Source organism: Aquimarina hainanensis (assembly GCF_042684685.1).
Lineage (GTDB): Bacteria > Bacteroidota > Bacteroidia > Flavobacteriales > Flavobacteriaceae > Aquimarina > Aquimarina hainanensis.
The window spans coordinates 209,669-267,339 of the sequence record NZ_JBHULX010000030.1; the positions used below are offsets into that span (position 1 = coordinate 209,669).

Here is a 57,671-nt window from a genome sequence, read left to right on the forward strand (position 1 = left end):
CGATACGCTTACAGAAAGTGTAAGTATTCACTATCATTTTGATAAAAAAAGAGTACAACTTACGGATTCTATCTATTGTTTTTTTCAGATAGAGAATTCTGCCTTTAGCAAGGAAGAAGCCAAAACGGCAACAGTCAGTGTCACACTTCCTAAAGACTATACACAGGAGAATTTTACTGCCGATTTTTCTAATCGCCCTAAAAGTTCTTTCGGAACAACGGAAAAGAATGATACTACAGTAATCAATATTCCAAGTTTAGATAAGCAACAGATGATTCCTATAAAAGCGGCAGGAACTCCAAAAGAAGCCCTTCATCAAACAGTGGCTTTTTACTGGAAGCCTAAACGAATGGGCAGGGATACGATACGCGGATATGTTAGAGAAATGATTTCTTTTATAGATAAAAATGACCCTGAAAATAAAGAAGAAGATAATGTCAGGACAGAGCTAAGTAAAATTATTTACTTCGATACTCCTATTGAAGTTATAAAATAAGACTAAGGTGATGAAGAGAGGTGATGCATCCATTTAAAAAGGAACCGAAAGGGATCAACTTTCAGAAAAAGATCTCAGGGCAGTTGCTTTTCATTTTGGAATCATGCATATGGTATTAATCAGTTATCCTAATAGTTAATATGCCCTGCAATTTTTATACTCAACAATATAAATAAGGTGTTTTTTATAGTAGAGGGCATGCTACATAGAAAGTGATTTGTAATTAGACCCTGACTCTAAAGAATTGGAACTGTAGAAGATATTAATATGATCTATGTAAAAGAATAACGAAATACTACATAACTACGGACTAATATGATGGCAGGTAGTTATGTAGTAAAGTAATCAGTTTTTGTACTGAACAATTTATGGATGTTTAACCTCTTGTATAATTTTTTTGTTCAGGCGGATAAAATCTTTATTGTTAGCTTTTTCAGAGAGCATTAATCCTCGTTTAGCAGCTGTCAGGGCTTCTTTATTTTTATCTAGATCTTTTAGTATCATTGCTTCTCTTGTTACCTGAAAAAATAAGGCATCCGTAGAAGCAGTAACCTTTTGTATGTATTCCAGTGCTTTGTGGAGATCTTTTTTAGATTCATGCAGGTAGACAGCAGCATTAAAATATGCTATCGGTGCAGGACCGGTTAGTGTTTTTTTGATGGAGGTCATAATTTGTTCATGATCGTTTACCTGAATAGGGATGGTTAGTAAAGTGTATTCCCATTCTAGTAGTAAGGAGGCTCCCTGAAGTGTTATGTCCTGAAAATGAATTTCAAAAGTCTCTTTATAAGAGGTGTTTTTTTGTACAGGGAGTTCCAGTGTGAGTATAGGAGTTTGTTTTCGATAAGATGTCCAATTGCGTTTTGAATAGGGATACCAAAGCAATTGCCAGGTAGTGATTCCGGGAATACTGATTAGTGTATAACTTCCTTTCTCTAATAGATGACCGTTAATAAGAATCGTGTTGGATATGGTAAGCTTTGTTGCAGAATTAGCTCCGGTACGCCACATTTCGTTATAAGGGAGTAATCCTTTTTCACCGAAAATCGTTCGTCCTTTGGCACTGGGTCGGGAATACTCTACGGTAATATCCGTAATGCCTACAGTTTGTTTAATCATAGCTGCAGGGCTCAAGGAAGGAGTTTTTAATTGAGAATGTCCCAGAATAGGAATGATAAATATCAAAGCGAATAACGCTATTTTTAAGTATTGCGAGCTCGTAACTATATTTTCTCCATGATCAATTTTTGGAATGGAATTCGAAAATTTCTCCCAGATATGATGATAAGGAATAAAGCCATAAAAATGTACAACGGTTCTTGTAATAGTGTGAGGTTTAGAAGCAGTGCTTCCTTTTTTTACAAGGTTGTTTAATTGTCGATAGTATCTAGAAATAACAATTAAGAATAGTATATATAGAATATTAATTTTCATCGTATGTGTTTTGATTAAAATAAGCAGAGGGAGAGGTTCCCGTTAGCTTTTTAAATGATTTATTAAAGGTGGTTTTGGAATTAAAACCAGCTTCCTGAGCTAATCCAAAAAAAGTAAGTTGTTTGGCTTTTTCTGTTTTTGCCAGATTGATAAACTCTTTTATTCGGTAATAATTAACGTATTCAAAAAAATTCATGCCTATATTCTCATTGAGTAAGCGGGCTAGTTCAGGGTTGTTGATTCCCAGCATCTGAGCGACTTCGGCTTTTAATAATTTGCTGTTCAGATAGGGCTTTTTTTCCTGCATCAACGTATCTAATTCTTGTTTTAATCGCTCCATATCGGATACGGTCAATTTGGATTGCGCATATTTTTTGGAGGTAATATCTGGTACAAAATGAAAAACCTGTGGCGAAATGATACCGTAGTAATTGATAAAAAGGATAATCAGCGTAAGAATTCCCCAGATATAAGGTCGGGCATTACGCTCAATCATATCATAACCTAGTAAACTGGTAATATAGAGAATCGTCCATATAAGTAAACAAGCACCGACTACATATAAGAACCGAACAATAAAAGCGGTATGTAGCTCATAAGAAACCTCATTTCTGATGCGTTTATAAAAATCTTGTAATACCTTCCAGCTGAGGTACCAGTATATACCATTAACCAGCACTCCTATGGCATGACAGGCAAAAATAGCACGTTTGATTTCTCCTGTAGCTGCACGGGCTCTGGATATTTCATCGCTGGGTAGCATGAAATATACTAAAATAAAGAGCGAATAAGCAAGCCCGGGGATGTAATGAATCAAATCTTGCCTGGAGATTTTTCTTTTATTCAAAACAGATCGGGTAAATAAATAGACAGTAGAACCAAATAATAAAGCCGAAAACTCAGAAAAAGCGATAAGCCTGAAATTTTGATTCCATACTCCCATACTGTGTAATACTTTTCCTGATAATCCAATTAGAAGCACAAAGATGAGAAAGGCCATATACGGATTGACATTCTTTCGCTTTGCAGGCGATAGTATGTAAATAAGAAAAAAGAATAGTCCTTGCGAAAAACCAAAGTACGTAAGTTGATTCAGGATTGTTTGCATCATTTTTAGGAGCATATAGAATTAACAGTATTATTTAATAGCGAATTGGTGTACATGTCGTAAGGAATCATACATAGATAAAGAGTTGTTTTTGGCAAATTCCCTAAAATTAGATTGATGATTCCATGTGATGATATAAAGCATATCAGGGTTGTAATAATATCCTGTAGGGGATTGTCCATTTTTTAATTGTAAAATAACTTTTCCTCCGGCATTTGTCACTTTTTCTTTCCATCTTTTTAGAAAATTAATGAATTTTTTGTTGTCTTTTTTCCAAAAAGCAGTAACACTGGTATATTTTTTTGTGTTAATGCTGAATTGAATATCTTCAGGAATCTGATAATAGGTAAGACTAAAATATTGAAATATATTTCTCCGTTGTTCATGGAAGTCAGGAACACGGGATGTGATAGCAGTTAAAAAACCTTCTCTTTTTTCTTTGGTTGCCCACTTGCCAAAAATAAAACTACTGGGAGTGTGATTTCCTAATGTCAGTTCCTGTATGGCAAAACCCGGTTGCGGTTGAAAGGAGTATTCAAATGCTACGGGAAAAGCGGTTTTTCTATACCGGTCAAATAACGTATCGACAGCTGCATTCTGACGCAGCAGGATAATATCCATAATTTCTCCTTTCTTAAAGGAAAAAGATTTTGTCGACCCCTGAGCAAATAACATAGGGGTAAAGAGTAAGAAACATATATACGGGAATATTTTTTTCATAAAAATCATTTTTTTTAAAGTGAGTGACAAAAGAAAAAAACAGAACATCCTCAGACAAGAAAATAAGCAGAATAGAAGTACGCATACGGTATATGGTCCCTGTTTATAGCGGTTTTGAGATTTCTTTCCCTTAGAAAATGTTTGCGAACACACATTGTTTTTGGTAGAATATTGCGTGTATTAGTATCGAGGAGGTAGTAGTTTTTAGACAAATATGGTCAATAAGAGAATAGCAAATAGAAAGATATCACACTTCAGGATACGGAATTGTATTACGGTTTTTGAGTATCGATAAAATGATATGGTTTTAGAGAAATGGTAATTTTTGGCAAGAGGTCAAAAGTAAATAAAACAAAGAGTAAGTATATGTTATATAATTAACAAAAAAATATTAGTAATTACAGTGTTTTATTGTTAATAGTTTAATGAATAGGTATATTAGCGAGGATTTTTTATAAAAAATTCAATTTTGAATAATGAATAGCAACATTTTTATAAACAAACATAAAACACGCCATCATAAAAACAATAGGAACCATTTGGTAGGTTTTATGTGATATCTAAAGCAATATTGTAAACACATGAAAATTAAAAAAGTTTTAGTCGCCAATAGGGGTGAAATCGCGATTCGAATTTTTAGGGCTTGTACAGAGATCGGACTGGAAACCGTAGGGATTTATACCTACGAAGACCGATACTCCCTTCATCGTTACAAAGCAGATGAAGCCTATCAGATAGGAAAGGATAATGAACCGTTAAAACCTTATCTGAATATTGAAGAAATCATTAAGGTAGCCAAAAAAAATCATGTAGATGCCATTCATCCGGGATATGGATTCTTGTCGGAGAATGCAAATTTTGCACAACGCTGTCTCGATAACGGGATTATTTTTATAGGACCTGATGTATCAGTGTTACAATCGTTAGGGGATAAAATTACGGCAAAACAGGTCGCTATAGCAAATGATATTCCAATTATAGAAAGTAATAAAGAATCTCTGGATACTATCGATATTGCGATACAAGAGGCAGAACGGATAGGATACCCTGTAATGCTCAAAGCAGCTTCTGGAGGAGGAGGAAGAGGAATGCGAGTGATTAGAAAAGAAGAAGAATTGCGAAAAGCGTATCCTGAATCCAGAAGAGAAGCATTAAATGCTTTTGGAGATGATACTGTTTTTCTTGAGAAATTTGTAGAAAATCCCAAGCATATAGAGATCCAGATTGTAGCCGATCATCATGGGAATATGGTGCACCTGTTCGAACGAGACTGTTCTGTACAGAGAAGATATCAAAAAGTAATTGAATACGCACCTTCCTATGGATTAGCGACACAGATCAAAGAAGATTTATATAGATATGCTCTTGCTATCTGTAAGGCAGTGAATTATAACAATATTGGAACTGTAGAGTTTCTGGTAGATGAAGATGGAAGTATTTACTTTATAGAGGTAAATCCACGGGTACAGGTAGAACATACCGTTACTGAGATTGTAACGGGAATTGATTTGATTAAGGCCCAGATTTTTATTGCAGGAGGTTATAAATTATCAGATCAGCAGATCAAAATAGAAAATCAGGAGAGCCTGAAAACAACAGGATATGCACTACAGTGTAGAATTACAACAGAAGATCCGGAAAATGATTTCAAGCCGGACTATGGAACCATAACTACCTATAGAAGTGCGTCTGGTTTTGGAATTCGACTTGATGCCGGGAGTGTATATCAAGGAGTGACGATTTCTCCGTTTTTTGATTCAATGTTGGTAAAGGTATCTGCTAATAGTAGAACCTTAGACGGAGCTTGCAGGAAAATGAGAAGAGCGCTTTCTGAATTTAGAATTAGAGGAGTAAAAACCAATATGCCCTTTCTGGACAATATACTGAATCACGATACATTTAGAAAAGGAGCGGTAACCGTCAATTTTATTCAAAATACTAAAGAGTTATTTGCTATAAAAGAGCCTAAAAACCGGGCAACTAAATTGGCGAACTTCTTAGGCGATATAATTGTCAATGGAAACCCAGACGTAAAGAAAGTAGATCCAACTAAGAAATTTGTAATACCTAAAGTACCTGCTTTTGATACTTCATTAGAATATCCTAAAGGAACAAAGGATCTGTTGACAGAGTTAGGTCCTGAACAATTTGCACAGTGGTTAAAAAAAGAACAAAAGATTCAGTATACAGATACTACGATGCGGGATGCGCATCAGAGTTTACTGGCTACCAGAATGCGAACATTTGACATGCTAAAAGTTGCAGAAGGATATGCCAAAAACCATCCCGAAATATTCAGTATGGAAGTCTGGGGAGGAGCAACTTTTGATGTGTGTTTGCGTTTTTTGAGAGAAAACCCATGGGAACGTCTTCGCTCCTTGCGCAAAGCGATTCCTAATATTCTGCTACAAATGTTAATTAGGGGATCCAACGGGGTTGGGTATACTGCCTATCCGGATAACCTGATCGGAGCTTTTGTAGAACAATCCTGGGAAAATGGGGTCGATGTATTCCGGGTTTTTGACTCTCTCAACTGGATGGAGTCTATTGCTCCATGCATAGAACATGTACGTACCAGAACTAAAGGATTGGCAGAAGGTTCGCTGTGTTATACAGGAGATATTCTGGATACCTCCCGAACGAAGTATACATTGTCTTATTATATCCAGCTGGCAAAAGATATAGAAAATGCCGGAGCACATATTCTGGGGATAAAAGATATGGCAGGATTATTAAAACCTTATGCTGCATATGAATTGATCAGTGCTTTGAAATCAGAAATAAAAATTCCGATACACCTGCATACACATGATACTTCTTCTGTACAGTCGGCTACCTATCTCAAAGCAATAGAAGCGGGAGTTGATGTGGTTGATGTAGCATTAGGAGGGTTATCAGGTTTGACCTCACAGCCTAATTTTAATGCGGTTCATGAAATGCTAAAGTTTCACGAAAGAGAAAATCCATTGGATATTAGTAAGCTTAATGAGTATTCAAACTATTGGGAGGCTGTTAGAGAATACTATTACCCATTCGAATCCGGTCTAAAAGCTGGAACCGGGGAAGTCTATCAACATGAAATTCCGGGAGGACAATACTCGAATCTAAAACCGCAGGCAGCAGGTCTGGGATTATCAGATCGTTTTCATGAAATTACCAAAATGTATGGAGAAGTAAATGAACTATTCGGAGATATTGTCAAAGTAACTCCTAGCTCAAAAGTAGTAGGGGATATGGCGCAGTATCTGGTAAGTAATGATTTGACAATAGCAGATGTTAAGGAGCGGGGAGAAACGCTTTCTTTTCCACAGTCAGTAGTTAATTTGTTTAAAGGAGAATTAGGACAACCAGCCGGCGGATTCCCAAAAGACCTGCAGGTAGCTGTATTAAAAGATCAGCAACCATTTACCAATCGACCTAATGCCCATTTGGAGCCAATCGATTTTGAAGCTGAGTATGAGGAATTTGTAAAACTCTTCAAAAAAGGAATGGGGCGTTCGTTGGATATCACTGATTTTATTTCGTATAAATTATATCCGAAAGTTTTTACCGGAGCTTATAATCATCACCTGAAATACGGAAATGTCGTAACGATACCGACAAAAAACTTCTTTTATGGAATGAGCCCGGGAGAAGAAATTATCGTGCAGTTGGATAAAGGGAAAATACTACTGATAGAATTAATATCGGTAGGAGAAGCAAATGAAGAAGGAAAGGTAACAGTCTTTTTTAAAGTCAATGGGCAAACCCGAAATGTAGAAATTCAGGATGCTTCGATTAAAGTTGCTAAGAAAGTACATGAAAAAGCAGACAAATCTGATAGCAAACAAATTGGGGCTCCACTACAGGGATCATTATCTTCGGTACTGGTCAAAAAAGGACAAGAAGTACAGAAGAATACCCCTCTTTTTATTATCGAAGCGATGAAAATGGAAACGACAATTACAGCAAATGAAACAGGTGTTGTTGATAGTATTGTACTAAAATCAGGAACAATGGTGCAGGCAGATGATTTAGTACTGAAAATGAAGTAGGAAGGGGAGTTGTATCACAAAAAATAAAACCTGTTAGGGAATTACTGACCTGACAGGTTTTTTTATGGAGTATAAGTTTCTGTAAAGGAAAGCCAGGGATTGTGGTGGCAGTTTCTAAAAACTTTCTATTTTTACATAAAACACTAAAAATCCAAATCAACTTTGAATAGTAAACCCATACAGATAGCTCTTTTTATTATTGTAGTACTGGGCATTTTATTCGGTCTTACCTTTTTAAGTGAAAAAGGAGGGATTCAGAAAGGCATAACTGCAGAAGATGGGTTTTCTTTTTCCGGGTTCTCGATTAAGTATCCGACTGAGGAGCAATTTCTGGGACTCGAAGTAGATTCAACCATCACGAAAGAAGAAGTCTTGGAAGTAACCCAAACAGTTACCCCTGTAGCCGATGAGGTTACAGACGAACCAGAAGGCTTGTCTATGGCATTTATGAAGAACGATAGTCTGCAACGTCCCGATTTTTCAAAGATTGATACTACTAAAATTGTACGGATTCAATATCCTCCTGATAGTCTTGATTTGATAGGTACCTTACAGAAAAAAATAGCATCAGGTGCTTGTCGAATTATTCATTATGGAGATTCTCAGATAGAAGGAGATCGGATTTCAGCTTATCTAAGAAACCGCTTGCAAGGAATTTATGGAGGCGGAGGTCCTGGTTTTATACCGATTAAACAGGTATATGATCAGGTGAGTGCCGTAGTAATTCCCAGTGATAACTGGAAACGATATGCCTTGTTTGATCCGACACAATCGAAATTCCCGCATAGGAAATATGGAGCTTATATGTCGGTGTCTCGTTTTACAGAATACCGGGACCCTAAAAAAGATAGTACGATTGTAGATTCATTACCACTAACCAAAGCGACCATTACGATTGGTAAATCTAAGAAAACATATTTTAAGTTCAGACGATTTAACTCCATAGGACTTCACTATGGAAATGCGACAACTCCCATACAAATAAAAGTGTATAATGACGGAGCATTATTGCAGCAAGGAACATTGATAGCAGATGAGAACTATCATATATATACTATTAAAACAGCAGTAGCACCTACAAATCTTACAATAGAGCTGGAAGGAAGAGAAAGTGCTGATTTTTATGGAGTCACCCTGGATGCACCTTCGGGGGTACAGATTGATAATGTAGCCATGAGAGGAGCTTCAGGAACGGTATTTACTACGTCTAATGCAGCTTCATATGCGCGAATGGCTCGTGTATTAAAACCTAAAATAGTGATTATGCAGTATGGAGGGAATACCATGCCATATCTAAAGGATTCTACCAAAGTCGATAATTATGCCAAAAGGATTTTAGGACAGATCAACTGGATTCGAAGACGAACAAAAAATGTGAGTTTTATCTTTATTGGTCCGACAGATATGTGCCTTCCTGTTAATGGAAAAATGGAGACCTATCCGCTGTTACCATACCTAAACCAAAAGTTAATGGAAACCTGTACACAGAACAATGTTGCATATTGGAGTATGTACGATGCTATGGGAGGAAAAGGATCTATGAAATTTTGGGTAGAAGAAAAACTAACAGGAAGTGATTATATGCACTTTACGCATAAAGGAACAAAAATTATATCTGAGCTGTTTTTTACAGCCTTATACCTGGATTTAATGGAAAAAAAGGAGAATGTTCCGGAGCTATAATGAAATGATTTTTAGTAATTGGTATACCCCTTGCAATAGTACAAACCAACAATTAACATTAGATACGTGAATTTTAGAAACCTACTTATTATGATTTTGATGTATAGTATCCCTGCCTTATCTCAGGAGTATATGCTGGATACGATACAAGATGATTATCCCTTTATAAACTGGGAGGCGAATAGCCTGAAGTTTGCAGAGGAATCCCCTGCTTTTCAGAAACTATACCAAAAACTACAAACGATTGCGGAAGGAAAGAAAGAAGATGTACATATTTTTCATATCGGAGGTTCCCACATTCAGGCAGATATTTACTCTAACAGAGTACGCTCATATTTACAGCGGATGAATCCAACAGCCAAGGGACAACGAGGATTTTTATTCCCGTACCGAATGGCTAGAACTAATAACCCTTCGAATTATAAAGTAACCTTTGATGGAGCGTGGAAAGGGTATCGATGTTCTATTCGTAAAGATAGTATCGCCTGGGGATTATCAGGAGTTACTGCAGTTTTTAAAGATTCGGTTTCGAATATAAAAGTAAAAGCTAATCATAATAATTACCACAATAATATGTATGATTTTAACGCCATGCGGGTGTTTTATGATGCCTGGGATGGAGATGATTATGATATCAGTTTTAAAAATGATTCACTGGTAGTAGGAGTAGAAGAGAATAAAGAAGCTCATTTTATACAATTTCAATTTAATAAAACACTAGAGGAAGTTGAGTTTTGTATACAACGTAAAGATAGTACAGCTACCTCGGAATTTTTAATGATGGGTATCGAATTAATGAATGATAATAACGGGATTGAGTATACGTCTATAGGAGTTAATGGAGGGAGTTTTGCATACTATGACAGATGCAGGTATTTTCAGGAGCAGTTATCTCTGTATTCTCCCGATCTGTTTATTATATCGATTGGTACGAATGATACCTATACAACAGATTTTAAGCCAGAAGAGTTTAGAACTTATTACAAGAATATGATTGAAAATATTCAGAAAGTGAATCCTGATTGTGCGGTTTTACTAACGGTACCAAATGATTCCTATTATAAGAAACAGTATGCAAACCCTAATACGAAGGTAGCCAGAGACGTGATTTATGAATTGGCGAAAGAATACAAAATGGCTGTTTGGGATTTTTATGAGATTATGGGAGGGTTTAATGCTTCTATGAAGTGGTACCGTCATAAACTCATGCCCAGAGATCGGGTACATTTTACAGTAAAAGGGTATCGTATCAAAGCGGATTTAATGGTGCAGGCACTAGCTGATTCCTGGGAAAAAAGCTTAGGACTGACACCAAATAGTATTCTGAATCAGATTATTAATGAATAGATTAAAAAATATATTTTCTTTTTCAGAGGACTTCCCTCTGATCTTTACACAGGCAGATTTCTGGATCTTTTTTGCTGTTATCTATTTTGTATATGCGCTACTTTATAAAAACAAGCATGTCCGAAGCGCCTACCTCTTTGCCATTAGTTTACTGTTTTACTACAAAACGAGCGGTTTTTTTATAGGAATCCTTCTGTTTAGTACCATTAATGACTTTTTTCTGGGGAAAGCCATTTATAAGAGCACTTCTGATATAAAAAAGAAGTTGCTGGTAACGATAAGTGTGGTGATCAACCTGGGGACTCTATGTTACTTTAAATATGCGTATTTCTTTACGGATTCATACAATGCAATATTCGATACGGATTATAAGGTGTTTAATTACCTGGCACACTGGTCGAATAGCTGGGCACAAATGGATTATTTTACAGTCGATTCTATTATTCTGCCCGTAGGGATTTCGTTTTATACATTTCAGACCATTAGTTATAGTGTCGATATTTATAGAAAGCAATTAAAACCTCTGGATTCTATTATAGATTTTGGCTTTTTTGTCAGCTTTTTTCCGCAATTGGTGGCAGGTCCTATCGTTAGGGCTTCTGACTTTGTTCCTCAGATCAGGAAAAAAATTGAGATTAGCAGAGAACAGTTTGGATCTGCATCTTTTATGATTCTCAAAGGGTTGATAAAGAAAATGCTTTTTGCAGATTATATAGCCATGAATTTTATGGATCGTGTTTTTGATATTCCCGAGATGTTTTCAGGTTTCACCAATATTATGGCATTGTTTGGGTATTCACTACAGATCTACGGGGATTTTTCCGGATATACAGATATTGCGATAGGATTAGCACTACTCTTGGGGTATCAATTACCTAAAAATTTTAATTCACCCTATAAAGCAATTCATTGTGGGGATTTCTGGAAACGGTGGCATATTTCTTTATCAAGTTGGTTAAAAGACTATCTGTATATTCCCATAGGAGGAAATCGTAACGGGAGTTTGTTTTCCTATATTTTTGTGATGGCATTTACATTTTTAGGGGTCTATGCAGCGTTTAGAAATTATGCAATAGCACTACTGAGTATTTCATTGATAGGAGCATTGTTAATCATTACGTTGTTTTCATCAAAACTAGCCAAACATTTTAATACGAATGTCAATATTTTGATCACTATGTTGATCGGGGGATTATGGCATGGGGCTTCCTGGAAGTTTGTTGTTTGGGGAGGTCTTAATGGAATTGGGATCGTATTTTATAAATACTGGAGAAAAATAAGTCCATATGAATCCTCTACAGCCTGGTATACGATGATATGGAAAATCGGAATTACATTTTTGTTTATTACGTTTACACGTATCTATTTTAGAGGAAATAGCATGGAACATATTGCGCAGTTCTACCATCAGGTAATGACGAATATGGATTGGGGGAATGCATTGGCTGTTTTATGGGAATATAGAATGGTATTTTTTATTATGTTATTGGGCTATATCACTCATTGGCTACCATATGCTGCAAAAGATAAAATAGAAAACCTATTTATAAATAGTCATATTGTTGTAAAAGGAGGTATTGCCGTTATTGTCGGAATTATTTGTTATCAGACATATGCGGCGGATTTTCAGCCCTTCATTTATTTTCAATTCTAAAAAAAAGTAACCTGTATCCAGCTCTCTAGCATAAAGAGATCGATAAAGGTTACTTTGGCATAATTCTCAATCCGAAGTTAGTATAGGGATGCGTATAAATGCTCCCCTTTTTTACTTTACTTGGTAAACGTAGAGAATATGTTTTTATTTTGTGTAATTTGTTGTCAATATGAATGTTACGGTTTATGCGTAATTTAATTATAGTGTTAATATATGTTTATACATACACATCCATATGAACCTTTTATTCCAGAAGGAACTACTAAGTTGATCGTAGGGACATTACCGCCTCCACGGTTCACCACTGGTGATTTGAATGATAAAGATGTGGATTTTTGTTATGGGAGTAGTAATGGGCTGTTGTGGCCGGTACTGGATCGAATTTTTCAGTTGGGATTGCGATATGAAACAACAGAAGCGGCAGCTATGCAGCGCAAGCAATTTTTACTTTCCAAAAATATTGGGGTATGTGATATCGTACAAAGTTGTAAACGGGATAAAGTTGATGCATCTGATCTAGGAATGCAGGAAGTAATCCTACGTGATCTAATTGGATATCTGAAAAAACACAAGACGATTGATACCTTGATTTTTACAGGAGGAAATAGTAAAAACGGACCGGAATATTTTTTTAGGAAACATTTAAAAACATATGGAATTCCTTTAACAGTGGTTTCTGATATTGTGCCGAGAATTCACCGTTTTCAATTAGGAAGAGCCTCAAAAAAACAGGGAAACAATAGATATATTAAAACGGTATCCCTAACAGCGCCTTCAGGTGCAGCAAATCGATCTATTGGAAGTCTGCCTCTGTATAAGATGCTTAAAAAAGAAAATCCGAATTTTAATACACTTGATTTTAGAGTAATGCAATACAGGGAGTTTTTTTAAGATATTGTCAAATAGTTTTACCATAAAAAAGTATAGTTACAAAGATTTTTCCCTTGTTGTTTTAGCTCTAAAAAAAGAAATGAATCTAAGGGTTTTGTTATTAGTTGTTTATGTTTTTTTAGCACCATGATAAAACTGCTGCAAAACTAATATTTGGAAAAACCCCTAAACAGCACATTTTTTTCACTTATTTTTATATAGAACTTTTCAATTAGAGATGTTACTTTTTACGAAGTCTTCCTTTATAATTTTGCCCCTTCAAAAAAAGTAACATTTAAAATAATCTCATTTGGAAAAAAAATTACTTCTACTATTAATTGTATGTATAGGTATTCGATCGATTGCCCAGGAAGCAAAAAGATATACGGTAAGCGCTAATGGGGGTGCATTCCCCATAACCATCGCTAATAAGAAATACATACTTCATCAAAGTATAGGACAATCAGGAAACCTGGGAACAGCATCATCAGCAGACTTAATATTCCGACAAGGATATATTCAGCCAGAAAATATGTATATGAATCTGGTATCTTTTCCAGATCCGAAGTTTCCCAAAGCAAACGTATATCCAAATACGTTTGATAATAAACTATTTATAGATATAAAAGACAAAGAGAGAATCCCTGTGTTGATTATAATATCTGAGATTTCAGGAAAACGGGTGTATAAAAAACAAAAGACTTCCGGGGGGATAATTACCCTTGATACTTCATTTTTATCTGGAGGGAATTATGTATTGCAACTGTTTTATAAAAATGTCGCCTCCAGTCATATTGTAATTAAGAAAAAATAATTTTCAACTTTTATTCGATAATCGAGCTATAAATGCTCCGGGACTTATCTCGGAATCTAATTCATTTTCAGCTTAATACCTCGTAGATGTACTCCGAGGACAACTTACTTTAACCCCTCTGTTTTATGAAAAAAAAATACTATTATCTTTTCTTTTTTTGTCTATTTATTTCTTCGAAAATTAGTAGCCAAAATAGATTTAATTCGACATTTCTAGGTCAAAATTTTTATATGGAAACCGGTTCCTCCGTAGCAACTTTTGAGTTTAAAAATTCTATGGGAACATCATTGGACAATTTATTGCCAAAAACGAACACCTATATAGCTATTGGGTATAAACATTCTTTTATGACAAACGCTATAAGAAGTTATAAGAAGTCTAGCTTTTTTGATAAAGGAGTTAATATTGTATTTGGGGTTAGTTATACCCCTTATGGAGCATCAGGAAGTGATACAAACAACAGTTTTGAATGGGATGTTAACTACCTGGGAGCAAATCTGGGAGTGGAATACGGTGTTTTTTCAGTTAATGATTTTACTTTTTATATAAAAGCAGCTACTTCGTTTGAATACCTCCTTAATGGAACACAGCGAATCAATAATCAAGTGTTTAATGTATTTAGAGAGGAAGAGTTTAAAAGTTTAGCTGTATTCATACGAACAGGTGTAGGGATAAACTATCCTATTTCCAATAAATCTAACCTGTTTGCTCAATATACCTATGGAAAAAGCTTCGCTCTGAAAGATAGAGGGAGCAGTAGTGATGAGCAACTACACATAAAGAATCATATGATCGGTATAGGAATTACCATCAATATTCTGAAATACTAATTAATTAGGCTTTTTCCTTTTAACTATTTATATGCTATTATGAAAAAAAATATTCTTTTTATACTTTTTTGTTTTCTTATTTGTCAGGTGTTTTCCCAAACAGATGGATTTACATATCAGGCAGTGATTCTAAATTCAACTCCGCAGGAATTGCCGGGAAAAGATAATGTTAGTTCCAGTAATGTATTATCTAATAAAAGTATTACGGTTCGTTTTTCTATTATTTCTGAACAGGTAGAAACCCTTTATCAGGAAACACAGCAAACGATGACAGACCCTTACGGAATGATTCACTTGACGGTAGGGCAGGGAATACCAACCATTGGGACGTTTGAAGCAATTCATTGGGATGGCAGTGATAAAAATCTCAAAGTAGAAATTAATGTGGATGGGAGTTTTAAAGAATTAAGTAATCAACCTTTATTCTTTATTCCTTATGAGTTTCATAGAGATATTACAGCTACAGGTAATCTTTCGGTTGATGGAACTTTTTTATTGGGAAGTGATCTGACTGTTGATGGTTCTACACAATTGAATAATACGCTTACAGTAGAAGAAGCTGTTACTTTACGTAATTCTTTATCGGTAACGAATCAGAGTCCTGTAGATTTATCAGGGGACTTGACTGTTGATGGTCATACACAATTGAATAATACACTTACAGTAGGTGATGCTACTACTTTGCATAATTCTTTATCGGTAACGAATCAGAGCCCTGTGGACTTATCAGGGGACTTGACTGTTGATGGTCATACACAATTGAATAATACGCTTACAGTAGGTGATGCTACTACTTTGCATAATTCTTTATCGGTAACGAATCAAAGTCCTGTGGACTTGTCAGGAGACCTGACTGTTGATGGTCATACGCAATTGAATAATACGCTTATAGTAGAAGAGGCTACTACTTTGCATAATTCTTTATCGGTAACGAATCAGAGTCCTGTAGACTTGTCAGGAGACCTGACTGTTGACGGTCATACGCAATTGAATAATACACTTACAGTAGAAGAGGCTACTACTTTGCATAATTCTTTATCGGTAACGAATCAGAGTCCTGTGGACTTATCAGGAGACCTGACTGTTGACGGTCATACGCAATTGAATAATACACTTACAGTAGAAGAGGCTACTACTTTGCATAATTCTTTATCGGTAACGAATCAGAGTCCTGTAGACTTGTCAGGAGACCTGACTGTTGACGGTCATACGCAATTGAATAATACACTTACAGTAGAAGAGGCTACTACTTTGCATAATTCTTTATCGGTAACGAATCAGAGTCCTGTAGACTTGTCAGGAGACCTGACTGTTGACGGTCATACGCAATTGAATAATACACTTACAGTAGAAGAGGCTACTACTTTGCATAATTCTTTATCGGTAACGAATCAAAGTCCTGTAGACTTATCAGGCAGCCTACTCGTCGAAGGACAAACGACGATTAATGATATCCTAAATGCAAATGGACAGGTCACCATTAATGCATCAGGATTAACAGGAGGAGAAGAAAATTATAATGCATACCCACTACGGGTCGAAGGAGGAGACCAGGGAATCGTCATAAAGGTCACTAATACAACTCCTGATAATAGTAATGATTTTATTACTTTTCTTGATAGTAATGATGAAGCAAGAGGAAGGATAGAAGGGCAGACGCAAGGAGAATTATCAAATGATCCAGAATATGCATATGAGATTGCTGCTTTTATTGCAGAAGCAGCCATAGCAGGAGCAGCTGTTGGGCTTGCAGCTATTCCAGACCCAATTCCAGATGCAAGTGAAATAGCGATTGCTTCAGCGGATCTAGCTGGGATTTTAGCCAATAGAGTAGCTTATGAGAGTTTTACAAGAACAAGTATTGGAGTAACCTATGAATCTGGAGCTGCTGATTATGCCGAATGGCTGGAGCGTATGGAAAATTCAGAGAAGATGAACCCGGGGGATATTGTAGGAGTGATTGGAGGAAAAATAACTAAAAACACTGAAACAACCAATCATTACTTAGTGATTTCTACCAATCCGGCGATGTTGGGAAATATGCCGGAAACGAATAGAGAAGCTGCTTATGAAAAAGTAGCATTTTTAGGGCAGATTCCTGTAAAAGTACGCGGAAAGGTTCAAATAGGGGATTTTATTATTCCTTCTGGATTCAATGACGGGACCGGAAAAGCGGTTTCTCCGGATGCAATGCAGGCAGAAACCTATGATCAGGTAGTAGGAATTGCATGGAGTAGTTCAAAAAACAATACCCTTTCTTATATTAATATGGCAATAGGGTTAAATAATAAGGATATCATTCCTTTAGTAATCAAACAACAGCAACGGATACAACAGCTAGAAACTTCATTAGCTTCATTAGACCAGAGAATTTCTCTTCTCGAAGAACACCTTAGTATACCAAAAACTGAAGAAATTCCTGTGGTAGATATAGAAGCGGTAACTACAGAACCAACTATCAGAACAGCAGAGATTCCCGATTTTGATAGGGCGTTCTTTGAAAAACAATTAATGAAATCCGAAAAGATTATGAAATCCAGAGGGATTGATATTGAAAAAGTTCCTTTTCTTAAAAAGATTTATGGAGATGAGAAGGCAAGGAAAGCCTTTATTGAACAAATAGAAAAGGAATATGAAGTGATGATGGAGATGGAGTAGAAGCATAAAAAAGTAACCTTCATTTTTGAAGGTTACTTTTTATCTCATAGATAGAGAGATACCCCCAGAGCTTCTGATTCGACAATGGATTGATTATGTATAGAATGGTTGGGGGTCGTGATTTCTGATTACATTTTTGAATGCAAGCCAATTGTATTTCCTTCTGTATCTTGTATTAAAGAGATGAAACCAAATTCTCCGATAGATGTTTTGGATTGGATGATTTTTCCTCCGGCATTTTCAACTCTGGTTTCTTCTGTAATGCAATCTTCAGAAGAAAAATAGACAACAGTATTATTGTTATTTGCTACATGTGTTTCTTTTTCGACCAAAGCTCCTGTAGCGTTTACTCCGTTATTATCAAAAGGAAAAGTGGCTTGTTTCCCCCATTCCAAAGGCAAATCAACCAAGGAAATAGTAAAAACAGTTTCATAAAATTTTTTGGCACGTTCTAAGTCTGCTACGTGAATATCAAACCAACAAACAGGATTAATACTTTTCATCTCTTTTTTTATTTTAAGTTTGATGGCAAAATTGCAAAGCAATTAGTTTTTAAAATTGTAAAAATGGGACAAGGCTATTTTTGCGAATCAAAAATTAATGACATTTTTAAACTATTACCATAAAACTCTTTGGGGGTTACCCCTGTAAATTCTTTAAAATCTTTTATAAAGTGAGCTTGGTCAAAGTAGCTGTTTTCAAGAGCTACTTGGGTTAGTTTTGTTTCTTTTTTGTGTAAAAGTGTTTTTAAGGTTGCTTGTAACCGAACAATTTTAGAGAGTTGCTTTGGGCTTAAACCAACTGATGAAGAAAATTTTCGAGATAGGATTCTTCGGTTTAGATTGCGTTGTTTGGAAAGTTCATGTATAGAAATGTGACCATTAGTTGTTGCGATCGTTTCGATAGCGGCTTTCACAATTCGATCGGCGACTTCTTCCGTGTTTAATTGGGTACGTAAAAAAGACTCAATATGATGTATTCTTTCAGAGTTGCTACTTGCAGTTAATATATCGTTTTCAATTTCCATTCCCTTTTCTCCAAACAATTTGTGTAATGGAACAGCTGTGTTTTCCATTTGATGTATCGGAATACTGGTAAATGGGAGAAAACCATTAGGATGAAAACGGACGATAAACGTTCCTGTGATTCCTGTAGGTTCTACGATATAGGGTTGTGTAAGTTGCCCTATAAGAAAACATCTGGGGAGTAAAAAACTGTTCCCGGTTTTTGGGTGGTGTTTATACAGATCCCCAAAGTGAAAAATCAATTTCATGGTTCCATCAGGGATAATCGTATTTTTTGTTGGAGTAAGGTCTTGCGAACTTTCTAAGGTCCAGTAAGACATTACAAAATCGACTAAATCGCTGCTGGGACTATGTATTGTTGGCTTCATTTTATTCTGGGGATAGGATCTTTCTTAATCTAGTATCCACCTGACTTATATTTAATCCAATATTCATATCAGGATGATACAATAATCGAATCACATCTTTATCAATAGGAGCATATTCGGTAGTAGTTGTCCATGCAGACTGAAAAATACTTTCCATATATTTTGGAGAATCTCTAGCCAGCCCCAGAGATTGAGTTAATTCTTCACGTAATAAGTGTTTTTGAGCAGTAGTATCTGCTCGTTCGATATCGACATACATGTGCCCAGAAGTAAGTTGATTTTGATTATTCCAAAATACGGAAAATAAGCCCCAGTTAGAAGCAACTAAATTAGATTGACTCGGAAATAAGCTCGCGTATGTGTCTCCGGAACCAAAAAAGATATAATAATTAGATTGTAACGAATCATTCACAATGTTCATGCTGAAACCATCGGTGGCTAATTCATTTATTTCTCCTTTTACAGTTTCTAGTTCATTTAATATTTCAGAAGTAGGGTTCCCTCCAATATAGATGTTTAATTCATTTTCCCATTTTCGTGTTATCTTACTCGCATTCCCAAATTCAAACCCTAGTGCAATACTTTTAAAATAATCGATAAGACTTACTTCATATTCACTTAATGTTGATTTTGGAATGGTGATGTCTTCATCATCATTAGAACATGAAGATACCAGTACTAGTGTTATAAGCAACAATAAAAATCGATTTGCCATATTTTCTTGAATTTACAGTTCATATTTAGTAATCTCGAAATAAGATATTTTTATGGTGTATGCTTTGTCTCTATAGTTAAAAAAAAGACGATAGGGAATGCATTTTTACAAATTTAATATTTTCCTGAACAGGATATACAGATCGAAGTATATCTAAAGAAAATTATAAGGTGTAAAAGGCTATGATGAAAGGTTATATATACCCCCCTCCGGATGATTTACTAATTTTAGCGATATCATCCGAAGAGAGAAATAATTTTGAACCAAGTTTACTTTCTGTTGGTTCGTGTACAGTTTCAAGAGCGTACAATCGTTAATGTTATCAGACAGGAGCTATTTTATATTAATTTTCTACCTGTTGAGGTATAATACCTGCTACAAATTGATCAATAGCTTGTACCCCATGTTTATTGAGATGTTTAATAAAAGCAGAACCGATAATAGCACCTTTAGTCATAGCGGTAGCCTGTGTGAATGTTTCTTGGTTACTGATTCCAAAACCGACAATTTGAGGATTTTTTAATTGCAGATTTTTTACACGTGTAAAATAGGTTTTTTGTTCAGTTCCAAAGGAGTTTTTAGCTCCGGTGGTACTGGCTGAACTAACCATATAGATAAAACCATTAGAAACACTATCGATAAATCGAATGCGTTCATCAGAGGTTTGAGGTGTTATTAAAAATACATTGACCAGTCCATATTTCTCAAAAATCTCTTGATAATGTTCGTGATATTCTGCTACGGGAAGATCCGGGATAATTAATCCATCGATTCCAATATCAGCACATTTAGCACAGAAAGCCTCTACTCCATATTGGAGCATAGGGTTAAAATATCCCATGATGATTAATGGGATTTTTACGGATTGGCGAATGTCCTGTAATTGATTAAACAAAAGCTCTGTAGTCATTCCGTTTTTTAAAGCCTGGGTAGAACTCTCCTGGATAGTTGGTCCATCGGCAAGCGGATCGCTAAAAGGTAATCCGATTTCTATCATATCAACTCCGTTTTTTTCTAGTTCCCGGATGATGGTAGTGGTATCATTAATTGCAGGAAAGCCTGCTGTAAAATAAACAGATAATATCTTTTTGTCTTCGCTTAGTTTTTGTTGAATACGGTTCATGTTATTAGCGTATTTTTGAATCTTTGGTAAAAGATGATGATTATAATTGAAAGTAATCGATATAGGTATTTAGATCTTTATCTCCTCGTCCTGATAAGTTGACAACAACGATATCTTCCGGAGTGAATGTTCGTTTTTCAAAAATTGCCAGCGCATGCGAAGATTCTATTGCAGGGATAATTCCTTCTAGTTTACAGAGTTCCAGACCTGCTTTCATTGCATCCTCATCGGTAATAGAAATAAACTCTCCTCTCCCTGTACGGAACAAGTTCGCGTGCATAGGACCAACCCCTGGATAATCCAGTCCGGCTGAGATGGAATAGGGTTCTGTGATTTGTCCATCAGGAGTTTGCATTAACAAGGTTTTACTACCGTGGATAATTCCTTCTTTTCCCAATGCAGAAGTTGCAGCACTTTCTCCTGTATCAATTCCTTTTCCGGCAGCTTCTACAGCTATAATCCCTACATCAGGTTGATTGAGGTAATGATAAAAAGCCCCAGCTGCATTACTTCCTCCTCCAACACAAGCAACAACATAATCAGGATTTTCTCTTCCTTCTTTTTCTTGTAATTGAGATTTGATTTCTTCTGATATTACGGACTGGAATCGGGCTACCATATCCGGATAAGGATGTGGTCCTACCACAGAACCTATAATATAATGCGTATCTACCGGGTTATTGATCCAATCCCTGATAGCTTCATTGGTTGCATCTTTTAAGGTTCGGCTTCCTGACATGGCAGGAATAACAGTTGCCCCCAACATTTTCATACGGGCTACATTAGGAGCCTGGCGCTGGATATCAATGGCTCCCATATAAACAACGCACTCAATTCCCATCAAGGCGCACACGGTAGCTGTGGCAACACCATGCTGTCCAGCTCCAGTTTCTGCGATAATTCTATTTTTCCCCAGTTTTTTAGCCATTAGGATTTGCCCAATGGTGTTATTGACCTTATGGGCTCCGGTATGATTCAGATCTTCTCTTTTTAGGTAGATATTGGTCGTGTATTTTTCCGAAAGACGTTTTGCATAGTAGAGAGGAGTGGGGCGCCCTACATAATCTCTCAATAATTGATCGAATTCTTCCCGGAAAGAAGGTTCGTTCATAATTTGTATATATTGTTGGCGTAGTTCTTCTACGTTAGGATATAACATTTCGGGGATATAAGCTCCTCCAAAATCTCCGTAATATCCTTTTTCGTCTGCTTGATAACTGATCATGTTTTTAGTTTTAACGGTTTTTAGATGTGGTGTTAGAAGGGGATGTGATTTTTTTGATTTCGGTTATAAATTCAGCAACTAGTGCGTGGTCTTTGATTCCCGGTTGTATTTCGAACTTACTGTTGACATCCAATGCGTGTAACAAAGCAGCCTGTGGCTCTCTTAAAAAATCTTTGATAGCAGAGATTTCCATAATTCCAATACCTCCACTTAATATAAATGGAATGGAAGCAGTATATCCTTTTAAAACATTCCAGTCAAAGGTGTACCCGTTACCTCCTTTTTCTTTGCCCTTGGTGTCAAATAGAAAATAGTCCACACTCTTTTCATAAGGAGTCAGCACACTAAAATCAAATTGATCCTTGATAGAAAACACCTTGAATATTTCGATTGTAGGGTGATGTTCTTTGAGTTGATGACAGAGTACCGGACTTTCTGTTCCGTGAAGCTGAACTGCTTGAAAATCAAATTGCTTGATTTTATCGAGAATAAAAGCAATTGGAGCATCTACAAAGACTCCTGTTTTTTTTATAGATTTTGGTATTTCGGGAATGGAGCCTGTAAAATTTCTCGGAGATTTTTCATAAAAGATAAATCCGAGATAAGCAGGGGCTAATTGAGCCACTTCTTTTATGTTTTCAGGGGTTGTCATCCCGCAGACCTTAATATTCATTGTTGTAACTCATTTATGAAATTCACAGCACTATCTCCCGGAACTTCTGTTTTCATAAAGTTTTCTCCAATTAAAAATCCTTTATATCCATAGGGTTGCAATTCTTTTATAGCCTCAATGGTACTGATACCACTTTCTGATACTTTTACGAAGTCATCAGGGATCGCAGTACTCAATTCTTTACTTACCTGAATACTGACATCGAAGGTTTTTAAGTTTCTGTTATTGACTCCCAGCATATCTATAGAAGGCATGATGGATTTTTCTAATTCTTCGCTATTGTGAACCTCCAATAAGACATCGAGATCCAGACTTTTGGCTAGTTGAGATAAAGAGGTAATCTCTTCCCGGGTTAATACAGCTGCAATTAATAAGATAACATCAGCTCCATAGGCTTTAGCTTCGATTACCTGATAGGGATCAATGATAAACTCTTTGCGTAACAAAGGAATATCAGTAGTTGCTCTGGCAAGTAATAAGTCATCTAATGATCCTCCAAAGTATTTTCCATCGGTAAGAACAGACATTCCACAAGCTCCTGCGATGGTATATCCATTAGCTACGTCCTGAACACTTACTTTTTGATTAATAACAGCCTTAGATGGAGACCTTCTTTTATGTTCTGCTATAATCCCGGTAGAGCTGTTTTTTAAAGCAATAGCCAGCGAGTTGCCAGGACGATCAAACAGTACGGATTGTTCTAACTGTGATACGGGAATGATTTCTTTTTTTAAGCGCACTTCGATACGCTTATCAGCAATTATTTTGTCTAATATATTCATAGATGATAAATTATGCGATCACACTGCTTAGTTCTTGTACTTTTCGTAATGCCTGTAACCCTTTTCCGGATTGTAAGGATTCTTTAGCTTTTTCGAAACCTTCGAGAGGGCTACTATTTTCCACAGTAGCAATTGCCATTCCTGCATTGGCACATACAACGTTGTTTTGCGCTTCAGTTCCTTTTCCTTCTAAAATATTCATAAAGATATTAGCAGATGCTTCGATAGATTCTCCTCCCTGTATTTCTGTTTGTGATAAGGTATGTACTCCAAAGTCTTTAGGACTGAGCATCCCCTCGGTACGATTAGAAATTGTTTTGGTACTTCCGGTTAATGATATTTCATCATATCCATCCAATGCATGAATGATGGTAAAGTTTTTATCGGTATTCTGATAGAGATACCCGTACATTCTGGCGAGTTCTAGGTTAAAAACTCCTACAATTTGATTTTTAGGAAATGCAGGATTAACCATTGGTCCTAACATATTAAAAAATGTTTTTACTCCCAGTTCTCTTCTGATTGGTGCTACATTTTTCATAGCGGGGTGGAATAGGGGAGCGTGTAACACACAGATACCTGCTTCGTCAATACTACGCTTTAAAAAATCCTTGTCATTACTGAATTTTATTCCCAGATGCTCCATTACATTGGAACTTCCGCATTTAGAAGAAACTCCATAATTGCCATGTTTGGTGACCTTGATCCCCGCTCCAGCCGCTACAAAAGAAGAAAGTGTAGAGATATTGAAGGTGTCTTTTCCGTCTCCTCCGGTTCCACAGAGATCAATAGGATTGTATTCGCTGAGGTCTACGGCAATGCATAGCTCCAGAAGTGCGTCCCTAAAGCCTTCAAGTTCTTCGATGGTAATACTTCTCATCATATATACCGTGAGAAAGGCAGCGATTTGACTTTGATTATAAAGTCCCTGAGAGATATTAACCAACACATTTTTAGCCTCTTCTTTGCTAATGGTTTCATGGTTGATTAAGCGATTTAATATCTTTTTCATGAGTGAATATTTTTTGTTGATATCAGGGAATCTACCTGATAATCATATTTTTGTGTTGCAACATTCTTGTGCTAGTTATTCATTTTTTATTTGATACTTCCTGTATTTTTACAGTGATAGTATTGTGTAAAAACATTAATTGTTAACCCAGTTTTGCAGCATTTTTTTTCCATCAGGAGTCAGGACAGACTCTGGATGAAATTGAACACCTCTAACATCGAGTTCTTTATGACGTAGAGACATGATTTGCCCGTTTTCATCGTATGAAGTGGCTTCTAAACATGCGGGTAAATTTTTATCTGTAACAACCCAGGAATGGTATCTTCCTACTTCAAAAGAGGTTTCTAATCCCTGAAACAACACTTCATCATCTACGGATACTGTTACGGGAGTCGCAACACCATGGTATACTTGATCCAGGTTAGTAAGTGCTCCTCCAAATACTTCTCCGATAGCTTGCTGTCCTAAGCATACTCCAAAGATACTTTTGGTATCGGCATATTTTTCGATAATTTTTTTTAGTAAGCCTGCTTCATCCGGAATACCTGGACCGGGAGATAACAATATTTTTTGATAAGGGGCTATTTCTTCAAGTGCTAACTGATCATTTCGTTTTACTGTGACTTCACATCCAAGGTCTTCCAGGTAATGAACAAGGTTATAGACAAAGGAGTCGTAATTGTCGATGACTAATATCTTTTGCATGTTATTTCTTTTTTGTGTTCAAAGGTTGTGCTTGATTATATGCTTTCTGCGAGTTTTAATGCTTTTGTCAAAGCACCAAGTTTATTATAGACTTCTTGTAGTTCACTTTCTTCGTTGGATTCATTTACTAATCCGGCTCCTGCCTGCCAGTGAAGCTTATGGTTTTTACTTAAAAAGGTTCGGATCATAATGGCGTGATTAAAGTTTCCTGAGAAGTCCATAAATCCTATAGCACCTCCGTAAAAGTCGCGATTAACGGTTTCATATTTTTCAATCAATTGCATAGCTCTGTGTTTCGGAGCACCACTGAGTGTTCCTGCCGGAAAGGTATCTGCTACGACTTGCATAGTGGTTGTATCAGCATGTTTTTTTCCAGTTACTTTGCTCACTAAGTGGATCACATGCGAATAGAACTGGACTTCTCTGTAGGTTTCTACGGTAACATTATTTCCATTTCTACTCAGGTCATTTCTGGCTAGATCTACAAGCATAACGTGTTCTGCGTTTTCTTTTTCGTCAGCAGCTAGTTTTTTTGCTAATTCAGCATCTTGCTCATCATTTCCAGTTCGTTTAAAAGTTCCTGCTATTGGGTGAATTTCGGCGATATCGTCTTTAACAACTAATTGTGCTTCGGGAGAACTCCCGAAAATTTTAAAATCACCATAATCAAAGTAGAACAAGTATGGAGAAGGATTTACACTTCGCAATGCTCTATATACATTAAATTCATCTCCTTTGAATTCTTGTGTAAAACGTTTGGATAATACCAATTGGAATACATCTCCGCGCTGACAGTGTTTTTTAGCCAGGGCTACATGTTTTTTGTACTCCTCATCATTTAGATTAGAGACGGTTTCTCCCTGAGTAGTAAAATTATAGGATGCGAAATTCTTAACCTGGAGAAGGGATTCGATTTCGGCAATATTACTATCAGTATGATAGCAATGAGAGAAGATATATGCTTCATTATTAAAGTGATTGATGGCTATAATGTTTTGATATACATTATAGATCATATCAGGGATTTCGAGAGAACCTTCCTTTTTGGTAATCGATATATTTTCGAAATAGCGAACAGCATCATAAGAAATATATCCAAAAAGACCATTATTTATGAATTTAAAATCACTTTCAGAAACCTCAAAATTGTTTCCAAACTGCTCTATAAGTTGAGGAACATTTGTAGTTTCTGTTATCGGTAATTCTTTGGTGGTTTTATCAGGGAATGATTGGTAGATGGTTTCATTTTCTATTTTAATAGAGGCAATTGGATTAAAGCAGATATATGAAAAACTATTCTCAGTTCCCCTGTAATCACTACTTTCCAGCAATAAACTATTAGGGAACCGGTCTCTGATTTTTAAATAAACACTTACTGGGGTTATGGTATCAGCCAGAATTTGCTTGTAATCAGTTATTAATTTATACATAATTTATTTTTTTGTCAGAATAATATTGTTCCTCGATCATCGAGTTTTTTTGGAATTAAAAAACTATTTTTTATTTAGATATAGCCAATAAAAAAAGGCTTGTCGTGATTGACAAGCCTTTTTATTATTGTTACTTAACTTTAGGGTATAGGGCTATCTCACGACATTTTCGTTTTGATAACTCCACCACCACTTATTTGTTAAAATTATTTTCATTTCTAAATTTGTTCCGCCAAATATATGAAAATATTATAATTAGAAAAAAAATAAATTATATTTTTAAGCTAATCGCTAATTCGAATTTGTCGTGTATTGCTTTGTCTCCTAGATTATCAAAGAAACTTCCTGATCCGTATTTAATATCGTATTTTGTTCTATCTACAGCCAGATTAGATGTAGCAGTTGATCCATTAACGACCAGATCAAAAGTTACAGGGTTTGTTTTTCCCTTGATTGTCAGATCTGCAGTAACGGTGTACTTATCTCCTTTTTTAGTAGCATTTTTGATAACTAATGTAGCTGTTTTATGAGTAGTGATTCCAAAGAAATCATCAGAAGATAAGTGTCCCTCTAGATCTTCTTTTCCTTTTCCTGCTTTTAAGTCAGTTACGGCAAGACTACTCATATCTACAGTAAATTCTCCTCCGGTTAATTCATTGTTTTTGAATTGAAGGAATCCTTTAGAGAAGGAAAGAGTTCCTGTATGTGATCCTGTTACTTTTTTTCCTGTCCATATAATGGAACTCTCAGTAGTATTAATCGTTTTTTTCTGAGCAAAAGAAATTGATGTAATGCTTATCGCAAGGATCAAGGTTAGTGTTCTTAATTTGTTTTTCATTTTTGCAAATTTTAATTGAATATTTATAGTTATTGAGTTTTTAATTTATCTAATAAAAGATTTAGGGTTTCTTGTTCTTTTTTAGTCAACTTACTCGTTAGTCGTTTTTCTGTGGCAATTATTATAGGGTGTATAATTTCCAAAAGAGAAAGCCCTTCTCTGGTGATGGTAATCTCTATTTTTCTTCTGTTAGTAGGACACGTTATTCGGGTTACTAGTCCTTTTGTTACAAGTTTATCAATAAGTCTTGTCGTATTAGACATTTTGCTGATCATTCGCTCTTGTATGGTTGAGAGGTTTGCAGCCTTTCCATTTTGCCCTTTTAGTATACGCAGTACATTAAATTGCTGAATAGAAATATCGAAGGCTTTTAAGGTATTGCTGATATTTTCATTTGCCCAGTTTCCTGTATATAAAAGATTGACAATTACTTTTTGTTCGATAGGGAATTCCCCTTTGACTTTTAATAGTTCTTCGATTTTCACTTGTATGTACGATATTTGTATATACAAATGTATAACTTTTTGATAATACAGATATTAATTCTTTGTTAAAGTTGAAGGCAAGACCAGCTTAAATAGTAATATTGTCCCATTGAATTATTATTTTTTATGTAGGAAACTATATACCAGGTTTATTCCATGTGTTGTTTGTATGCGATGAAAATAATTTTGATAAAGACAGGAGTCTTAGTATCTCACGCAGTGAATAAAGGACTTCAATAAATTGCTTTTAGCATTATAAATGTGATTAATAGAGATTGTACGTATAATTATATGAAGAGGAGCGTATTACTTATTGCGATAATACTATTGTTTTCCGGATGTAAAGGAGAACAACAATTGACTATGACTCCTAAAGAAGTGCTTGTCAAAGGAGGAGTAGAGATCCCTATATATGATTTTAAGAGTTTTGAATCGTTATTGCATATTGATGATGGAAAAGTAAGATTGATTAATTTTTGGGCAACATGGTGTAAACCATGTATAGCTGAGCTCCCTTATTTTGAATTGATTAATAGTGAGTATAAAGAAAAAGGGGTAGAGGTATTATTAGTAAGTTTGGATTTACCAACAGATGTAGAATCTAAGCTGATTCCTTTTTTGAAAAAACAACAGATAAAAAGTAAAGTGGTATTACTTGATGATCCGGATGCCAATACCTGGATTCCGAAGGTCAGTGAGGAATGGTCAGGTTCTATTCCTGCAACAATCATTTATAAGGGGAAGACGCGTTATTTTTATGAACGGTCTTTTACTTATAACGAGTTAAAAACAGAATTGAGAAAAATGATGTAGTAAATATAGGATATACTGTATTTTAAACATTATATTAACCAAAAAAAGCATTGATATGAAAACACTTAAGTTTCTTGTGGTTGTTGCAGCAATTATTGCAATTGGTGCCTTTGCTTGGGGAAAGGTACAAAAAAGACAAAATAAAAGAGGATACACAGTAGGGGATGTAGCTACTGATTTTAGTTTAAAGAATATTGATGATTCAATGGTCTCTTTACAAGATTATAAAGAAGCAAAGGGCTTTATTGTCATTTTTACGTGTAATCACTGTCCGTATTCAGTGGCTTATGAAGATCGAATTATAGCATTGGATGGAAAGTTTAAAGAAAAAGGATACCCGGTGATTGCTATTAATCCTAATAATTCCAAAGCATACCCTGAGGATAGTTTCGAAAATATGAAAATAAGAGCAAAAGAAAAAGGGTTTACTTTTCCTTATTTATATGATAACGGACAACAAATTTATCCTCTTTATGGAGCTAAGAAAACACCTCATGTATACGTTTTGCAAAAAACGGCTAAAGGAAATATTGTTCAATACATAGGAGCTATTGATAATAACTATAAAGATGCCTCATTGGCAAATGAGAAGTACGTCGAAGACGCAATTACAGCTTTGCTCAAAGGAGAGGAAATAAAAATAAAAACTACAAAAGCAATTGGTTGTAGTATAAAAGTATGATATGGGACGATAAAGTTTTAAAATAACAAATCGACTGTAGTATATTTGTATAGTAATAAATTTATAGTAAATTAAAATTAAATAGAATGGCAGATTATACACAAGAAGAATGGCAGGAAGGTATCGCTACCGATACAGATGTTGTAATCTTGGATGTAAGAACAGAAGATGAGGTGGAGGAAGGACATATTCCAAATATGATTAATATTGATATTAGACAAGGACAAGGATTTTTGGATGAAATCGAAAAACTGGATAAATCCAAAAAGTATTACGTTTATTGTCGTTCCGGAGCTCGAAGCGCACAAGCATGTGCATTAATGAATCAAATGGGATTTGAAACTACGTACAATCTTCTAGGAGGTTTTATGGAGTGGGAAGGAGAAATTGTAGAAGAGTAGTTATATTGGCTTTTTTAATAAATCATACCTACCTTTCCTAAATTTAATTTAGTCCCTATGAACCTTAGATTTTTTCCTACTATATTGTTGTGCCTCTTATTGGTAAATTGTAATACTACACCTCAGAAAGATACTGCAGTTATAAAAGTAATCTCTGTTGAAGAAATGACCTCTTTATTAGAAGCAGAAAAAGTACAGTTAATAGATGTTAGAACTCCGAGAGAATATGCCTCTGGACATATAGAAGGAGCTATTAATATTGATGTTAATGATAAGGATTTTGAGAAAAAAATTCAGCAAATTGATAAATCAAAACCCGTAGCTGTATATTGTAAACGAGGAAGAAGAAGTAATAAGTGTGCTACGTATATGGAAAAAGCTGGTTATACTAAAGTGTATGATCTGAAAGGTGGATTAACTAAATGGACATACGAAGGGAAACCAGTTCTGATGAAAGAATAAAAAGATAAGTGCTGTAAATAATACAGATAGTCAATAAAAAAACACAGCCTAGAAGCTGTGTTTTTTATTTTTTTAATTATTATGTGTATATTTACGTAACTGATTACGTAAATATATTTATACTATGAATTTTTTTGAAAGAGTAGGTAAAATGGCATTAGGAACAAGGTTGAGGATGCTAAGCGAGCTTTTGATGGATGATGCAAAACTGGTTTATGATATGTATGGGGTTTCTCTAAAACCAAAATGGTTTCCTGTTTTTTATGTTATTTCTCAGGAAGAGAGTGTATCAATAACAGAAATAGCCAAAGAAATAGGACATTCTCACCCTTCTGTTAGTAAGACCGTAAAGGAAATGATCAAAGAGGGGATCCTAAAAGAAAAAAAAGATCAGGAAGATGGAAGGCGAACTATTTTACTGTTGTCAGAAAAAGGAAAAGAAATAGCTATAACAATTAAGGATCAGTATATAGATGTAGAGAATGCAGTAGAGGAAATGCTAAAAGATACCAGACATAATATCTGGAAGGCTATTGAGGAATTAGAATATTTAGTAGAACAACAATCAATGGTATCAAGAGTCATGAAACAAAAGAAAATCAGGGAATCAAAAAATGTAAAGATCATTCCGTATGAGGGGAAGTATAAAGAAGATTTCAAGGCACTTAATAAATCCTGGATAGAGAAATATTTCAAAATGGAGGAGATGGATTATAAGTCTCTGGATAATCCAGAGTCGTATATATTGAATAGGGGAGGAGCTATTTTAGTTGCATTGTATAAAGACAAGCCTGTAGGAGTTTGCGCGTTGATAAAGCCAGATGATGAATATTATGATTTTGAATTGGCCAAAATGGCAGTATCTTCTGAAGTACAGGGGATGGGAATTGGTAAGTTATTAGGGCAAGCTGTTATAGAACATGCAAAGTCACTGGGAGCTAAAAAAATATATTTAGAGAGTAATACAGTTCTAAAAGCAGCTATTTCCTTGTATCAAAAATTAAACTTTAAGAAAATACCAGGGAGAGTAACTCCTTATGAACGGAGTAATATCCAAATGGAGTTAGAGATAACTTAAAATGGTTCTAATAGGAACCACTTTAAGTTATTATTTTTTTTAATGATTGTATTTGTTTAGAAATTTACTGCTGTTAGACATTTCTAGTCGAGAACCAGTATTCCCTTTTACAGACCATTCTACAGCATATATATCAGCTGCAGTAGAAAAAACAGCATATATAATAGTTTCTCCACTTTTCTTTTCAATAAAAGAAATTCTGCGCTTCGTTCCTTCATTTATTTGCTCTCCTACCCAAGGATTATAGATATTAGAACAAGCTAGATCAATTGTATTCCCCTGATGGGTTACATAGGCTTTTTCTAATGTATAAGTAGGTTCACTTCCTTTTAAAAGTTCTTTAGCTGTAATATCTAGCTTTTCTCCTTTATACTTCTTTCGTATTAAAAAAAGAGTCATGTCCTTATGTGTCACTTTTAGCGTGTCAGAAGGATTACTAATACGTTTGGTAACGGGGGCATTCATGTTATTTTTCGCATTTCCTTGATAGGATAGGAAAAATGTAGCGATAACTAAGATAGATAGGTATTTCATATCATTTTGTTTTGTTCGGGGGTTTCTATAGTTCTTATGCTTTGAATTCTCTTTATTATTAAAAAAGAAAGCTTTTGCATAAGTTTTAACAGAACTAAAATAAAAAATAAAAATTAAAACGAGGCTAAAAAGGAGCTTTGTCTATTATATATTGAGTTAATTGGTGTTGTCTACGCTTAATTTAATAATCAATTTATCAGAAATAATAAAGTCTCTTAATTGGATAATATATCCATTACAATCATAACTGTCGTATCTTTCTTCCTCGGTGAGACCATCTTCTTCTTTTGTTTTTCCTTGTATTCCGTGAACAGATAACTCAGTAAATTCAAAAAAAGAATCAGCTTCTATTAATAAATGAATTCTGGATTGAATAGGTTCTCCATCTTTTTTCCGTTTATGGGAAACTCCCATAAACTTGATTGAAAAACAATCAGGAAAGATCGCTTTTTCCAATAAGTCGAGAGAGGTCACCTCACAGTATACAGCAGTTGATTCTGTTGATTTAATGAGATGGTTGTTCTTTTGACTATAAAGGGTTAACGAAGTCAATACAACTGAAAAAAACAACAAAACACGAATGTTTTTTAATGTAGTATCGGGAGCTTTCTTTTTCAATGATATACTTTCTCAGGTTAATGTTTCCTAGTACTGCAAAAGAACTAAAATATATACATTTTTACTATTTAATCAGAGGCTTTATTTTCACGGATCATTTTTATAGAGAACCAACCCAGAATAAGAATGATACCTCCCATTATACTCCATAACCATAATTTGTTTTGGAATAGAGGAGTAGCGGTTGTCGTCGTTGATCGCGGGATTTTTTTCTCTTCATTTGCAGTGATGGAAACTAAAGAGTCCGGAATAGTGTGTTTAAATTGCAAAATATCATACCGTGGAGCTGCTATTTTTGTATTTCCGTAGACGAGATAATAGTTCGCCTCTTTATCATAAGCAGGAAATCTCGGGATTATTTCATGGTGATATCCTTGGGCAATTATTTTAGCAATTGTTATCGGCGTATTATCATGATTGTTAATAGTAATTCTTATTTTTTGAGTGGTGACAGAGGGAAAAGAGAAACGGTTTGGCTCTACAGAGCTTAATGTTCCTGTCTGTATATTCTTAAAATTATATATATAGCCTTTTTCTGTTTGCACACTATCTGCCAAATAGGCTATAGTAATTGGTCTGTAGTAATCCAATGTATCTTTTATTGCTATACTTAGTAGGCTGACAGGAAGAGGTTTTTGTAACGATAGAAGTGCTGTAGTCGTTTTTGAAGAAGCATGTTCACTAATCTTGATTGAGGAGATAGCAAAAGTGTCATAAATAGCTTTCTTCTCTCTACTGCTCAAAACTGTTGCTTCCTTTAGTATGGGTTTTTCTTTGCTGGCAATTTTTAATCGTAAAAAAGTAAAATTGACAGGAGGGAAAGTAAGCGTAGAGAAGTGGTAATTTGTTTGTTCATTTTTTATAGATACAATTCTATAATCTTCAAGAATAGAAAACCATTCGTTTTGATCATGACTTCCTTCCAAAACTACTTTCCAGTCATAGTTTACTTGTCGAAAGGACAATTGAATTTGATTACTTTGTTGCTTGTTGGGTGTTTTTATTGTAATGTAATGATTATTTCCTTGACTTACAGTGTTTAAGGTAGAAGAAGGCAAGGTTTGGATTGTTGTTTTTCTTTTGGCAATTTTTGTGATATAAGGGATTTCTGTTGTATCTGTATTTTTAAGAACTTTATATATTCTAATATCAGACAAATCCTTTTTTGTTTTTGCAAAAATATCATCAGGAATTTTTAGTGTATGCCAGGTGTCATTTATTCCATTTAATGTTCTCGAATATTCAAAAGACTCCATTTGTGCTTTCCCTGAAAAAGGAAGAAGCGCAGTAATAATTAGTGAAATAAAAACTGAATTAATCTTCATTTTCTTCGGATATAATGTGTTTGTATTTATTGTATAAGAAAGAAATAATGAGCAATAGAATTCCCAGAGAGACAAAGACAATTGTTTTGGCGATGGTTCCCAGGTGTGAGATGTCATATAGAAATAGTTTGATGAGTGTAATCCCAAATAATACGATAGCTCCAATACGGAGGTGTTTTTTCTTTTTCCAAATTCCCAGCGTTATGAGAAATAGTGAATAAATCCCCCATAAAATACTCAGTCCTAATTTATAAGATTGCTCTGCAGATGACATATCCAGCCAATGAATAAGTTCACTGCTAGCAACCCAAATAATCACAAAATGAATAAAAAGCTCTGTTAAAGGGCGTAGGAATCCGATATTGAATTCAGAGATCAAATGTTGTGTTTGTTTGTATAGCGCATATATTGCTCCTCCAAGGATAACAAGAGCGATGTATCGAATCAATATAGTGAAGTAACTAATAGTGTAATACTCCGAGATCTCTTTATTCAGATAGCTTTCTCGTAATTCACTAATAGTATACAGTCCTATTGTCAAAAATAGGAAAATACATAACCCATTAAAAAGGGTGTTTACAATAGAGAGATACTTATTCTTTATTATATAGGTATTTAATAAAGAAAGCAGGGATATAAAGATGAGAGAATATAAAATACTCCAAATATTTTTAAATAAAATAAGGGTTTCATTGGTTTTATACAGATCCCCTTTATGAATATGAGAATCTTGATATAATTGATCCCAATATGCATTGATTTCTAATAAGAATGAATTGTAGCAAATAATAATGAGGATCGCAGGGATTAAAAAGGAAGCAATTTTAGGGATTAGGCTTCCTTTTTTTAAAGGTGATGTATCGTTTTTGTATTGGTCTAAGAATGATATAAATCCATAACCAGCCATACAGATAATTGCCGTTAGGAAACAACTGTTCAGAATAGGAGTAATTTTCTTTTCTGGAGCGTGTAAAGAATAATGACCATAGAAATTCCCCCAATCATGAAGTAAACTAAAGAAACCAATCAACATGAGGATATATGATAAGATTTCATAAAAAGAAATCTGTTTTGTTCTTCCAATCCAGAAAAGTAAAGCAGCTTCAGTAATCCATAATAATGTTACCCAGTTTCCATCGAGTTGTACAGGTATGGCAATTGTGATAAAAACCAAAACAAGACCTAAGACAAAATATAGTAAGCTTTTGTTTCCTAGTTTGAGTCTATGGATAATAACTCCAGGGATAAAGTGTAAAACAGCATTTCCTAAGGTAAAAAGTCCTAATAAATGTTTCCCGGTAGGATGATCAACCAGGATAGCATATCCTACTCCGTAGAATATAAAGGAATTGAGAAAAGGAAGAATAGCATCTCTGTTTTTATAGACTTCTTTTTGTAAGAGTTTATATCCGAGAAAAGTAGTGTAGAAAATAACAAAAAATAGCAACGCAAAAATAAGGGCGATACTGAAATTTTTTTCTACTGAGAATTCGCTTATATGCCAACTGAGGTAAATTAACCAGGTAAAACCAAAAGAAACATAATAAAGTGGTTTCCAGTATTTCTTAAAAGAGATTATGAGAATACCTATATTGACAATCGCCATATAACTAAACAAAATTTCTACCTTACCAGATCCGTCACTAAGAAGAAAAGGAACCGCATATGCTCCTACTAATCCAATATGCGCAATAAGTTGTTTGTTATATTGAATAGCAGTAATAACAGCAAAGGCAGTAAAAATAAGCATCAATATAAAAGCTAAAATCTGAGGAAATAATTGATACAAATCATAGGCAGCATAGGTGATAAAATAAAGAACAGCAATGGCTCCACTGACTAAAACTGCACTATAATTTTTATATTTTTTCTTTAATTTGATTCCAAAGAAGAGCAATCCCGCACCAGCAAGATATCCTAATATGATTCGGGTTATCGGATTGATCAGGTTATTTTCAATAGAATACTTTGCTCCGATACCTACTCCGATAATGGTAATTAAAATACCGATTTTACTAATGAGGTTTTCGCCTATGAATTTTTCAAGATTAGATTTCTTTTTTACCCGGGGAGTTTTTCTAATTGTATGAGGAGTAGCAGGTTGTTGCTGTATTTGTTTTTTAGGAGGTGTTTCCGTTTTTGCAGGAGTAGTGCGTATACTTTGTGTAGTATGCGTACTTTTGGGTTCTTTCTGAACAGCTGATTTTAATTCTTTTAATTCATCTCTGAGCTGAATAATTTCCTTAGTAAAAACCTGATGTTTTTTTATGAGTGCATTCATCTTTTCAGAAAGAATGGCTATTTTCTCTTGATTTGTATTCATAGTATATCCGCTTGAGAAGTTATAGAGGGTTTATAGCTATATACAATATACATAAATACTTCTTATCTCATGAATAGTACTCACAAGGTAAGATGTTAATGTCTCAAAGCTTTCCTTAATATGTAATACGTTTTATTTCGAATAGATCTCCTTTTGCTAATTAATCGGAGTTGACATTGATAAAAAACTACATTTTCTAAATACCTATTTATAGATATTCCCGGTTAACTTCTCTTATTTTGGTAAAGATGATGAATTTTATAAAGAATCATTACCCTGTTTATAGGGAAAAGTAATAAATACTATTATCCTTTTTGTTGTTGTATTTTGCTTTGTAACATCTTTATTTCATCGCGTAATCTGGCAGCAGTCAAAAAGTCTAATTCTTTGGCAGCTTTTTCCATTTCTTTTCGGACTTCTCTGATTCTGCTTTCTAATTGATCAACCGTGAAATAAGCAACTTCTTCTTCAGCTGCCTGTAAGCTAGGGGCTCTTTCAATAGTATATGAGTCCTCCTTTTTTCCAACTAAGGCGCTGTCTTTGGATTTTTTTATTGCCTTAGGTGTAATTCCGTTCTCTGTATTGTATGCAATTTGTTTGCTTCTTCTGTAATTGGTTTCATCAATTGTTTTTTGCATACTGTCAGTGATTTTATCAGCATACATAATGGCTTTTCCATTGATATTTCGAGCAGCTCTCCCTACTGTTTGCGTCAGCGATCGAGTACTTCGTAAAAAACCTTCTTTGTCTGCATCTAAAATTGCAACTAGAGAAACTTCCGGAAGGTCTAATCCTTCTCGTAATAAGTTTACACCAATAAGTACATCAAAAATTCCTTTGCGCAGATCCTGCATAATCTCTACACGTTCTAAGGTGTCCACATCACTATGGATATAACGACAACGGATATCGATTCTAGATAGATATTTTGTGAGTTCTTCTGCCATTCTCTTGGTCAATGTAGTTACCAGTACTCGTTCGTCTTTGTCGATTCTTTTTTGCATTTCTTCAATCAGATCATCAATCTGGTTGAGGCTGGGGCGTACTTCTATTTCAGGGTCTAATAAACCTGTAGGTCTTATAAGCTGTTCTATATAGATTCCTTCTGTTTTCTGTAATTCATAATCGGCAGGAGTAGCACTTACATAGATTACCTGATTTTGTAAAGATTCAAATTCCTCGAATTTTAGTGGACGATTATCCATTGCTGCGGGAAGGCGGAATCCGTATTCTACTAGGTTTTCTTTTCTCGAGCGATCTCCTCCATACATGGCATGCACCTGTGATACAGTAACATGACTTTCATCGATAACCATCAGGTAATCATCCGGGAAATAATCTAGCAGGCAGAAAGGCCTGGTACCGGGATCTCTCCCGTCCAGATAGCGGGAATAATTTTCAATCCCTGAACAGTATCCCAATTCACGGATCATTTCCAGATCAAAATTAGTACGTTCTTCCAATCTTTTTGCTTCCAGAGGTTTTCCTATTTCTTGAAAATAAGACACCTGTTTTCCTAAGTCCAGGCTAATTTGTGTAATAGCATTGTTCAGAACATCCGGAGAGGTAACAAACATATTAGCTGGATAGATGGTCAACCGATCGTATTTTTCGATAATCTCATTTGTTTTGACATCAAAAGCTTCAATTTCTTCGATTTCATCTCCAAAAAAATGAATTCTAAAAGCATCATCTGCATATCCAGGATAGATGTCGACAGTATCTCCTTTAATTCTGAAATTACCTCTGAGGAATTCCGCTTCTGTTCTGGAGTATAAACTTTGAACCAAGCGGTGTAATAGTTTTGTTCTTGAGATTTCCTGTCCTTGCTGTAAACTAATAACATTTTTTTGAAACTCAATAGGGTTTCCGATTCCATATAAGCAGGAAACAGAAGCTACAACAAGTACATCTCGTCGTCCAGAAAGTAAGGAAGAGGTAGTACTTAATCGCAATTTTTCTATTTCATCATTGATAGATAAATCCTTTTCGATATAGGTGCCGGAGGTAGGAATATATGCTTCCGGTTGATAGTAATCATAGTATGAGACGAAGTATTCTACCGCATTATCAGGGAAAAACTGTTTAAACTCTGAATACAACTGGGCAGCAAGAGTTTTGTTATGTGCTAATACCAGTGTTGGTCGTTGCACTTCTGCAATAACATTAGCGGTAGTAAATGTCTTTCCGGAACCGGTCACTCCGAGTAAAGTATGATACTTTTCTCCAGATTCAATACCGGTGACTAATTGCTTTATTGCTTGTGGTTGATCTCCTGTGGGGTTAAATTCTGATTGCAGTGAAAACTTCATGAATCGCTCTTTCTTTTTGGCTAAATATACATAGAAAACGAATATAGATTAGTGAGTTTTTATTCGTTTTTTTAATGTTCAGGACAGAATGTTGTTTTCAGTCAAAAAAGAATTACAATTTTTATAATTGCAGGGATTACCATAAGTCGTTATTTATCGGATCAGCGAAAAACTTCCTGTAATTACTCTTCCGTCATCTAATTTGGTTTTGAACCAATACTCACTGGAGGGAAGTGTTTTTCCTCCATAAGTTCCATCCCAGCCATTTCCTCCGGGGCGTATTTGTTTTAAGAGTTTTCCATGACGGTTAAATATAAAAATCAAAGCGTTGGATGTAAATTCATCAGAAACCCCTTCCATAGTCCACTTATCATGAAAGCCATCCCCGTTCGGTGTAAAATATGAGGGAAAGCCCACAACTGCTATTTTTTGTTTGGTAACAGGGAGACAACCATTTTTATCGCGAACCAATACGGTATGAATTCCAGAGGGGACATTTGTAAACAGAGGATCATCCTGATATGTTGCGATATTGTCCGTTCCCAGGATTGCATATTCGTAATTCCCTTTGCCTTCAGCAAAAACAAGAACAGTGTTATTGGTTTGTGCGTCTTTGATTTCTATGGATTGAATTGTAGCTGTATTGGAGGGGATTACAATGACGGTCCTTTCTTTAGAACATCCTGTAGTATTATTTGTCACAGTCACTCGGTAGCTCCCGGCATTTGTTACTGCTATGGTTTCGGTTGTTTCTCCTGTAGACCAGTTATAGGAATAATTTGTAGTAAGTTCTCCAGGGGCTAAACCCGCTCCAACCTGTATGTTTATTTGGTGATCACAAAGAAAAAAATCTTCTTCAGCTGTAATGTCCGGCAGAGGATATAATTGCAAGGAGACTCGATTAATTCCATAACATTGGTTTCTGTTATCTTCTATTCTTGCATAAATAGTTTCACCTTCAATCGTCAATGGACTTTCGTTAATGAATGTTGTTATTTCATTGATCTCAGCTAATGCTTCTTCATGGGTTTCATAATATTTTACAGTAAGGTTAGGGCTACTAATTCCATTTAGAATTAAGCTATTCGCCTCTGAAAGTATGAATTCTTTATAGCCATCTTCAATTCCATCGTCATCACAGTTTTCTAAGATCACATCATTAGCAGAGGTGTTACTAACTTCCAGGTTTAAAGTAGCTATTCTGTAGCATTCGGTATGGGTATCGATTACTCGTACAAAAAGTTGTTGATTGGGAGAAGTATTGGTATAGGTGATAGGGTTGCTAATGGGAAAAGTTCCTGAAATTGCAGCTGTGGCACTTGTATAGAATTCAGCTCTTCGGTTTTCGGTAGTGCCGGCTAGTTGTTCTAAGGCTTGATTTAAATTAAAAACAGAAGTAGTAGCATCACTGGTAGTATCATTACATTGAACTAATTTTTCATTTGTGATAGTAGGTAATGCATTCACGACAAGATTAAAGGATACTGTACTATAGCAGATACTGTTTGTTTTGTTTTCTACCCGGGCATAGATCCTTTGAGGGTTTACTGTATTCGTATAAGAAACAGTTTTGTCAATAGGAGCTGTATTAGTATCAGCATCTGTCTCATCTAAGTGGTATGTTATTGTATATTCAGAAGGAGAAAGGTTGTTGAGAATTTCTTGATCTTTGTTTTGTAAAATAAAAGAAGCAATTCCATTTGTATCATTCCCATCGGTGGTATCATCACAGATTTCATAAGCATCAGGTGTTGTTATAGCAGGTCCTTCTGTTGTTGTAAGTGTAAAACTATCCAGGATAAAACAATTGGTGATGGTGTTTTCTATACGAATGTAAATCGTTTCTATGGTTTGTTGACTAAGATAAGGGCTTGAAAGTGGGTTTTCTCCCAGACTGGCATCTTGTTCCGAATTGTGATATGTAATAGCAGTATTAGATTGAGATCCTAAAATAATAGCGGTATTTTGTTCTAGATTATAATGGGTCATACCATCTGTAGTGTCTCCTGTAACATCACATTCGGTAAGGTTTATAGCTGTAGAGTTTGTTGTTTGATTCGTTGGAGCATCCGGGAAGGTGGCGGTACCGGTAAATTCGATATCAAATCCTCCGTTTTGAGAAAAGTTATCGACAAGAATGTAATATTCTTCCCCTGCCTGAGCATCAATAGATTTTACAAATCCATTCCCTTGTCCACCAGGTCCTTCGGTAAGGTCATTTTCAGAATCTGATAATCCTGTTCTGGTTGATATTCCTGCTGCTGTTGGATTGGAGGACGAACACCTGATAGAACTTCCTAATGCATCACAGGTTACATTAGGACCATATACTGCAAAATCATAATCCTCATCAGGATTAGAGGATTCTGGAGTAATAACAAACGCTAGAGTTCCTGCCTGAACAATATTTACTTTTAACCAAAGACTTTGACTTTCATTAAAAGAACAAGCAGGAGGGTTGCTGTTTGGAGAGGCAAAATCATTTATCCCTGTACCATTAGAATTGAGCTCCAGGTTAATATTACCACATACGATTACTGAATTGACACAATCTGTCGGTCTGTTTTGAGAAAATCCGTGAAATGAACATATAAGTGTAAGGAGAAGTGTAAAAGGGTAAAAGAATTTCATGGTTATATAAATAGATCATTGCTACTGTATGGGGTTACTAAGTGACATTAAAAAACGGAACTCATATTTTCAAGGAGGGGTTGATGAGAGTTTTACTTTTTGTCATAGTATAAAAATAAAAGTAATCTGATGTTTATGATTTTTTTGTGAATATACTCAAAATTATGGTTTTACAGTAGAGATAGAAAAAAGAGACACTAAAAATTATACCTTTATAGTGTCTCTTTTTTTACCCGATAAACGAGATGTGTATGCTTGTAATGCCTACCAGGAAATAAATGTTTATTTCCTATATAGCGTATTTATCCCGAAGTTTTTTTGATGTTTTCTTCCTTATAAATCTCTTCTTTTTAGGAGTTGGTAAGAAAGAAAAACAAACAAACTAGTCCATCCCAATACAATAAGACATTGATACCAATGTACAGAATAGTCTTTAGATAGTTCGGTTCCAAGCTGATTAGCTGCGGATTGTATGAAATTAAGTCTGCTAAACGGTTCGATAATCAGATTACTCATTGATTCCAGTGGAAAAAATTGAACAATTTTTTCAGCGATGTCTTGTCCTTTGAAAACTTTAAATTTTAGAATAAGAAAAGTAATATTTTCCAATCCCCACCATATAAATAAGAAACCAAGGGCAAAAGCAGATCTTTTTATTAATATTCCGAGAAACATACAGAAAGCAAAGAAACCAGTTAGTTTTAGAAAATAAGCTATGATATATTGTAAGTATTGCTGATCCTTAAATATAGCATAAGGCTCCAGGAAATCAGAAAATGAGAGTCCCAGAATCATTGTCAGAATAATGAGGAAAATGGTGGATATAGTAGAAAATGCCATTACTGTAAGAAACTTAGAAGCTATAAACTCTTTTTTACTCAATCCATCAATGAGATTTTGCTTTAAAGTTCGGTTACTATATTCATTTGCCATCATAGAGACAATCACAATTGCCAGGAATAATTTAGCCCATGCTGCGATATAGGTGTTAAAATGCCAGATATACGGGAAGTTAAATATTCCCTGATCGGCAATTCTGAATTTAGAACCAGCGAAATTGAATTCTATAGAAGCAATTAAAGCTATGAATGAGATAAGTACAAAATAAGCAATGGAAATCACCTTAGATGCTTTACTATATCTCAATTTGTGAAATTCTATGGTTAGTAATCGTAGCATCTGTATTTTATTTTAGGTTATTAGTAAGTTGTAAAAATTGTTCTTCCAGGCTTTCTTTCTTCTTCTCTAAATGTGTAAGTGTAATTCCCGAAGTATAGAGCTGTTCATTGAGGTGAGCAGCTTCGACTGTTGTATTGAGATGGGCAGTAATTTTACCATTTAATTCAGTTATTTTATGAAAGCTTTGGTGATTGAGCAGCCAGTTTTTTAATTTCTCATTATCAGTGGCTTGCAGTAAGAAATACCCATGACTATTATTCATCTGATCGACCGGACCGGAATATAGCTTAACCCCTCTTCTAATGATAACAACATGATTACATACTTTCTCTACTTCATCTAATAAGTGAGAAGCCAGTAATATAGTTGTTCCCTGAGAGGCAATTACCTTGATAATTTCTCTGATTTGATGAATCCCTTGTGGATCAAGCCCGTTAGTAGGTTCATCAAGGATGAGTATTTCAGGATCATTTAACAAGGCTGATGCAATGGCTAGTCGTTGTTTCATTCCTAGAGAAAAGGTTCTGAACTTACTGTTTTTACGCTCTAGCAATCCTACTATTTTTAACTTCTCATCTATTTTTTGCGAAGAAACTCCTTTGATTTTACATACAAGATGAAGATTCTGGGCAGCAGTCATATAAGGATAAAAATTAGGGCGCTCAATGATGGCTCCTACTTTTTTTAATGCGTTATGAGTTGAGGTACTTCCGTCAAACCAGGTGAAATTACCTGATGTTTTGTTTACAACATTGAGGATGATACCAAGAGTTGTAGATTTACCACTCCCATTTGGTCCCAAAATACCATAAACATTTCCCTTCTGGATAGTAAAGGATAAATTATCTACAGCAGTAAGGTTTCCAAAATTTTTGGTAAGGTTGTTTATACTGAGTATGGTTTCCAAATTGATGATTTTTTTGATAGGTTATATAAAACTAGACGAGGGACTCTCTTTTTTGTTACAGGAAGCAGGTGGATGTTAGATTTTGTATAGAGTTTTTTTATATAATTTAGAAATAAAAAGTAAGTTTTTTAGGATGCATATTAATTTCTTATATTGAGCGTATTGGTATTAATGTCAATAGAGAAATATAGCCCAAATATGGATGAAGAATTAATGTCCCGAAAGAAACCTACCTATCCGATTAATACAGCATTGGATCAGTACCTCAAAGAATGTAATAGAACGATTAAAATTCCGGTTTTCTATGATGATCTTTTGCGATTTTCAGGCTCTGTTGTTGTTTATGATAGTAATGATGAAGATACATTATGGGTTCGGGTATATTATGATGAGCACGAACGACCAGAGATTGAAAGTAGCTTAAAAAAAGTATATACGATCCTGCATTCGGATGGAAATGAAGATGCGATTGAGTTTTTGAACATTGATGCAATTGATTATTGCACTTTTGGTAATTCTAAGCCATTTAGGGTTAAGGTCAGGAATATATTGAATGACAACTATACGTACATTTATGTCAAAAAAGCGGATGCTTCCAGGATATATGGTCTGGAGTTAGAGCATATGTTCTCTCCTAATCGCATTAATTTTTTGGTGTATAAAAATACTTTGATAGAAGAACACATCGCCGGGGTTCCCGGAGATGTATTTATCAGAGATTTTTTGCCAGATCTGAGCGATCGTGCAAAATCACAAATTGCTAAAGAGTTTGTAAAGTTTAATGAGCGCTGCCAGATGCGATTATTAGGAGATATGCGATCCTATAACTATGTTATTATTCCGATTCATGATTTTGATCATGTAGAGTATAAAATACGAGCTATCGATTTTGATCAGCAGTGCTATGAAGGGAAATTGAAGGTATATCAACCTCAGTTTTTTAAAGAGAATTATAAGATGGTTGATCTGGTAATGAATCGGTTACAGAATAATTCCATAGAGCAATATAAAAAAGAAGAGCGATCGATTTTAGCCAAAAGGATGTTGAATGCCCGGTCAAGGTATGAAACACTTATTGGGTGTATGTGTAATGATACAATTTCAACAAAAGAGAATCAGTTGGCATTGAGGGAACATCTCTATAGTTTTACGCTGGACCTTAAATTCAGAAGGAGTAATTCTATGGGAGAAGTTTTAAAAACTGCATTGGATTTCGTGAGGAGAAACTACGAAAATGTAAATATGAAACGCCTGTTAGGAGGTTGAAAATCGTTTTTGAAAAATATTGAGACAGTATCATCAGATACTATCTCAATATATATAATTATAGGGATTAATTTTTTTGTTCTTTTATAGGGATTAATCTTTTTGTTCTTTGTCGAAGTATATAAGATAGTAATACATTGGTTTTTCTTCATTTCATCCTGTTTCTACAAATTTTCTGCAGATTTTGGGTTGATGAAATTCATTTTTACTTAAATATACGTTTTCGAAGCGGTTTTCGGTCGATGTCATATTTGTATTCATCGATTAGATGTCGAAATTTCTGAGCTACAAAGTTGAATGAGATCTGATCATTGATACCACACTGATTAATATTTTGATGCCAGGCTTTTTGAATGTTTTCGGTTTCAGAGGCTTTCATATTATACAGTAGATAACCGCACTGATAATGATCATCGGATTGACTGGAAAGTCCTTCGTTTACTCGGTCTTTGATGTATCTTGTATATTGTTCTTTTTCTATCACATAACGCTCCTGTAACATAGATTCCTCAAATTCACCATCAATATTCTTTAGTACGGGATGCCTATGGAGCATCATGGCGATATCGGGATTCCAGTTATTAACCACTTTTATGGTATCCTTGTAGTTTATATCAAACTTATTGTCAGACCAGACTAGGTAGTCATATTTTTTTTTCAAAAAGTGTTGTGGGTATACTTTTAGAGGTTTACAAGCTGTAGTATAGTACCTTTGAGCAGTCACCTTATCTGTGGTTATAGCCTCTTCAGAGAAATTGTTTACAGGACTTTCAGGAGAAAATTGAGCGATTAATGCTGCAGTATCTTTTATAAAAACAGGCTTCCATCGGGTAAACTTTAGTCTGTAATAGACCCATTTGTTATCGGTAATAAAATAACTGTCATGTCTAGGAGGTTTTTTAGGGATTCTCGCATGTTTCTTTTTCCCGACATACCCAGAAACAAAAGCAAGCGTTTTAGTGGTGTTTTTTTTAGGGTTAGAATTCATATAATATTGTTTTAATGTACTTATTGATATGATCAAATAAGATATGCTATGAAAGATCTCGGTTTTCGAATCTGAATGTGGCTTAAAAAACGACGACTATAGTATATTATTGATCTCAATAGTTCATAGCTGATCGACTAGTCTTTTTGTTCTTTGTTGAAGTATACCAGATAGTAATACATTTGTTTTTCTTCGTCCCATCCTTTTTCTACAAACTTTTCTGCAGATTCCGGATTGATGAAATCCATTTTTATCTGAATATTAGTATCGAGATTGATCACGTTTTTTATTTTTTTTCGCGCTTCTGATACAGCAGTATTTGCAATAGGGAAGGAGGTAAGGTCTTCTATTTGATATTTAGGAGCTTTTTCTACTTTATAGTGTTTGAATTCAGGAATTAATTCCGGATTATCAATAACGTCATTTAAAAAAGCTGTTTCTTCAAAGTTATCGTTTTTTGCAAAGTGATTGATAGCTCTGTTCATAAACATAACTTCTTCTTTCTTATCTTCAGCAGGTAATACAACCTCTTTGGCAAAGTCCTGACAGAACTTCATGTATTTTTTAGTATGAAAATTATCATCTGCAAAAGCAGCAACACCTAAGAAATGTTCCAGCCAATACTTAGTATCGTATCGGTTAGAATCGATCGATAAAATTTTATATCCTTCTTCTTTTTTGTGATTAAAAATAAGACAACCTTTATCGAGTTTATTTAGGTTTACTCCTTGCTGAAGTAACAGATTGATATTGGATCCACTTTCCTCAAATTGAAGAAAGTCGTGTTTTAATTCTGATTTGAAAATTCCAATAGCATCTACTTTTTCATTGTCGATGGTAACATTCTCTAAATACGAGACATATAATTCTCCACTTTTAATATGAGGATGTTGTGATTGTTCGTATAGTAAAGAAGCAATTCTTTTAGATTTTTCGTGTACACTGGAAGGAGTGTTGAAAATTTCTGAAATAATCTTATAAAGAGGATTGAACTCTACATCTACTTCATTGACGAACTGAAAATAGTTTTCTTCTTTTTCTCTAAATGGTTTGAAAAAATACTCTTTAAGTAAGGCTGTAAGTTCATCATTTAAAGCGTAAGGAGCATCCGAAAGAAAAATGTTTTCGTTTCTGCTTTTATTTCCAATTCTGTGTACAGAAAGGGATTCAATCTGAGTACTATATAAGTTAATCATTGTGCTGTTTTCTAGATTGTATTGTTTCGAGTTTTACCTCGAAATTAAGTGTTTGTTTTTAACGAAATTCTCATAACCCTGATTATGAGTTGATCTCCTAAATTTAAAAAAATCTTTTGTTAAAAATAGTTTTTAAAATTGATTTGAGTCGAGAAGGAGGTTAATTCCAATTTTCATCAAAACTAATATCATCGTAATTATCGAGATCTATAAAATCCTCATTATCGTCTAATGAATGATGCTCATCCTCAGATACGAATTCTTTATCAGGTGCCTGATCTGGAATTTGTCCGTGGACAAACATAATATTCGGATATTCTCTTCCACTTTCATATTCAGCTATTTCGGCAAGCTCAACAAGAAACGTCCACATATTTAGGAAGTCATAAATATATATGAGTTTAGGAGAACTTTCATTGACAACATCAGATAAGGTCGTTTCATTCATTAAACGCACGGATTGTAACCCATCGCTCATATCAAACAGGGAAATTTCCTCTCCCTGATTCCATTCTTCATCACTGATATAAAAAGAAGCCATTTCGGCACCATCAAAACCAAAAGATTGCGTAATGGTGTTGTGAAACTCTTCTAATGTAGTATCTTCTTCAATCTCAATATCTCTAAATACATCTTCTTCTGTATCCAGAATTATTCTAAATCTATAGATCATTCTCTGTTAATTATATTCGACAAAGATAGTGTAACCGCTGGTATTGACCAATTTATATATATCGGGTTCTATCTCAAATTATTTTATTATTTACTAAATCTGTGAAGAGAAAATGTCATCCCTCCCAGTAGAAAGAAAGCAACTACCTGGTGGAGAATTCCCAAGGTTAAAGGTACTCTGAATAAGAGGGTGAAAACGCCTAATAAGAATTGAGTACATACCAAAACTAGTAGGATTTTAATGGATGTAGCTTGTTGGCTGTCTTTGGGTATTTTTTTACTTCTGTACCAGATAAGTCCAACGATAAATACAACTACATATGCCAAAGAGCGATGTATAAACTGAACACCGCTTTTTCCTTCAAAAAAATTCATGATGAAAGGAGATTGTTCTATAAAGACTGCTTCGTGAATAAACTGCCCGTCATTCATCAAAGGCCAGTGGTTATGTAGAAAACCAGCATCAAGACCAGCCACAAAAGCTCCATAGATAATCTGAATAATAAGAATCACTAATCCGACCCGAAGTAAGTTTCTAAAGCGGATATTTACAGTTTCTTTTTTTATAGGAAATATCAGATCGAGAGCAACCCAAAAAGAGTAAGCGAAAGTAATAAAAGCAGTAGTGAGATGCATCGCTAATCTATAATGACTTACATCAGGTCGATCAACTAGTCCGCTTTTAACCATAAACCAGCCTAAAAACCCCTGAAATCCTCCAAGAAATAATAAGAGCATTGATTTCTTGATGGTAGGCTTGGATAATTGTTTTGTGAAAAGAAAATAGATAAAGGGGATAATAAAAACAATCCCGATAAATCGACCAATCACTCGATGGATCCATTCCCAAAAATAAATATCTTTAAAATCCTGTAGAGAGAATTGATGATTTATTTTCTGATATTCTGGATACTGTTTATACAGATCAAAGGCTGCATTCCACTCTTCTTCATTCATAGGAGGGATGGTACCAGAAATTAATTTGTAATTAGAAATAGAAAGTCCGGAATGTGTCAGGCGGGTAATTCCTCCAACAACTACCATGATAAAAATCAAAAAACAACCTGTCAATAACCAATATATTACCCTTTTGTTATCCTGTTTCATGTTCTATAGTTTACTCGATAATCGAGATTTAAAATGCCTCGAGGATACCCTCGAAATTAAAATTTAATCCCTTGTACGTTTATACCTAGGGAGGTTATTCTTTTGAGAAAGTGAAATTGAGTAGTATGCTGAAGAAACTTCCTGATATTAAAATATAAATACCGGTTTTATAGCATTTATGCAACGAATTTGTTACCTGTCAATATTATTTGCGTTTGCCTTCAGCGACAACTAATCCCAGTTCTTCTCCTTTCTTTAACATTAGGTCAAAAGCAGCTTGATGTTCATTAGGGATTTCCCCTTCCAGAATAGCTTCTTTGATAGCCTCCTTAATAATTCCAATTTCTTTAGAAGGTTTGATATCGAAGGTGTTCATAATTTCTTCTCCACTAACGGGGGGTTGAAAATTCCGAATACGATCTCTTTCTTCTACTTCTTCTATTTTATGTCTGACAATTTTAAAATTGTTGTGATATTTCTTAAATCGTTTTGGGTTTTTAGTAGTAATATCTGCTTCACATAAGGTCATTAGTTGTTCGATATGATCTCCGGCATCAAAAACCAATCTCCTTACGGCAGAATCGGTCACATCAGATGCAATAACGATTGGTCTGGAGCTCATTAATACCATTTTTTGAACAAATTTCATTTTGTCGTTTAATGGCATTTTTAATCGTTTGAAAAGTTTATAGACCATTTTGGAACCTACGAACTCATGTCCGTGGAAGGTCCATCCGATTTTTTTGTGAAACTTTTTAGTTGGAGCTTTACCAATGTCATGTAATAGGGCAGCCCACCTGAGCCATAAGTCATCAGTATGTTGACAGATGTTATCAACTACCTCTAGGCTATGATAGAAATTGTCTTTATGGCGCTGACCTTCTACCTCATCGATCCCTTTGAGTGCTGTTATTTCAGGAAGAATATATTCCAGAAGCCCCGTTTTTTCCAATAATTTGAATCCGTATGAAGGTACATTACAATGTAATATTTTGTTCAATTCTTCGACGATTCTTTCTTTGGTGATTATTTTTATCCGATCCTTGTTTTTTGTAATAGCTGCTAATGACTTTTCTTCTATATTAAAATTGAGCTGAGAGGCAAATCGGATTGCTCTCATCATTCGCAATGGATCATCAGAATAGGTGATATCGGGATCCAAAGGCGTTTGAATTGTTTTAGTCGTTAGATCATCTAACCCTCCAAAAGGATCCAGTAAGTTGCCAAAATGCTTTTCTGAGAGGTTTAATGCCAGTGTATTAATGTTGAAATCTCTACGGTTTTGATCATCTTCCAGCGTTCCATCTTCTACAATAGGATTGCGACTATGCCTCTGATAAGATTCTTTTCGAGCACCAACAAATTCAATCTCGATAGCTTCTGTTCTTAACATAGCTGTTCCGTATGTTTTAAAAACCTGAACTTTTGGCTTGTCAGGTAAGAGTCGGGACACTTCTTTGGCAAGCTCAATGCCACTCCCTACAGCAACGATGTCAATATCTTTTACAATGCCTCTTTGTAATAAATAATCTCTGACAAAACCTCCTATGACATAACATTCTACATTTAGATTCGCTGCTGCTTTTGAAATAATACTAAAAATAGGTAGCGTTAATGCTTCTTTATAATTCTTAATTTCCGACATCTATCGATCAACTCACTAAGTGAGGTTTTAATACTCCGAGGCGTTGCTCTGAGGTAGTTTACTTCCTGATAATTTTTACCGTGCTATCACTTCCTATCTTAATAATAGAAGAAGGTTTTGCATTTTTATTTGGTAAGGGCAAATTTACGACATAGTCTACGCCTTCCAAAATCTCTTGACTAATTTCTTTTAGATGTTTGGGGGTTGGTTGATTACTGATATTTGCCGAAGTAGAGACAATGGGCCTTTTGAATCTGCGAATTAATTTACCGCAAAAAGGATCTCTAACAACTCTAATTCCCAGGGTGTTGTCTTCTCTTATAATGTTCTCAGCTACCCGTAGTGGTTTATCATAGATAATGGTGGTTGCTTTGGTAGCATATTTAAGGATGTCATATGCGACTTCTGGAACTTCTTCTACGTACTGTCCCAGCATCTTAAAATCACTAACCAGACAAATAAGGGATTTTTCTTCAGAACGATTTTTTAATCGGTTCAGTTTGTCAATAGCTTCTGCATTTGTAGCATCACATCCCAATCCCCACACAGTGTCCGTTGGATATAGAATAATTCCTCCTTTTTTTAGAATAGCTATTGTTTTTTCTATTTCATCTTTATGATCTGCCATTATTTTTCTAATTGATGCTATTTTTGATTTCTAAAGTGGCAAAAATAAGAGTTTCATTTGTTTTGTGCCATATTTATGTAGGAGATCCGATCATAATTATTTGGCAATTAAAGACTCTATTGTTTCTTAAGCAAATGAAGGATATAGGAAACGGTATCATGATTTTATCTATAACTAATTAGCAATGTTTAGTGTTGAAGCGTTAGTAAATAAAGGCAAGTTTATTTTTGAATGTAAAAGGGTACTAAACAATATTTTTATAGAGTTGTAATGTTTCTAAAGCCATGTTTTTACTAGAGTAATTATTGATTACTTTTTCATAACCGTTTTTGATAAACTTTTCTTTGAGAGCATCATCTTCTGATAAGCTGATGATCTGTTCAGCTTGCTTGTCAGGAGAGTGCATAGGAGATAATAAGCCATTTATGTTGTGTTCTATTATCTCGGGGATTCCTCCTACATCGGTACTGACTACTGCAGTTTTGTGCAGTAACGATTCATAGATTACTAATGGCATTCCCTCGCTTTGAGAGGTGATTAGGTTAATGTCGAATTGTGGTAAAAAACTCGAAGCATTCGGGGTGAATCCGGAAAATACCAGATGTTGTTCTAACTGTAATTCTTTTGCTCTTTGAAGGAGAGGTTCAGTTCTTTCTGTGTAATTCCCCATTTGGATAAAGAAGAAGTTCTTTTTATTTTCTTTATTGATGATGATATCTACAATATCAATAAGAGTGTCAAGGTGTTTTGCTCTGATATGATTCGCAATATTTCCAACGATGACGGTATCTTCTTTTAGATTAAACTTTTCCCGTATTGCAAACGAAGGCTTTTTAAGAGGAGTTTCGATGTCAGTTCCATCGTATATAGTGACAATTTTGTGATTATCAACAATGCTTTTAGCGGCGATTTCTTTGGTTTTGTTAGAGACACAAATAACCTTTTTTATTTTAGGATAGTTGTATTTAAATAGCGTTTTCTTTCTGTTTTTAATAGGGAAAGATGTCTTTTTACTATAAATAAAAGGAGGGAGATTAAAGATTTTATCCGATAGAATGGCTAGTAGGATGGCACTTGGATCGTGAATGTGAATCAAATCAACCTTTTCTCTTTTACAAATGATTCCTAGTTTTATAAAAAAACGAGGATCTACCTTGATAGATAAAGGAGCTGTAATATAATTTATTTGTTGTGTTTTTAGGTGTTTATGAAAATCCCCATTTTTCGCACAAAAAATAGTGTTTTTAACTTCTGGAGCTAACTCTGATAATTCATTGTATAGCGTTTCTATATGTTTTTCTCCTCCTCCCCAATTTGTTACGGCAGATAAATGTAGGATATGCATTTTATTATTTTTTATGGATCATTTGTTTCATTTTTAAAGAAGCACTGAGAGGGGCTCCTTTTAAAAAGAAGAGAAACAGATCAAAATTCTTAGGCTTTATAATGGATTTAAAAAAGAATTTACCAGTTAATACAAATCGCATCACCTGGAATGGTATATAACCTGTATGTTTTCTTAAAACATACAATAATGATAGTTTTAGCTCTTTTTTAATAGCGTTGCTTTTTTTGGTTGATTGCCCTTCGAAGTGAAGGTACTGTCCTTCTGGAACTAAATAACTATTACCATCAGAAAAGGCTTTTTTTATTCTGTAGCATAGGTCTGTTTCTTCATAGTAAAGAAAAATGTTAGTATCAAAGCCTCCAACTTGATCGAAGGCACTTGCTTTTGTTACTAAAAAAGATCCAGGAACACATTCTACTTTTAGAGGAGAGGTATATACTTTTTTTCTTTTTGGATATCTTTTCGGGTTTGTTTTTTCTAATATTTTTCGACCGAATAATTCTCTTTTTAATGAAAGAAAGTGGTCAAAAGACATTTGTACATGATCATTAGCATCGTACTGCTGTGGGCAACAAATTGATGCGTCTTTAGTATTTTCCAAAAAATTATAAGAAATGGAAATACAATCGTTTTTCAGAATAGTATCATTATTGACAAATGCGTAGTATTTCGCATTGGCAAATTGAACCCCAAACATATTACCTCCTCCAAATCCAGTATTTAATTTACTTCTCTGTATCGTTATTTTTTGATTGTCTAAGGCAGTAATTTCTTTGAGTAATTTACTGTAGTCGTCATAATGAGATGCATTATCTATTACGATGATATCATAGTTTATTGAAGGAGATGTTTTTTCTATAATTGACTGAATACATTGAATTGTGTATGAAGATGAATTATAGTTTATGATTATAATCGATATATCTCTCATATTTTCTGTAATAAGAAGCCTCAAAAGTACTTTTTTTTACCTTTAGTTTTTAAAATTAATGACAAAAAATCACAGATGATAATTTCTGTTTTTAAGAGTAAGTGTATTATGTGTCTGTTAAAAAGCAAGTTTTTGTTTTTTTGGGTTAAAGCATGAGGGATGAATGTTTATCTCTTGTATTAATAATAAGATGAGAACGACGGCTTGAATGGGTATAGATAAAGCAGTAAGTAATGCGGTTGTTTATTGATTTATGAGTATAATTATTACGAAATAAGTACCTTTGTGTCTATTTTAAGGTACATATGAAAAATAATATCGTTGTCGACGATTTAAATGATTCTTTACGGGCAGATATAGAGGCATCAATAGCTAATTTTGATAATTATAAAGAAATATTAGGAGCAGCGGAACGAAATGTTATCAAAATAGCTTCTATTGGGGGTAAAAGATATACAATTAAGTCGTTTAAGATCCCTAATTTTATCAATCAGGTAGTGTATCGATTTTTTAGGAAATCAAAAGCGGAAAGATCATATCGTTATGCACGAAAATTGTTGGGATTGGGAATTAATACCCCTTTCCCATTAGCATATAGTACGAGTACTACACTTTTTCTTTTTAAAAACAGTTATTATGTTAGTGAGTTGGTTACTCCGGATTTGACATATAGAGAATTAGTGCATCAACCTGATTTTCCAGATCATGAAACGATTTTAAGAGCTTTTACAAGATTTACTTTTGAGCTTCATGAACAAGGAGTGTTGTTTTTAGATCATTCCCCTGGAAATACTTTAATACTCAATAAGGGAGAGAAGTATGAATTTTATCTGGTTGATCTTAATAGGATGAAATTCAAAACACTGAGTTTAGATGAGCGAATTCAGAATTTTGCCAGATTAACACCCAAAAAAGAAATGGTACAGGTAATGTCTAATGAGTATTCGAAACTAACAGGAAAGGATGAGCAATACATTTTTGAAAAAATGTGGAGCTTAACCGAGGCTTTTCAGCATAAGTATCATAAAAAGATAGCACTAAAAAGAAAAGTGTTTTTCTGGAAAAAGAAGTACCGGGAAAAATAATGATTTTAACTTATTTTAGGTTTCGTCTCAATAGCCACAGTTTTACATATCTCATAAATACGGTATATCCTTGTATGTATCCTATGGTAAGTCCAACAAAACCATCTCTGAACCCTTGTTGTATTATGTAATGTTTGAAAAACCCCCAGAAAGGTTTTAGGATAAAATGGTAGGGAGTTAATCTTCCGGTTTTATCATTGTAATCTTCTGCTTGCCAGGTAGCATATTTATTCAGCTTGGCAAAGTGACGATCTAGAGTTACATAGGTGTTGTGGTAGAATTTTTCTTTTAGAATCCCCAATTTACCATCAGTTTCGATTTCTTCATGGACATGTTTTTTGTCGTATCGACACTTGTCTCTATGGAATAATCTAATGACTTTATCATTTCTCCAGCCACTATAATGAATACGTTGCCCCATAAAGTGATTCATTCGCTTTATCCAATATCCAACTGTGTCATTTACTCCTGGGTTTTTTAAGATCTCTAAAATTTCATCTCTAAGGCTGGGAGTAACCCTTTCGTCTGCATCGACAAGAATAATCCATTCATTATTTGCTTGTGGGATGGCCCAGTTTTTTTGAAAACTAGGATAATCAAACTCTCGCTGAACTATAAAGTCTGTATATTCTCGTGCTATTTCAACAGTTTTATCAGTACTATATGAATCAACTACCATAATTTCATCTGCAAAGGATACAGACTCAAGAACCCCACGGATATTATGTTCTTCATTAAATGTAGGGATGATAGCCGTTACTTTTTCTCTTTGTAGGCTTAGAGAAGAAGTAATCGCATTTTTGTTTTTTAAATAGGTTTCAGGAATGTTTTTTTGAAGAAATGCCTCCATTTTATTAAGAAATAATTGAGGTTTGAAATATGTATACAGATTTAAAGAAGCTTTTTTTAGTTCTTTTGTGTCTTTGTCTGTAAAAAGTTCAGGGAGAAAATCAGAAAGATGGACAGAAGTATATTTTTTGTCATCGTCAAACATATTCCAGTTGTTTTTGATAATCCAGGGAGAAAAAATGGTAAAAGTAGGTGTGCCTAATGCTTTTGCCATATTTACAGCACCTCCTTCATTTCCAATAAGTGCATCGCAATGGGATAGCAAAGAAATAAAATCTCTCAAGCTTTTTCCAAATACATCGAAAAAAATATGTTTTTGGGTTTTAGGTTGTGTCAGGTTATATATTTTTTTTGCGTCTTCTTCTTGGTTAGGAATGTAGTTGAATAATAATTGTGCATCACATGTAGTGACAATCTTGTCAATTACTTCAGCCATATATTCAAAAGGTAATGTCTTTCTTTTCTCACTCCCCAATACACTTATCATAAGAACCGGTCGATCAAATGTTATTCCGTGGTTGGTTAAAAAAGTCTTGGCATTTTCTTTTTCCTGTTCGGTTAAGAAAATTTTCGGTTTGATAATATTAGACTCTATTTTACCTTCTTCAAATACCAACCGAAGCCTGTTTTCAATAGATGTACTCGCAGTAGTAATGGGTTTTGAAACCCTTTTTATGGTTTTTGAATATAAAAAATAAGTATACCATTTATGATAAGAAATCCTTCTTTTTGCACCGGAAAATTGCGTAATCAGATTACTTTCTAATTTTCCATAGGCATCTATAGCGATATCGTAATTAGCCTTTTTTAAGCTTTTCAGGAATGCATAGAATTTCTTTTTGTCGTCTCTGTATTCCTGTTTGAATTCAATAATGTTATCAAAAAAAGGATTCTCTTTAATAACCGGAAGTGTATTTGTATTAACCAGGTAATCTATTGTCGAGTTTGGATGTCTTTTTTTTAGCGCTTCACATATTACAGTACTGGCTAAAACGTCTCCAATCATTTTATGTTGAATGACAAGTATTTTCAAGCTTTATAAATTTACAAGGTTAATTTTTTTTTAAAAAAGAAGAGTTTTGAATAAGAATGACAGGGATAAAAAATAGAAAAACAAAGAACCATGAATCTATAACGATAGTTCTTTGTTTTTTTTAGAATGTTTTATACAGCTACATCATATTCTCTCAAGGCGTCATTTAATGATGTCTTTTTATCAGTACTTTCTTTTCTTTTTCCAATAATCAAAGCACAAGGAACATTGTATTCTCCTGCTGCAAATTTTTTAGTATAACTTCCCGGAATAACAACAGATCCGGCAGGAACAACTCCTTTTCTTTCTACAGGAGTGTCTCCGGTTACATCTATAATTTTTGTAGACGCAGTAAGAACTACATTAGCACCAAGTACTGCTTCTTTTTCTACACGAACTCCTTCTACAACAATACATCTGGAGCCAATAAAGGCGTTGTCTTCTATGATCACAGGGGCAGCTTGAAGAGGTTCTAAAACACCTCCAATACCTACACCCCCGCTAAGGTGTACATTTTTACCTATCTGTGCACAACTTCCCACAGTAGCCCAGGTATCTACCATTGTTCCTTTATCAACATAGGCACCGATATTTACATAACTAGGCATTAGAATTGTACCAGGTGATATATAAGCTCCATGTCTGGCTACTGCATTAGGTACTACACGAATCCCTTTTTCTTCATATCCTCTTTTTAATGGTATTTTATCATGGTATTCAAAAATACCAGCTTCCAAAGTTTCCATTTGTTGAATAGGGAAGTAGAGAACAACTGCTTTTTTTACCCATTCGTTTACTTGCCATCCCGATGCTGTTGGCTCAGCAACTCTTAATTCTCCGTTGTCGAGTAAATTGATTATTTCGCGTATTGTTTCTTGGGTTTTGGATTCTTTTAATAGCTCCCTATTGTCCCAAGCGTTTTCTATTATTTCTCTGAGTTGCTTCATCGATTAAAAAATTTTGGTAAAGATAATAGCTTAGATTGAAAAAAGTAATGATTAATTATTTTTTGCCTGCTATTTATAATTAGGGGGTTTTTATAATTAATCCTATTTTTGCAGAAAAACTGAATGGCAAGAATTTTGGCGATTGATTATGGAGGCAAACGATGTGGTATTGCAATTACCGATGAATCTCAAATTATAGCATCGGGATTAACCACTGTAGATACGAAGGAGTTAATAACTTGGCTAAAGGACTATACAGAAAAAGAAGAAGTAGAACTTTTTGTGGTAGGTGAGCCCAAAAGATTACATGGAGCGCCTTCTGAAAGTGAACAATTAATTCAGTCATTCTTAAAAAAAATAGAAAAACTGTTTCCAGAAATACCAGTTCATAGAATTGATGAGCGTTTTACTTCTAAAATTGCTTTTGATACAATGATATCCAGTGGTATTTCCAAAAAGAAAAGAAGGGATAAAGCGCTTGTCGATCAGATAAGTGCCACAATTATACTTCAAGACTATTTGTATAATAGAAAATAGAAGCTAAAAAATAAAATTCAAGGAGGTTATAAATATGATTTTACCCATTGTAGCATACGGGAGTCCGGTATTAAAGAAAAAAGCAATAGATATAACAGCTGATTATGAAGGCTTATCAGCGCTGATAACAAATATGTTTGAGACG

Annotated in this window: 51 protein-coding genes and 1 pseudogene (1 of these 52 cut by a window edge); 18 read left to right on the forward strand and 34 right to left on the reverse strand. The window is 34.7% G+C overall.

The features are described from left to right. Window positions 1–496, forward strand: a 496-nt coding sequence (locus ACFSTE_RS15280; RefSeq protein WP_378298241.1) for a hypothetical protein, incomplete at its 5' end; no start/stop codon positions are given. Between the two features lie 366 nt (window positions 497–862). Here the strand turns inward: ACFSTE_RS15280 and ACFSTE_RS15285 are convergent. Genes ACFSTE_RS15285 through ACFSTE_RS15295 form a run of 3 tightly spaced genes read right to left on the reverse strand, consistent with a single transcriptional unit; the run spans window position 863 to window position 3,758 of the window. Beyond that, a complete protein-coding gene (locus tag ACFSTE_RS15285; RefSeq protein ID WP_176026982.1) occupies window positions 863–1,930 on the reverse strand; it encodes a DUF2911 domain-containing protein in 1,068 nt (355 codons plus the stop codon). After that, window positions 1,920–3,041: an AraC family transcriptional regulator gene (locus ACFSTE_RS15290; RefSeq protein WP_254884066.1), complete on the reverse strand. Its 1,122-nt coding sequence runs from the start codon at window positions 3,039–3,041 to the stop codon at window positions 1,920–1,922. Before ACFSTE_RS15290 ends, ACFSTE_RS15285 begins: the two co-directional genes overlap by 11 nt. 27 nt (window positions 3,042–3,068) lie before the next feature. Further along, entirely contained in the window at window positions 3,069–3,758 is a 690-nt protein-coding gene (locus ACFSTE_RS15295) for a hypothetical protein (protein ID WP_378253757.1), read from the reverse strand. 581 nt (window positions 3,759–4,339) lie between these two features. Between ACFSTE_RS15295 and ACFSTE_RS15300 the strand changes: the two genes are divergently transcribed. The 8 genes from ACFSTE_RS15300 to ACFSTE_RS15335 all read left to right on the forward strand — a co-directional run bounded on the left by ACFSTE_RS15300 (window position 4,340) and on the right by ACFSTE_RS15335 (window position 17,648). After that, the gene (locus tag ACFSTE_RS15300; RefSeq protein ID WP_378253759.1) at window positions 4,340–7,792 is read left to right on the forward strand and encodes a pyruvate carboxylase; all 3,453 of its coding nucleotides are present in this window, start codon (window positions 4,340–4,342) and stop codon (window positions 7,790–7,792) included. A gap of 162 nt (window positions 7,793–7,954) precedes the next feature. Next, entirely contained in the window at window positions 7,955–9,475 is a 1,521-nt protein-coding gene (locus tag ACFSTE_RS15305) for a lipase (RefSeq protein ID WP_378253761.1), read from the forward strand. Between the two features lie 90 nt (window positions 9,476–9,565). Further along, window positions 9,566–10,822 carry a DUF459 domain-containing protein gene (locus ACFSTE_RS15310; RefSeq protein WP_378253763.1) on the forward strand — a complete coding sequence of 419 codons (1,257 nt, stop codon included), beginning with the start codon at window positions 9,566–9,568 and terminating at the stop codon, window positions 10,820–10,822. After that, window positions 10,815–12,476: an MBOAT family O-acyltransferase gene (locus ACFSTE_RS15315; RefSeq protein ID WP_378253765.1), complete on the forward strand. Its 1,662-nt coding sequence runs from the start codon at window positions 10,815–10,817 to the stop codon at window positions 12,474–12,476. The genes ACFSTE_RS15310 and ACFSTE_RS15315 overlap by 8 nt, the downstream gene beginning before the upstream one ends. Before the next feature lie 213 nt (window positions 12,477–12,689). Continuing rightward, on the forward strand, window positions 12,690–13,367 hold the full coding sequence (locus tag ACFSTE_RS15320) for a uracil-DNA glycosylase family protein (protein WP_176026976.1): 678 nt from the start codon (window positions 12,690–12,692) through the stop codon (window positions 13,365–13,367). A 289-nt stretch (window positions 13,368–13,656) separates the two neighbouring features. Next, complete coding sequence (locus tag ACFSTE_RS15325) at window positions 13,657–14,160, forward strand: T9SS type A sorting domain-containing protein (protein ID WP_176026975.1); 504 nt, start codon at window positions 13,657–13,659, stop codon at window positions 14,158–14,160. Between the two features lie 230 nt (window positions 14,161–14,390). Further along, window positions 14,391–14,990: a hypothetical protein gene (locus tag ACFSTE_RS15330; RefSeq protein WP_176026974.1), complete on the forward strand. Its 600-nt coding sequence runs from the start codon at window positions 14,391–14,393 to the stop codon at window positions 14,988–14,990. Between the two features lie 39 nt (window positions 14,991–15,029). Continuing rightward, the gene (locus ACFSTE_RS15335; RefSeq protein ID WP_378298243.1) at window positions 15,030–17,648 is read left to right on the forward strand and encodes a hypothetical protein; all 2,619 of its coding nucleotides are present in this window, start codon (window positions 15,030–15,032) and stop codon (window positions 17,646–17,648) included. Between the two features lie 128 nt (window positions 17,649–17,776). Here the strand turns inward: ACFSTE_RS15335 and ACFSTE_RS15340 are convergent, their stop codons facing one another. The 12 genes from ACFSTE_RS15340 to ACFSTE_RS15395 form a co-directional block, all read right to left on the reverse strand. Then, the gene (locus ACFSTE_RS15340; RefSeq protein ID WP_378253770.1) at window positions 17,777–18,151 is read right to left on the reverse strand and encodes a VOC family protein; all 375 of its coding nucleotides are present in this window, start codon (window positions 18,149–18,151) and stop codon (window positions 17,777–17,779) included. Window positions 18,152–18,225: 74 nt separating this feature from the next. Continuing rightward, entirely contained in the window at window positions 18,226–19,041 is an 816-nt protein-coding gene (locus tag ACFSTE_RS15345) for a DUF6597 domain-containing transcriptional factor (RefSeq protein ID WP_378253772.1), read from the reverse strand. Window position 19,042: 1 nt separating this feature from the next. Continuing rightward, window positions 19,043–19,756 carry a DUF2927 domain-containing protein gene (locus tag ACFSTE_RS15350; protein WP_378253774.1) on the reverse strand — a complete coding sequence of 238 codons (714 nt, stop codon included), beginning with the start codon at window positions 19,754–19,756 and terminating at the stop codon, window positions 19,043–19,045. A 343-nt stretch (window positions 19,757–20,099) separates the two neighbouring features. Next, window positions 20,100–20,879: a tryptophan synthase subunit alpha gene (trpA, locus tag ACFSTE_RS15355; RefSeq protein WP_378253776.1), complete on the reverse strand. Its 780-nt coding sequence runs from the start codon at window positions 20,877–20,879 to the stop codon at window positions 20,100–20,102. Between the two features lie 40 nt (window positions 20,880–20,919). After that, window positions 20,920–22,104, reverse strand: coding sequence for a tryptophan synthase subunit beta (gene trpB / locus ACFSTE_RS15360; RefSeq protein ID WP_378253777.1), 1,185 nt, complete (start codon window positions 22,102–22,104; stop codon window positions 20,920–20,922). A 10-nt stretch (window positions 22,105–22,114) separates the two neighbouring features. Next, window positions 22,115–22,777, reverse strand: coding sequence for a phosphoribosylanthranilate isomerase (locus ACFSTE_RS15365; RefSeq protein ID WP_254884065.1), 663 nt, complete (start codon window positions 22,775–22,777; stop codon window positions 22,115–22,117). Next, window positions 22,774–23,559: an indole-3-glycerol phosphate synthase TrpC gene (gene trpC, locus ACFSTE_RS15370; RefSeq protein WP_378253779.1), complete on the reverse strand. Its 786-nt coding sequence runs from the start codon at window positions 23,557–23,559 to the stop codon at window positions 22,774–22,776. The genes ACFSTE_RS15365 and trpC overlap by 4 nt, the downstream gene beginning before the upstream one ends. 10 nt (window positions 23,560–23,569) lie before the next feature. After that, window positions 23,570–24,571 (reverse strand): anthranilate phosphoribosyltransferase, encoded by a 1,002-nt coding sequence (gene trpD / locus ACFSTE_RS15375; RefSeq protein ID WP_176026967.1) that lies wholly within the window; start codon window positions 24,569–24,571, stop codon window positions 23,570–23,572. A gap of 135 nt (window positions 24,572–24,706) precedes the next feature. Continuing rightward, window positions 24,707–25,276 (reverse strand): anthranilate synthase component II, encoded by a 570-nt coding sequence (locus ACFSTE_RS15380; RefSeq protein WP_176026966.1) that lies wholly within the window; start codon window positions 25,274–25,276, stop codon window positions 24,707–24,709. 35 nt (window positions 25,277–25,311) lie between these two features. Continuing rightward, complete coding sequence (locus ACFSTE_RS15385) at window positions 25,312–26,706, reverse strand: anthranilate synthase component I family protein (protein ID WP_176026965.1); 1,395 nt, start codon at window positions 26,704–26,706, stop codon at window positions 25,312–25,314. Window positions 26,707–26,977: 271 nt separating this feature from the next. Beyond that, entirely contained in the window at window positions 26,978–27,544 is a 567-nt protein-coding gene (locus ACFSTE_RS15390; RefSeq protein WP_176026964.1) for a YceI family protein, read from the reverse strand. 29 nt (window positions 27,545–27,573) lie between these two features. Continuing rightward, window positions 27,574–28,029 carry a MarR family winged helix-turn-helix transcriptional regulator gene (locus ACFSTE_RS15395; RefSeq protein WP_176026963.1) on the reverse strand — a complete coding sequence of 152 codons (456 nt, stop codon included), beginning with the start codon at window positions 28,027–28,029 and terminating at the stop codon, window positions 27,574–27,576. Between the two features lie 291 nt (window positions 28,030–28,320). Here ACFSTE_RS15395 and ACFSTE_RS15400 point away from each other — a divergent pair, with 291 nt between their 5' ends. The 5 genes from ACFSTE_RS15400 to ACFSTE_RS15420 all read left to right on the forward strand — a co-directional run bounded on the left by ACFSTE_RS15400 (window position 28,321) and on the right by ACFSTE_RS15420 (window position 31,465). Further along, the gene (locus tag ACFSTE_RS15400) at window positions 28,321–28,842 is read left to right on the forward strand and encodes a TlpA disulfide reductase family protein (RefSeq protein ID WP_176026962.1); all 522 of its coding nucleotides are present in this window, start codon (window positions 28,321–28,323) and stop codon (window positions 28,840–28,842) included. Between the two features lie 55 nt (window positions 28,843–28,897). Next, window positions 28,898–29,524, forward strand: coding sequence for a thioredoxin family protein (locus tag ACFSTE_RS15405; RefSeq protein WP_176026961.1), 627 nt, complete (start codon window positions 28,898–28,900; stop codon window positions 29,522–29,524). 86 nt (window positions 29,525–29,610) lie between these two features. Beyond that, window positions 29,611–29,925: a rhodanese-like domain-containing protein gene (locus ACFSTE_RS15410; protein ID WP_176026960.1), complete on the forward strand. Its 315-nt coding sequence runs from the start codon at window positions 29,611–29,613 to the stop codon at window positions 29,923–29,925. Window positions 29,926–29,982: 57 nt separating this feature from the next. After that, the gene (locus ACFSTE_RS15415) at window positions 29,983–30,387 is read left to right on the forward strand and encodes a rhodanese-like domain-containing protein (RefSeq protein ID WP_176026959.1); all 405 of its coding nucleotides are present in this window, start codon (window positions 29,983–29,985) and stop codon (window positions 30,385–30,387) included. 124 nt (window positions 30,388–30,511) lie between these two features. After that, window positions 30,512–31,465 carry a bifunctional helix-turn-helix transcriptional regulator/GNAT family N-acetyltransferase gene (locus ACFSTE_RS15420; protein WP_378253784.1) on the forward strand — a complete coding sequence of 318 codons (954 nt, stop codon included), beginning with the start codon at window positions 30,512–30,514 and terminating at the stop codon, window positions 31,463–31,465. A gap of 39 nt (window positions 31,466–31,504) precedes the next feature. Here the strand turns inward: ACFSTE_RS15420 and ACFSTE_RS15425 are convergent, their stop codons facing one another. The 8 genes from ACFSTE_RS15425 to ACFSTE_RS15460 all read right to left on the reverse strand — a co-directional run bounded on the left by ACFSTE_RS15425 (window position 31,505) and on the right by ACFSTE_RS15460 (window position 43,294). Beyond that, window positions 31,505–31,999 (reverse strand): hypothetical protein, encoded by a 495-nt coding sequence (locus ACFSTE_RS15425; RefSeq protein WP_176026957.1) that lies wholly within the window; start codon window positions 31,997–31,999, stop codon window positions 31,505–31,507. 156 nt (window positions 32,000–32,155) lie between these two features. Continuing rightward, on the reverse strand, window positions 32,156–32,617 hold the full coding sequence (locus ACFSTE_RS15430) for a hypothetical protein (protein ID WP_176026956.1): 462 nt from the start codon (window positions 32,615–32,617) through the stop codon (window positions 32,156–32,158). Window positions 32,618–32,685: 68 nt separating this feature from the next. Beyond that, complete coding sequence (locus ACFSTE_RS15435; protein ID WP_378253786.1) at window positions 32,686–33,942, reverse strand: DUF3999 family protein; 1,257 nt, start codon at window positions 33,940–33,942, stop codon at window positions 32,686–32,688. Beyond that, window positions 33,932–36,265 (reverse strand): DUF2339 domain-containing protein, encoded by a 2,334-nt coding sequence (locus ACFSTE_RS15440; RefSeq protein ID WP_378253788.1) that lies wholly within the window; start codon window positions 36,263–36,265, stop codon window positions 33,932–33,934. The genes ACFSTE_RS15435 and ACFSTE_RS15440 overlap by 11 nt, the downstream gene beginning before the upstream one ends. A 305-nt stretch (window positions 36,266–36,570) precedes the next feature. Beyond that, window positions 36,571–38,577: an excinuclease ABC subunit UvrB gene (gene uvrB, locus ACFSTE_RS15445; protein WP_378253790.1), complete on the reverse strand. Its 2,007-nt coding sequence runs from the start codon at window positions 38,575–38,577 to the stop codon at window positions 36,571–36,573. A gap of 153 nt (window positions 38,578–38,730) precedes the next feature. Beyond that, window positions 38,731–41,208 (reverse strand): T9SS type B sorting domain-containing protein, encoded by a 2,478-nt coding sequence (locus tag ACFSTE_RS15450; RefSeq protein ID WP_378253791.1) that lies wholly within the window; start codon window positions 41,206–41,208, stop codon window positions 38,731–38,733. 333 nt (window positions 41,209–41,541) lie between these two features. Continuing rightward, entirely contained in the window at window positions 41,542–42,387 is an 846-nt protein-coding gene (locus ACFSTE_RS15455) for an ABC transporter permease (RefSeq protein ID WP_176026951.1), read from the reverse strand. A gap of 7 nt (window positions 42,388–42,394) precedes the next feature. Next, on the reverse strand, window positions 42,395–43,294 hold the full coding sequence (locus tag ACFSTE_RS15460; protein ID WP_378253792.1) for an ABC transporter ATP-binding protein: 900 nt from the start codon (window positions 43,292–43,294) through the stop codon (window positions 42,395–42,397). Window positions 43,295–43,492: 198 nt separating this feature from the next. Between ACFSTE_RS15460 and ACFSTE_RS15465 the strand changes: the two genes are divergently transcribed. Continuing rightward, window positions 43,493–44,560: a hypothetical protein gene (locus ACFSTE_RS15465; RefSeq protein WP_176026949.1), complete on the forward strand. Its 1,068-nt coding sequence runs from the start codon at window positions 43,493–43,495 to the stop codon at window positions 44,558–44,560. Window positions 44,561–44,653: 93 nt separating this feature from the next. Here the strand turns inward: ACFSTE_RS15465 and ACFSTE_RS15470 are convergent. The 9 genes and pseudogenes from ACFSTE_RS15470 to ACFSTE_RS15510 form a co-directional block, all read right to left on the reverse strand. After that, a pseudogene (locus ACFSTE_RS15470) lies at window positions 44,654–44,769 on the reverse strand (nucleoid-associated protein); the annotation flags it as partial. Then, the gene (locus ACFSTE_RS15475; RefSeq protein WP_176026948.1) at window positions 44,766–45,548 is read right to left on the reverse strand and encodes a hypothetical protein; all 783 of its coding nucleotides are present in this window, start codon (window positions 45,546–45,548) and stop codon (window positions 44,766–44,768) included. The gene ACFSTE_RS15475 and the pseudogene ACFSTE_RS15470, both read right to left, overlap by 4 nt. Window positions 45,549–45,685: 137 nt before the next feature. Continuing rightward, a complete protein-coding gene (locus tag ACFSTE_RS15480) occupies window positions 45,686–46,744 on the reverse strand; it encodes a nucleoid-associated protein (protein WP_378253793.1) in 1,059 nt (352 codons plus the stop codon). A gap of 160 nt (window positions 46,745–46,904) precedes the next feature. Next, window positions 46,905–47,417, reverse strand: coding sequence for an IS1096 element passenger TnpR family protein (locus ACFSTE_RS15485; RefSeq protein WP_176026946.1), 513 nt, complete (start codon window positions 47,415–47,417; stop codon window positions 46,905–46,907). Window positions 47,418–47,503: 86 nt separating this feature from the next. Continuing rightward, window positions 47,504–48,523 carry a COX15/CtaA family protein gene (locus tag ACFSTE_RS15490; protein WP_176026945.1) on the reverse strand — a complete coding sequence of 340 codons (1,020 nt, stop codon included), beginning with the start codon at window positions 48,521–48,523 and terminating at the stop codon, window positions 47,504–47,506. Between the two features lie 205 nt (window positions 48,524–48,728). Further along, window positions 48,729–50,168 (reverse strand): CCA tRNA nucleotidyltransferase, encoded by a 1,440-nt coding sequence (locus ACFSTE_RS15495; protein WP_378253794.1) that lies wholly within the window; start codon window positions 50,166–50,168, stop codon window positions 48,729–48,731. Between the two features lie 58 nt (window positions 50,169–50,226). Beyond that, complete coding sequence (locus ACFSTE_RS15500) at window positions 50,227–50,796, reverse strand: L-threonylcarbamoyladenylate synthase (protein ID WP_378253795.1); 570 nt, start codon at window positions 50,794–50,796, stop codon at window positions 50,227–50,229. A gap of 244 nt (window positions 50,797–51,040) precedes the next feature. Next, complete coding sequence (locus ACFSTE_RS15505; RefSeq protein WP_378253796.1) at window positions 51,041–52,141, reverse strand: glycosyltransferase family 4 protein; 1,101 nt, start codon at window positions 52,139–52,141, stop codon at window positions 51,041–51,043. A 4-nt stretch (window positions 52,142–52,145) separates the two neighbouring features. Further along, on the reverse strand, window positions 52,146–53,075 hold the full coding sequence (locus ACFSTE_RS15510) for a glycosyltransferase (RefSeq protein WP_378298245.1): 930 nt from the start codon (window positions 53,073–53,075) through the stop codon (window positions 52,146–52,148). A gap of 305 nt (window positions 53,076–53,380) precedes the next feature. On the opposite strand from ACFSTE_RS15510, the gene ACFSTE_RS15515 reads away from it, so the two are divergent. Then, window positions 53,381–54,160 carry a lipopolysaccharide kinase InaA family protein gene (locus ACFSTE_RS15515; RefSeq protein ID WP_378253798.1) on the forward strand — a complete coding sequence of 260 codons (780 nt, stop codon included), beginning with the start codon at window positions 53,381–53,383 and terminating at the stop codon, window positions 54,158–54,160. A gap of 10 nt (window positions 54,161–54,170) precedes the next feature. On the opposite strand, the gene ACFSTE_RS15520 is transcribed toward ACFSTE_RS15515, so the two are convergent. Further along, window positions 54,171–56,015, reverse strand: a complete 1,845-nt coding sequence (locus ACFSTE_RS15520) for a glycosyltransferase family 9 protein (protein WP_378298247.1) — start codon at window positions 56,013–56,015, stop codon at window positions 54,171–54,173. A gap of 158 nt (window positions 56,016–56,173) precedes the next feature. Further along, window positions 56,174–56,989, reverse strand: a complete 816-nt coding sequence (locus tag ACFSTE_RS15525) for a 2,3,4,5-tetrahydropyridine-2,6-dicarboxylate N-succinyltransferase (RefSeq protein ID WP_176026939.1) — start codon at window positions 56,987–56,989, stop codon at window positions 56,174–56,176. Window positions 56,990–57,112: 123 nt separating this feature from the next. Here ACFSTE_RS15525 and ruvX point away from each other — a divergent pair, with 123 nt between their 5' ends. Further along, a complete protein-coding gene (ruvX, locus tag ACFSTE_RS15530; RefSeq protein WP_176026938.1) occupies window positions 57,113–57,526 on the forward strand; it encodes a Holliday junction resolvase RuvX in 414 nt (137 codons plus the stop codon). 34 nt (window positions 57,527–57,560) lie between these two features. Further along, window positions 57,561–57,671, forward strand: the 5' portion of a protein-coding gene (gene def / locus ACFSTE_RS15535) for a peptide deformylase (RefSeq protein ID WP_176026937.1). 480 nt of this gene lie beyond the right edge of the window; the window shows 111 of its 591 coding nt (coding positions 1–111); the start codon lies at window positions 57,561–57,563; its stop codon lies off the right edge, out of view.

What these genes read in the sequence shown, in the direction of transcription:
- ACFSTE_RS15285 (WP_176026982.1), bottom strand. Translation starts at nt 1,930, where the DNA reads ATGAAAATTAATATTCTATATATACTATTCTTAATTGTTATTTCTAGA.
- ACFSTE_RS15290 (WP_254884066.1), bottom strand. Translation starts at nt 3,041, where the DNA reads ATGATGCAAACAATCCTGAATCAACTTACGTACTTTGGTTTTTCGCAA.
- ACFSTE_RS15295 (WP_378253757.1), bottom strand. Translation starts at nt 3,758, where the DNA reads ATGAAAAAAATATTCCCGTATATATGTTTCTTACTCTTTACCCCTATG.
- ACFSTE_RS15300 (WP_378253759.1), top strand. Translation starts at nt 4,340, where the DNA reads ATGAAAATTAAAAAAGTTTTAGTCGCCAATAGGGGTGAAATCGCGATT.
- ACFSTE_RS15310 (WP_378253763.1), top strand. Translation starts at nt 9,566, where the DNA reads ATGATTTTGATGTATAGTATCCCTGCCTTATCTCAGGAGTATATGCTG.
- ACFSTE_RS15315 (WP_378253765.1), top strand. Translation starts at nt 10,815, where the DNA reads ATGAATAGATTAAAAAATATATTTTCTTTTTCAGAGGACTTCCCTCTG.
- ACFSTE_RS15320 (WP_176026976.1), top strand. Translation starts at nt 12,690, where the DNA reads ATGTTTATACATACACATCCATATGAACCTTTTATTCCAGAAGGAACT.
- ACFSTE_RS15330 (WP_176026974.1), top strand. Translation starts at nt 14,391, where the DNA reads ATGGAAACCGGTTCCTCCGTAGCAACTTTTGAGTTTAAAAATTCTATG.
- ACFSTE_RS15335 (WP_378298243.1), top strand. Translation starts at nt 15,030, where the DNA reads ATGAAAAAAAATATTCTTTTTATACTTTTTTGTTTTCTTATTTGTCAG.
- ACFSTE_RS15340 (WP_378253770.1), bottom strand. Translation starts at nt 18,151, where the DNA reads ATGAAAAGTATTAATCCTGTTTGTTGGTTTGATATTCACGTAGCAGAC.
- ACFSTE_RS15345 (WP_378253772.1), bottom strand. Translation starts at nt 19,041, where the DNA reads ATGAAGCCAACAATACATAGTCCCAGCAGCGATTTAGTCGATTTTGTA.
- ACFSTE_RS15350 (WP_378253774.1), bottom strand. Translation starts at nt 19,756, where the DNA reads ATGGCAAATCGATTTTTATTGTTGCTTATAACACTAGTACTGGTATCT.
- trpA (WP_378253776.1), bottom strand. Translation starts at nt 20,879, where the DNA reads ATGAACCGTATTCAACAAAAACTAAGCGAAGACAAAAAGATATTATCT.
- trpB (WP_378253777.1), bottom strand. Translation starts at nt 22,104, where the DNA reads ATGATCAGTTATCAAGCAGACGAAAAAGGATATTACGGAGATTTTGGA.
- ACFSTE_RS15365 (WP_254884065.1), bottom strand. Translation starts at nt 22,777, where the DNA reads ATGAATATTAAGGTCTGCGGGATGACAACCCCTGAAAACATAAAAGAA.
- trpC (WP_378253779.1), bottom strand. Translation starts at nt 23,559, where the DNA reads ATGAATATATTAGACAAAATAATTGCTGATAAGCGTATCGAAGTGCGC.
- trpD (WP_176026967.1), bottom strand. Translation starts at nt 24,571, where the DNA reads ATGAAAAAGATATTAAATCGCTTAATCAACCATGAAACCATTAGCAAA.
- ACFSTE_RS15380 (WP_176026966.1), bottom strand. Translation starts at nt 25,276, where the DNA reads ATGCAAAAGATATTAGTCATCGACAATTACGACTCCTTTGTCTATAAC.
- ACFSTE_RS15385 (WP_176026965.1), bottom strand. Translation starts at nt 26,706, where the DNA reads ATGTATAAATTAATAACTGATTACAAGCAAATTCTGGCTGATACCATA.
- ACFSTE_RS15390 (WP_176026964.1), bottom strand. Translation starts at nt 27,544, where the DNA reads ATGAAAAACAAATTAAGAACACTAACCTTGATCCTTGCGATAAGCATT.
- ACFSTE_RS15400 (WP_176026962.1), top strand. Translation starts at nt 28,321, where the DNA reads ATGAAGAGGAGCGTATTACTTATTGCGATAATACTATTGTTTTCCGGA.
- ACFSTE_RS15405 (WP_176026961.1), top strand. Translation starts at nt 28,898, where the DNA reads ATGAAAACACTTAAGTTTCTTGTGGTTGTTGCAGCAATTATTGCAATT.
- ACFSTE_RS15410 (WP_176026960.1), top strand. Translation starts at nt 29,611, where the DNA reads ATGGCAGATTATACACAAGAAGAATGGCAGGAAGGTATCGCTACCGAT.
- ACFSTE_RS15415 (WP_176026959.1), top strand. Translation starts at nt 29,983, where the DNA reads ATGAACCTTAGATTTTTTCCTACTATATTGTTGTGCCTCTTATTGGTA.
- ACFSTE_RS15420 (WP_378253784.1), top strand. Translation starts at nt 30,512, where the DNA reads ATGAATTTTTTTGAAAGAGTAGGTAAAATGGCATTAGGAACAAGGTTG.
- ACFSTE_RS15425 (WP_176026957.1), bottom strand. Translation starts at nt 31,999, where the DNA reads ATGAAATACCTATCTATCTTAGTTATCGCTACATTTTTCCTATCCTAT.
- ACFSTE_RS15435 (WP_378253786.1), bottom strand. Translation starts at nt 33,942, where the DNA reads ATGAAGATTAATTCAGTTTTTATTTCACTAATTATTACTGCGCTTCTT.
- ACFSTE_RS15440 (WP_378253788.1), bottom strand. Translation starts at nt 36,265, where the DNA reads ATGAATACAAATCAAGAGAAAATAGCCATTCTTTCTGAAAAGATGAAT.
- uvrB (WP_378253790.1), bottom strand. Translation starts at nt 38,577, where the DNA reads ATGAAGTTTTCACTGCAATCAGAATTTAACCCCACAGGAGATCAACCA.
- ACFSTE_RS15450 (WP_378253791.1), bottom strand. Translation starts at nt 41,208, where the DNA reads ATGAAATTCTTTTACCCTTTTACACTTCTCCTTACACTTATATGTTCA.
- ACFSTE_RS15455 (WP_176026951.1), bottom strand. Translation starts at nt 42,387, where the DNA reads ATGCTACGATTACTAACCATAGAATTTCACAAATTGAGATATAGTAAA.
- ACFSTE_RS15465 (WP_176026949.1), top strand. Translation starts at nt 43,493, where the DNA reads ATGGATGAAGAATTAATGTCCCGAAAGAAACCTACCTATCCGATTAAT.
- ACFSTE_RS15475 (WP_176026948.1), bottom strand. Translation starts at nt 45,548, where the DNA reads ATGAATTCTAACCCTAAAAAAAACACCACTAAAACGCTTGCTTTTGTT.
- ACFSTE_RS15480 (WP_378253793.1), bottom strand. Translation starts at nt 46,744, where the DNA reads ATGATTAACTTATATAGTACTCAGATTGAATCCCTTTCTGTACACAGA.
- ACFSTE_RS15485 (WP_176026946.1), bottom strand. Translation starts at nt 47,417, where the DNA reads ATGATCTATAGATTTAGAATAATTCTGGATACAGAAGAAGATGTATTT.
- ACFSTE_RS15490 (WP_176026945.1), bottom strand. Translation starts at nt 48,523, where the DNA reads ATGAAACAGGATAACAAAAGGGTAATATATTGGTTATTGACAGGTTGT.
- ACFSTE_RS15495 (WP_378253794.1), bottom strand. Translation starts at nt 50,168, where the DNA reads ATGTCGGAAATTAAGAATTATAAAGAAGCATTAACGCTACCTATTTTT.
- ACFSTE_RS15500 (WP_378253795.1), bottom strand. Translation starts at nt 50,796, where the DNA reads ATGGCAGATCATAAAGATGAAATAGAAAAAACAATAGCTATTCTAAAA.
- ACFSTE_RS15505 (WP_378253796.1), bottom strand. Translation starts at nt 52,141, where the DNA reads ATGCATATCCTACATTTATCTGCCGTAACAAATTGGGGAGGAGGAGAA.
- ACFSTE_RS15510 (WP_378298245.1), bottom strand. Translation starts at nt 53,075, where the DNA reads ATGAGAGATATATCGATTATAATCATAAACTATAATTCATCTTCATAC.
- ACFSTE_RS15515 (WP_378253798.1), top strand. Translation starts at nt 53,381, where the DNA reads ATGAAAAATAATATCGTTGTCGACGATTTAAATGATTCTTTACGGGCA.
- ACFSTE_RS15520 (WP_378298247.1), bottom strand. Translation starts at nt 56,015, where the DNA reads ATGATTGGAGACGTTTTAGCCAGTACTGTAATATGTGAAGCGCTAAAA.
- ACFSTE_RS15525 (WP_176026939.1), bottom strand. Translation starts at nt 56,989, where the DNA reads ATGAAGCAACTCAGAGAAATAATAGAAAACGCTTGGGACAATAGGGAG.
- ruvX (WP_176026938.1), top strand. Translation starts at nt 57,113, where the DNA reads ATGGCAAGAATTTTGGCGATTGATTATGGAGGCAAACGATGTGGTATT.